Origin of the sequence: Planktothrix agardhii, assembly GCF_904830935.1 — a bacterium.
GTDB lineage: Bacteria > Cyanobacteriota > Cyanobacteriia > Cyanobacteriales > Microcoleaceae > Planktothrix > Planktothrix agardhii.
On record NZ_LR882952.1, the window covers coordinates 4,705,686 to 4,748,184 of the forward strand.

At 39.2% G+C, this 42,499-nt stretch carries 35 protein-coding genes and 1 CRISPR repeat array; of the genes, 12 read left to right on the plus strand and 23 right to left on the minus strand.

Going from position 1 to position 42,499, the window contains the following annotated elements; translation table 11 throughout:
* Positions 1 to 43: 43 nt before the first annotated feature.
* Entirely contained in the window at positions 44 to 358 is a 315-nt protein-coding gene (locus tag NMG88_RS21510; RefSeq protein ID WP_227364708.1) for a HigA family addiction module antitoxin, read from the minus strand.
* Positions 359 to 609: 251 nt separating this feature from the next.
* Complete coding sequence (locus NMG88_RS21515; protein WP_227364707.1) at positions 610 to 1,521, minus strand: acetate and sugar kinases/Hsc70/actin family protein; 912 nt, start codon at positions 1,519 to 1,521, stop codon at positions 610 to 612.
* A gap of 471 nt (positions 1,522 to 1,992) precedes the next feature.
* Here NMG88_RS21515 and NMG88_RS21520 point away from each other — a divergent pair, with 471 nt between their 5' ends.
* On the plus strand, positions 1,993 to 3,693 hold the full coding sequence (locus NMG88_RS21520) for a DUF262 domain-containing protein (RefSeq protein WP_227364706.1): 1,701 nt from the start codon (positions 1,993 to 1,995) through the stop codon (positions 3,691 to 3,693).
* Between the two features lie 148 nt (positions 3,694 to 3,841).
* Here NMG88_RS21520 and NMG88_RS21525 read toward each other — a convergent pair whose 3' ends face one another.
* The 5 genes from NMG88_RS21525 to NMG88_RS21545 all read right to left on the minus strand — a co-directional run bounded on the left by NMG88_RS21525 (position 3,842) and on the right by NMG88_RS21545 (position 7,848).
* Positions 3,842 to 4,183, minus strand: coding sequence for a type II toxin-antitoxin system RelE family toxin (locus NMG88_RS21525; protein ID WP_254035789.1), 342 nt, complete (start codon positions 4,181 to 4,183; stop codon positions 3,842 to 3,844).
* On the minus strand, positions 4,183 to 4,500 hold the full coding sequence (locus NMG88_RS21530) for a type II toxin-antitoxin system Phd/YefM family antitoxin (RefSeq protein WP_227381102.1): 318 nt from the start codon (positions 4,498 to 4,500) through the stop codon (positions 4,183 to 4,185). Before NMG88_RS21530 ends, NMG88_RS21525 begins: the two co-directional genes overlap by 1 nt.
* 133 nt (positions 4,501 to 4,633) lie before the next feature.
* The gene (locus NMG88_RS21535; RefSeq protein ID WP_042156661.1) at positions 4,634 to 4,846 is read right to left on the minus strand and encodes a hypothetical protein; all 213 of its coding nucleotides are present in this window, start codon (positions 4,844 to 4,846) and stop codon (positions 4,634 to 4,636) included.
* Between the two features lie 21 nt (positions 4,847 to 4,867).
* Complete coding sequence (locus NMG88_RS21540; RefSeq protein WP_227381101.1) at positions 4,868 to 5,089, minus strand: hypothetical protein; 222 nt, start codon at positions 5,087 to 5,089, stop codon at positions 4,868 to 4,870.
* Positions 5,090 to 5,097: 8 nt separating this feature from the next.
* The gene (locus tag NMG88_RS21545) at positions 5,098 to 7,848 is read right to left on the minus strand and encodes a class I SAM-dependent DNA methyltransferase (protein ID WP_254035790.1); all 2,751 of its coding nucleotides are present in this window, start codon (positions 7,846 to 7,848) and stop codon (positions 5,098 to 5,100) included.
* A 516-nt stretch (positions 7,849 to 8,364) separates the two neighbouring features.
* Here NMG88_RS21545 and NMG88_RS21550 point away from each other — a divergent pair.
* Complete coding sequence (locus tag NMG88_RS21550) at positions 8,365 to 11,460, plus strand: adenylate/guanylate cyclase domain-containing protein (protein WP_376786485.1); 3,096 nt, start codon at positions 8,365 to 8,367, stop codon at positions 11,458 to 11,460.
* 67 nt (positions 11,461 to 11,527) lie between these two features.
* On the opposite strand, the gene NMG88_RS21555 is transcribed toward NMG88_RS21550, so the two are convergent.
* Positions 11,528 to 12,325 carry a DUF3153 domain-containing protein gene (locus NMG88_RS21555; RefSeq protein WP_042156667.1) on the minus strand — a complete coding sequence of 266 codons (798 nt, stop codon included), beginning with the start codon at positions 12,323 to 12,325 and terminating at the stop codon, positions 11,528 to 11,530.
* Between the two features lie 289 nt (positions 12,326 to 12,614).
* Here NMG88_RS21555 and NMG88_RS21560 point away from each other — a divergent pair, with 289 nt between their 5' ends.
* From NMG88_RS21560 to NMG88_RS21580, 5 genes are all read left to right on the plus strand, one after another.
* Positions 12,615 to 12,938, plus strand: coding sequence for a DUF1825 family protein (locus tag NMG88_RS21560; RefSeq protein WP_026787331.1), 324 nt, complete (start codon positions 12,615 to 12,617; stop codon positions 12,936 to 12,938).
* 117 nt (positions 12,939 to 13,055) lie between these two features.
* The gene (gene lepA / locus NMG88_RS21565) at positions 13,056 to 14,870 is read left to right on the plus strand and encodes a translation elongation factor 4 (RefSeq protein ID WP_027249498.1); all 1,815 of its coding nucleotides are present in this window, start codon (positions 13,056 to 13,058) and stop codon (positions 14,868 to 14,870) included.
* A gap of 170 nt (positions 14,871 to 15,040) precedes the next feature.
* Complete coding sequence (locus NMG88_RS21570; RefSeq protein WP_320056768.1) at positions 15,041 to 15,307, plus strand: hypothetical protein; 267 nt, start codon at positions 15,041 to 15,043, stop codon at positions 15,305 to 15,307.
* 61 nt (positions 15,308 to 15,368) lie between these two features.
* On the plus strand, positions 15,369 to 16,301 hold the full coding sequence (locus tag NMG88_RS21575; protein WP_027249499.1) for a UDP-glucuronic acid decarboxylase family protein: 933 nt from the start codon (positions 15,369 to 15,371) through the stop codon (positions 16,299 to 16,301).
* 84 nt (positions 16,302 to 16,385) lie between these two features.
* Positions 16,386 to 17,753: a UDP-glucose dehydrogenase family protein gene (locus NMG88_RS21580; protein WP_235752064.1), complete on the plus strand. Its 1,368-nt coding sequence runs from the start codon at positions 16,386 to 16,388 to the stop codon at positions 17,751 to 17,753.
* A gap of 40 nt (positions 17,754 to 17,793) precedes the next feature.
* Here NMG88_RS21580 and NMG88_RS21585 read toward each other — a convergent pair whose 3' ends face one another.
* Positions 17,794 to 18,804, minus strand: a complete 1,011-nt coding sequence (locus NMG88_RS21585) for a hypothetical protein (RefSeq protein WP_254035791.1) — start codon at positions 18,802 to 18,804, stop codon at positions 17,794 to 17,796.
* Positions 18,805 to 19,060: 256 nt separating this feature from the next.
* Between NMG88_RS21585 and NMG88_RS21590 the strand changes: the two genes are divergently transcribed.
* Positions 19,061 to 20,359: a hypothetical protein gene (locus NMG88_RS21590; protein WP_254035792.1), complete on the plus strand. Its 1,299-nt coding sequence runs from the start codon at positions 19,061 to 19,063 to the stop codon at positions 20,357 to 20,359.
* Between the two features lie 685 nt (positions 20,360 to 21,044).
* On the opposite strand, the gene NMG88_RS21595 is transcribed toward NMG88_RS21590, so the two are convergent.
* From NMG88_RS21595 to cas3, 9 genes are all read right to left on the minus strand, one after another.
* On the minus strand, positions 21,045 to 21,335 hold the full coding sequence (locus NMG88_RS21595) for a hypothetical protein (protein WP_026787340.1): 291 nt from the start codon (positions 21,333 to 21,335) through the stop codon (positions 21,045 to 21,047).
* A 47-nt stretch (positions 21,336 to 21,382) separates the two neighbouring features.
* Positions 21,383 to 24,319: a CRISPR direct-repeat array (repeat unit 37 nt; unit sequence GTTTCAGTCCCGCAAGCAGGATTATTTTAATTGAAAG).
* Positions 24,320 to 24,655: 336 nt separating this feature from the next.
* Positions 24,656 to 24,952, minus strand: coding sequence for a CRISPR-associated endonuclease Cas2 (gene cas2 / locus NMG88_RS21600; protein WP_026787341.1), 297 nt, complete (start codon positions 24,950 to 24,952; stop codon positions 24,656 to 24,658).
* A complete protein-coding gene (gene cas1d, locus NMG88_RS21605; RefSeq protein ID WP_042156676.1) occupies positions 24,949 to 25,926 on the minus strand; it encodes a type I-D CRISPR-associated endonuclease Cas1d in 978 nt (325 codons plus the stop codon). Before cas1d ends, cas2 begins: the two co-directional genes overlap by 4 nt.
* Before the next feature lie 6 nt (positions 25,927 to 25,932).
* Positions 25,933 to 26,511: a CRISPR-associated protein Cas4 gene (gene cas4, locus NMG88_RS21610; protein ID WP_235757535.1), complete on the minus strand. Its 579-nt coding sequence runs from the start codon at positions 26,509 to 26,511 to the stop codon at positions 25,933 to 25,935.
* 359 nt (positions 26,512 to 26,870) lie between these two features.
* On the minus strand, positions 26,871 to 27,692 hold the full coding sequence (gene cas6 / locus NMG88_RS21615; protein WP_042156680.1) for a CRISPR-associated endoribonuclease Cas6: 822 nt from the start codon (positions 27,690 to 27,692) through the stop codon (positions 26,871 to 26,873).
* Positions 27,667 to 28,446: a type I-D CRISPR-associated protein Cas5/Csc1 gene (cas5d, locus tag NMG88_RS21620; protein WP_235752068.1), complete on the minus strand. Its 780-nt coding sequence runs from the start codon at positions 28,444 to 28,446 to the stop codon at positions 27,667 to 27,669. The genes cas6 and cas5d overlap by 26 nt, the downstream gene beginning before the upstream one ends.
* Positions 28,447 to 28,624: 178 nt before the next feature.
* The gene (gene cas7d / locus NMG88_RS21625; protein ID WP_235757534.1) at positions 28,625 to 29,632 is read right to left on the minus strand and encodes a type I-D CRISPR-associated protein Cas7/Csc2; all 1,008 of its coding nucleotides are present in this window, start codon (positions 29,630 to 29,632) and stop codon (positions 28,625 to 28,627) included.
* Between the two features lie 34 nt (positions 29,633 to 29,666).
* A complete protein-coding gene (gene cas10d, locus NMG88_RS21630; RefSeq protein ID WP_254035793.1) occupies positions 29,667 to 32,627 on the minus strand; it encodes a type I-D CRISPR-associated protein Cas10d/Csc3 in 2,961 nt (986 codons plus the stop codon).
* A gap of 4 nt (positions 32,628 to 32,631) precedes the next feature.
* Positions 32,632 to 34,758: a type I-D CRISPR-associated helicase Cas3' gene (cas3, locus tag NMG88_RS21635; protein WP_254035794.1), complete on the minus strand. Its 2,127-nt coding sequence runs from the start codon at positions 34,756 to 34,758 to the stop codon at positions 32,632 to 32,634.
* A gap of 90 nt (positions 34,759 to 34,848) precedes the next feature.
* Here cas3 and NMG88_RS21640 point away from each other — a divergent pair, with 90 nt between their 5' ends.
* Positions 34,849 to 35,691, plus strand: coding sequence for a helix-turn-helix transcriptional regulator (locus tag NMG88_RS21640; protein ID WP_235752071.1), 843 nt, complete (start codon positions 34,849 to 34,851; stop codon positions 35,689 to 35,691).
* Between the two features lie 49 nt (positions 35,692 to 35,740).
* Here the strand turns inward: NMG88_RS21640 and NMG88_RS21645 are convergent, their stop codons facing one another.
* The gene (locus NMG88_RS21645) at positions 35,741 to 36,037 is read right to left on the minus strand and encodes a hypothetical protein (protein WP_235752072.1); all 297 of its coding nucleotides are present in this window, start codon (positions 36,035 to 36,037) and stop codon (positions 35,741 to 35,743) included.
* A gap of 520 nt (positions 36,038 to 36,557) precedes the next feature.
* Here NMG88_RS21645 and NMG88_RS21650 point away from each other — a divergent pair.
* A complete protein-coding gene (locus NMG88_RS21650; RefSeq protein ID WP_254035795.1) occupies positions 36,558 to 37,178 on the plus strand; it encodes a Uma2 family endonuclease in 621 nt (206 codons plus the stop codon).
* A gap of 13 nt (positions 37,179 to 37,191) precedes the next feature.
* Here the strand turns inward: NMG88_RS21650 and NMG88_RS21655 are convergent, their stop codons facing one another.
* On the minus strand, positions 37,192 to 37,749 hold the full coding sequence (locus NMG88_RS21655; RefSeq protein WP_214559003.1) for a Uma2 family endonuclease: 558 nt from the start codon (positions 37,747 to 37,749) through the stop codon (positions 37,192 to 37,194).
* 141 nt (positions 37,750 to 37,890) lie between these two features.
* Here NMG88_RS21655 and hisA point away from each other — a divergent pair, with 141 nt between their 5' ends.
* Positions 37,891 to 38,664: a 1-(5-phosphoribosyl)-5-[(5-phosphoribosylamino)methylideneamino]imidazole-4-carboxamide isomerase gene (gene hisA, locus NMG88_RS21660; RefSeq protein ID WP_235766124.1), complete on the plus strand. Its 774-nt coding sequence runs from the start codon at positions 37,891 to 37,893 to the stop codon at positions 38,662 to 38,664.
* 449 nt (positions 38,665 to 39,113) lie between these two features.
* On the opposite strand, the gene NMG88_RS21665 is transcribed toward hisA, so the two are convergent.
* Positions 39,114 to 40,298 (minus strand): NAD(P)/FAD-dependent oxidoreductase, encoded by a 1,185-nt coding sequence (locus NMG88_RS21665; protein ID WP_042156697.1) that lies wholly within the window; start codon positions 40,296 to 40,298, stop codon positions 39,114 to 39,116.
* A 238-nt stretch (positions 40,299 to 40,536) separates the two neighbouring features.
* On the opposite strand from NMG88_RS21665, the gene NMG88_RS21670 reads away from it, so the two are divergent.
* Positions 40,537 to 41,145, plus strand: a complete 609-nt coding sequence (locus NMG88_RS21670; RefSeq protein WP_214559005.1) for a cytochrome b/b6 domain-containing protein — start codon at positions 40,537 to 40,539, stop codon at positions 41,143 to 41,145.
* Between the two features lie 150 nt (positions 41,146 to 41,295).
* Here the strand turns inward: NMG88_RS21670 and NMG88_RS21675 are convergent, their stop codons facing one another.
* A complete protein-coding gene (locus tag NMG88_RS21675) occupies positions 41,296 to 41,991 on the minus strand; it encodes a Mo-dependent nitrogenase C-terminal domain-containing protein (protein WP_026797434.1) in 696 nt (231 codons plus the stop codon).
* Positions 41,992 to 42,161: 170 nt separating this feature from the next.
* Positions 42,162 to 42,461 (minus strand): 30S ribosomal protein PSRP-3, encoded by a 300-nt coding sequence (locus tag NMG88_RS21680; protein ID WP_026787359.1) that lies wholly within the window; start codon positions 42,459 to 42,461, stop codon positions 42,162 to 42,164.
* Between the last annotated feature and the right edge of the window lie 38 nt (positions 42,462 to 42,499).

The following is a 42,499-nucleotide window of genomic DNA, read 5'->3' on the forward strand; positions in this document are numbered from 1 at the left end:
AATCAACCAGCGATCGCATTCCCCATACCCAAAATTTATCTATCTAAACTTGAACTAACGGCTGATTGTTGATAGATGAACGAGGTTGAATTGTCTTTTTAATTTCTTCTCCCGCTAACTCTTGGGCTAGGCGTAACTCATAAGTTTTTTGCAAATTAAGCCATAGTTCTGCACCAGTGCCAAACCATCGTCCTAGACGTAATGCCGTGTCAGCAGTAATACCTCTTTGCCCTTTGAGAATTTGCGTAATCCGATTTGTGGGTATATGGAGCGATCGCGCTAATTCTGATGCACTAATTCCCAGTTCTTTTAATTCATCAGATAAGATTTCGCCAGGGTGAATTGCGGGTCTTGGCATAGCTTTTTTCTCATGAAGTGATAATCGACAATTTCGATATTAAATGGGCGATCTCCACTTTCCCCTTCACCTCCCAAAAACGATCGCCTAAAAATCACAACTCACAGGAATGGCGATCGCCTTTAGCAAGCCCATAGAAAGTACATGATTAATGCGATCGCCTCTGTTTTTGTGAAAAATGCTGTAACGAGAATTAGGTAACTTCAATTGTATTTCACTGATAGTCGATGCTAATTCAGGTCTAGAAGCTTCTAGAAGCACTTCCGATGGACGATTGAAGACCCAGCTTCGTAATATTCCTCCCTCGTGATCCACCTATCTGAAAAACCACTGATAGAAGAAAGAATTGATCCCCCGATCCAAGTGGAATATTTTCCCTCTGGGACAGCAATAACTTTGACTTTAGAACTGATAGACTGAGGAGCGAGTTTTTGCACCTCTTTTGTCAGACGTTCTGCTAACCCAGGAAAAAGAGTAGTGCCACCGGATAGCACAATATTCTGATATAGATCACTTCTTATATCAGCATCGCTCTTTTCGATTGCCTGATATACCTGCTCATGAATTCCCCCAAACTCCTTGCCTGTCAGAGATGGATAGTCTGTGATCTTGCGATCAGCAAGATTGATTCTTAGGATGCTATGGGGCAGAGCATAGCCATCGCGAACGGGAACAATATGCGTCACTCCATCACCGATTTCCACCACTACTCCCGTAGGCTTACCAGCAGATTGGAGTGAAAGGACTGCCGTGTTAGCAACATAGAGTCCCGGCACACCAAAGGTGTCGAACAAGATCTCAGTTAGTTTCTCTCGATTGCGATTTGGATTTAGTGACGTTTCTGTGATCAATACATTGTGTTCTTCAGGGTTTACTCGCAGCTCTTTCTTAAACGTGTGATCGAGAACTTTTTCAAAGTCGTCCCAGTCTTCAACGATGCCATGCTCAATGGGGCGTTTCAGGATCAATACCCCGCGCTTTTCCTCAGCCTGTGTACCTACATAATAGTCCTTCTGGTCAGAGCCGACCATAATGCCTGGAACTTTTGGTCTGCCAACGACAGTGGGAAATACAGCCCTTGGTGCGTCTTCACCTGCAAAGCCAGCCTTCACATAGTCTGAGCCAATGTCAATAATCACGTGCGGTTTTTCTCGATCGTACATAGTCTTTCTGTTTGTTGTTGCTAGTAATGGTTAAATTGTTAGACACTCAGGCAAATTTGAATCGGCGGATTATCCATCCGAGAGTGCTGCAAACCTTGTAGGGCATACGGCAATGTATGTAAATAATTCTAGCTGAGTTTAGTTAGTCAAAAATGTCTACAGGTACAGATCATCTGACCGTTTTAAAGGTCACTACTAAAATGAGAAACGCTTGTCTTTCAAATGCCTGAAATTCTTTGACACGATCGCCAGCAGCAAATTTGGCTGTGCGTTTGTCTTTATATTTTTGAGGCATAGGCAAGTGTTATGCGTTACGTCAAGTATAACACTTATGTCGCAATTTCGCAAAAAATCAACCAGCGATCGCTTTGAGGAGAGCTATATTTGATGTTTATAGTCTAAATATCGAGACTCAAAGTAGGGTAATATCTTATCGGGGTTTAGAAGAAATAATTTTCTAAGGGGTAAAATATGGCAGAACTTAATGTCACGAAAAAAAGTATAAGTAGTTTATTTTCTGAAATGCAGGGAACTAAATTCATAATCCCTGATTATCAACGACCATATAAATGGGATTTAGAAAAATGCGAAATTCTATGGCAGGATCTTACAAGTTTCTTTGAAGAAAGAACGGTAAGTGAGGAGTATTACTTAGGCACAGTTGTTACTTGTAAAAACGATGAATCTGGAAAGATTGAAATTGAAGTTATCGATGGGCAACAGCGTATCACCTCACTCTTGCTTCTTCTAAGAGCATTCTATTCAAAATTGGAAAACAGTGCAATTGAAGACGACAATATTGCTGGTCTCAAGAATCAAATTGCACCATGTATTTGGGACGTTAACCCTATTTCGGGAAGAGTTTCTGACACAAGTTTAATCCATATAGAATCACGAGTTGCAACTGAATCTGACAATGAAGTATTTCATGCGATTCTTCGGACAGGAAAATCAAAACCAAATGCTACCGACCTTTATTCAAAAAATTATGACTATTTCTTTTCAAAGTGTGAAGAATATGCAATGAATAATCCAATTCATTGGCAGGAATTCTGTGTTTCTATTTTAAAAAACTGCATTATACTTCCAATTGATTGCGAAAAACTAGACACAGCGTTGACCATATTTTCAACTCTGAACGACCGAGGAATGCCACTGTCGGATTCCGACATTTTTAAAGCCCAAATTTATCGTACTAAGAATACCGAGGAAGAAAAATCAGAATTCACTAATTCATGGAGAGAGCTTACTGAAACAGTTGATGACGCAGGAATGACTCTGGATGCTCTTTTCCGAAATTATTCGCACGTTATTCGTGGCAGAAGTCGTGATAAAACAAAAGAAATCGCTCTAAGAAAATTTTATGCTGGCGAAAAATTTGAAAAATTAAAGCAACCTAACTTGATGAAAGAATTGCAAGAGCTTGCAGAATTTTGGCTAACTGTGAAACAAGGTAAATCTACATTTCAGGGACGAGAGTTTATTTCTCAGCAGTCGTTTAAATATCTTCATTGCCTTAACCATTACCCAAATGAATACTGGAAATATGTTACAAGTGCATATTTTTTCAAAAATAAAGATTTGGATTCGTTTTATACAAGTTTTTCTGAATATCTCGCAACTTTAATTTCATTTTTGTTTGCTGAGTTTGTTCAGAAACCAACCGTAAATAAAATAAAGGACTCATGTTACCAATTTTGCATTGATATTTTTGAAGGAAAACCACTAACAATAATCACTTCAATTCCTCCAGAATTTTCAACTACTTTGGCCCAAACCGTTAATTATAAAATTGCTCGCGCCATGATTTTGCTTCATGCTTATCTAAATCCCAATCAAATTGACATGATTGAGTCCAATTTTGAGATTGAACATATTTTCCCTCGTGTTTGGCAAGCAGCTAACTACAATGGCTGGAATCACGAAGATGCAAAAGTCTATTTGGAGCGATATGGAAACAAAGTGGCTATAGGAAAAAAACTAAACATCCAAGCTGGTAATGGTTATTTTGGACAGAAGAAAAATAAATATAAAGACTCACCCATTGCTAATGTTAATGACCTTTCAAAATACCCAAGTGATGATTGGGTAAAGACCGACATTGAAGCAAGAGAAAAACTGTTTTTAGAATCAATTGTGAGTTTCTTTCATTCCAATTTGCATAAAAAATAAGTTCAAGATACCGATTATACTTTTAGAATAGATATTTAAAGACAAATAATTTTTAAGCGATCGCCTAAAAATCACGACTCACACCGAATAGCGATCGCTTTTTCTATCACTTCCCAATACCCAAAATTCTATTCTATAATTCTGAATTTTAATCATCATCTTGATCCTCGTCTGACTCGTCTAATAGCCCTAATCTCAATAGCTTTTTAGCAAGAGCATATACGTCTTGTTTACTACCATCCTTCCGAATTCCCAAAGCCACAATCATGACAGTGACTTGAGCTTGCTCGATCGCGTAAATGATCCGATATCTTTGTCCAACTGCACGCACACTGTAATAACCCTCTAGTTCACCGAGTAATGGTTTTCCCTGCATTTCGGGGGATTCTTTGAGCTTGTCAATGCGATCGCTAATTTTTTTACGGATACGACGATCGCTGATTTCTTTTAATAGTTTGAAAGCCGTGGGCTGAATAACGACGCGATACATTACAGGTCTAATTCTCGTTTAGCTGATTCCCAATCTATTCCTTGTGCTGATTTCGCCTCGGTAATACCTTGATGCAAGTTAGCCATAAGCTTCGCATCCCCAAGTATTTCTAGGGTTTCGAGTATTGCTTCGTAATGTTCCCATGTCATCACGGCTAGGACGGGCTTGCCTCTACGGGTAATTGCCAGTGTACCGCCTTGCTGGGCAAGCTTTTCAGGTAATGAGGTTAACTCGTTTCTTGCTTCTGTAATCGGAATATTGGATAGCATTATTTTTGAATCTATCTGTACATCTAAGTGTACATCTAAATACAGCAAAAGCGATCGCCTAATAATCACGACTCACAGGAATATAATATATAATAGGATATGAGATAGTTAAAATTTCTCCCCGAACATTCAATGAGGATAGGACTATGAAGGAATTGATGCAACCCAGATTTCTCCTGCCTTAATAGTCGTCATATAATCCTTCATCTTCTGACGAATAACTTTTTAAAAAGGCATCATGGGCGCGATCGCCTGTTTCTGTTTCTGATTTTGGCTGAATAGTAATAAGCCATTTACCTTTGCCGATTCCTTCTATTATGGAGCTAGGTATTGTAAATTTTTCTCCGTCTTGAAGCTCTATTTCAAAAGCTAATTTTAATAACTGGCTTTTCATATTGTGTAGATACTAAAATATTTAAAATTCTAACATAGAGTTCGGTTTGGGTTTTAGAGCGATCGCATCTTCAACAGCCAAAACATCACGATCGCCTAAAAATGCTGATTTCGCCTCGGTAATACCTTGACGCAAGTTAGCCATAAGGTTCGCACTATCTGTACATCTAATTTTACATCTAAATACAGCAAAAGCGATCGCCCAAAAATCACGACTCACACCGAATAGCGATCGCCAGATCATCTAATTTATTAACTATCTTTTTTCTTAACTCGCTTTTTCTTCTCGACTTTCAGCAATGGCGCACTTAGGGCTTCATAGAGATTAAATAAATACTCAATGCGATTTAATTCGCTAACAAAAGGTTGGGGACGATAGCAAAGATCAACGGCTTTATCTAGGGCTTGATGGGCTTTTACCAAATCGGGCGGCATGGTGAGAGGATCGTAAAGATCGGCGAGGCTACTATCAGGATATTTTGCCCTTGTGTCTAATACTTTTTGTGCGGCGGTTTCGACTTTTTGCTTTTGTTTGTCGCTGACATTTTCAGGGAATGGATAGTTGTTGTAAACAATGTCTTTGGAATAACGATAATCGCTTTTTAATCTTCCACAAACATACTTCATCCATGTCATGTGAATTGCAGAAGTGAGAACACCAAAAATATAGAGATTAGCATTAGGTATCAATAAAACTTGATCATTTCCAATCACATCTCTAGACATAAATCCAATGGGAATATATATTCTTTTCTCTGAAGATACACGAGGCACAAGTAAATAATCTGTTTCTGGTTGTGCTATCTGACAAAATAGAGTAGGTGTAGCTGCAAACTTACGAGTAGATGCTGCTTTACTTTCCAACCTAAAATTTTTAACTTTATCAACTTTTTTTAATACCTCTGGCAAAGCTTTGAGTTCATTTGGAGAAATATCAACGAGCCATAAACAATAACGGCTATAGCCATTAATAAATTCTTGCGCTCCTGTATAGGGTCTTATCCATTTTTTAGCTTGAGGCTCAATTTTAATAAATTCTTCTTTTTCTGCTTCACTAAAAATGAAGTTTCCACCATCTCTTGGCATACTTCCGAAACGCATTAAGGGAACATCAGAAACAGGAACACTTCGATTATTAATAATGATATCATTTCCATCTACTAGATAAGGGTTGATATTCTTCGCTTTTATTACAAGCGGTTCGCCATTAATATCTTGATAGTCAAAAATATACTTTTCTATAGCATCAAAGTAAGAAAATCCAATAATAACGCAATGTACAGCAGCATTGCCTTTTGCTTCATTAGTCCATTTAAAAGTACGATGTGCAAAGTTGATTTTAACTTTGTATTTGCCAAAAAGAATATTCCAAAGTATAGCGACTTGTTCACCTTGAGATATTGAGTTAGTAGAAACAAAACCTACATTTATCTTATTATTTTGTATAACTTGTGCAGCTTTCAGATACCAAGCACAGACGTAATCTAATACACCCGTTCCTTTTTCTCCATCAAAAACATAAGCAATATCGTTTCTTTGTTCATCATTCATGATCATTGCGCCAACAAAAGGAGGATTCCCTAAAATAAAATTCAACTTCTCTTTTGCAACAACAGACTCCCAATCAATTTTTAACGAATTACCATGTACAATCTTCGCGGATTTCTTCAAAGGCAACCGCACAAAATACTGCCCAAACTCATTACTCACCTTCACATTCATCTGATGATCAATTAACCACATCGCCACCTCAGCAACTCGCACGGCAAATTCATCATATTCAATCCCCGCAAACTGATCCACATCCACTTGAATAATTGAGCTAATATCCGTCACTAACTGCCCAGTCTTATTCAATTCCAACAAAATCAAAATCTCTAAATCTCGCAATTCCCGATAGGTAATAATCAAGAAATTACCACAACCACAAGCAGGATCAAGGAAATATAAATTTGCAATCTTTTTATGTAATGTTTCTAGTTTGCCCTTACTACCCTTAGCCTTCTCACATTCAATATAAAGATCATCCAAAAAAAGCGGCTTAATCAACTTTTGAATATTCTTTTCAGAAGTGTAATGCGCCCCTAAATTGCGCCGTTCCGTCTGATTCATTACTGCCTGAAACATCGACCCAAAAATTGCAGGGGAAATTTTACCCCAATCAAACGCACAAGCCTTTAACAATATTTCACGCATCTGTTTATCAAACGCCGCAGGTTGCAAAGGTTCCTCAAATAACTTCCCATTTACATAGGGAAACTGCGCTAAATTTTCATCTAAATTTTTTAACCGCTTCTCCTTAGATGTATTCAAAATCTGAAAAATCGAGGCAATGTGCATCGCCAAATCACTGCCATCTTCCTTAGTATGGAGATCGATATATTCCCAAAAAATTCCCTTATTAAAAATCCCCGTATCATCGGCAAACATACAGAATAATAGCCGCACCAGATACACTTCTAAATCATGCCCTGTATAACCAATCTCTTTGAGGCGATCGTGCAGTTCTCCCATCAATTCCGCCGCCGCAATATTGACCGGATCTTCATCCTTATAAACCCGTTTTTCATATCCAGCTATAAAGCCGAATAGATGGACGTGATTTACAAAATCCTTTAGCTCAAACTCTTTGGTTTCGTTCGTATCTAAATCATAAAGCCGGAATTTTTGGAAATCCGAAACTAAAATATATTTTGGTAATTCATGCTCTTTTAAATTGGGAAAATAATCTTTTGCCTGTTGTGTAGCCTTATCTAAGTCCTTGCCCCTAGACTTATGCTCCACCAAAATCATCCCTTTCCACAAAAGATCGATAAAGCCTTGTTTATTATCCGCCTTTTTAATCGGTAGCTCAAAACTTCCTACCCGCCGCCGTGAAATGCCAAACACATTAAAAAAATCATTCCAGAATGATTGTGACTCTGATTTTTCTGAAGTTTCAGTTTCCCATTCTTTAGAAAAGGCGATCGCCCTTTGCTTAATTTCATTCCAACTTAGAGGCATATCGGCAAATCTTAAGACATAATTTTAGTTAATATTTATACTATAGCAACCGCCAAGGCAGTTAGGATAGAGACGGATCTTGGAACCCAGACGGTGAAGTGTTTTCCCCCTGTTCCCTCCCCCCTAGCCCCCGGGGGCTGTTCCCTACTATATCATTCAGAACGGACGGGGATTCCATCTATCGGGACTTACGCCAGTACACCATATATAGCGTGCTTGCCCAAGTCCTGATAGATTAAAATCCGTGAAATCCGCTTAAATCTGTGATCCATCTTGCTCTATTTTGTCCAAATTGGTAGAACAAAACACAGACGAGAATCTATACTAAGTGGAATAATAGTTCACAAACCGGGATTGCCCTAAATCAGATACAATTTAGCCACTTGTCAATATCCAACGTAAACTGATAAACAGTAATTGTCTACGGGCTATTTTCTTTTGATAGTTCAAAACTTAAAAAAATATTAATTTTCCCTTAAAAGACTGTTTCAACCCCAATCTATGTATTAAAACCCTATGAAATCTGCATCCCCGACCAATTCTATATCAGGAGAATCAACGGTTGTTTCAGCACAAGTAATTGATGTAACACCCGTTCAGGAGTCTACAGTTAATCGAAAGGGTATGAGCAAAGTGGGGGGTGAGACCCCTCTTGAAGAATCATCTTCTTCAACGAATGGGGGTTTAGTTCTCACAGGTGCAGGAGGCAGCAGTTTCTCCTCTATTCTGGCTCCTTTAACCAAAGACAATTTCGTTATTGTGGTTAAAGAAGTTGAGGATAAACTAAAAACCGTTAATCAAACCCTATCGATGCTGAATAATCTGCTCGATGCTCAGGGGTTTGAGGAGATTCTCAATGAAATGTTGCGGTCGATTACTATTAAGATAGGAGAACTTTTAAATGCCGATCGGACAACGATCTGGCTGGTAGATGAAGAAAAACACGAACTCTGGTCAATTGTAGCTGGAGGACAGGATGGTAAACCCTTAGAATTGAGAATCCCATCCACCGCCGGAATTGCTGGGGAAGTGGCGACCACTCGCAATGTGGTTAATATTCCCTACGATTTTTATAATGATCCGCGTTCGGCCGCCGCCAAGAAAATGGATCAGAAAAATGGCTATCGGACATATACGATGGTCGTTATGCCTCTTTTAAATGATGAAAATGGCTTGGTGGCGGTGGTACAATTACTAAATAAATTAAAACTGAATTCAAGCCACCTAGATCCCTTAGATGAAAAAATAGACTTAGAGGGATTTACGGTAGACGATGAAAAACTATTTGAAGAATTTGTCCCCTCGATTCGCCTAATTTTAGAGTCTTCTCGTTCCTTCTATGCGGCCACGGTCAGACAGCGAGCAGCTGCGGCTTTAATGAATGCAGTTAATGCCCTCAGTAAGAGTAGTTTGGACTTAGAAGAAACCCTAAAAAATGTTATGGATCAGGCAAAAGAATTAATGAATGCCGATCGTAGCACCCTGTGGTTATTAGATGAAGAAAAAAGCGAACTTTGGACAAAAATTCCGATTAATGAAAAACTGATAGAAATTCGGATTCCTCGAAGCGCCGGATTTGCTGGAGTTGTTGCCCAAAGTGGTGAACCTTTATTAATTCCCTTTGATCTGTATAACGATCCCCGTTCCGAAACCTCTAAACAAACTGACCAAAAAACTAAATATCGGACTTGCAGTATGTTATGCACACCCGTTTATAATGCTGACAATCAACTGATTGGTGTGACTCAATTAATTAATAAAAAAAAACAAGGAGAACACCCGCCTTATAATCCAGAAAATTGGCCAGAAGCTCCGGAACAATGGAAAGCCAGCTTTAATACTAATGATTTAGAATTCATGCAGGCATTCAATATTCAAGCGGGGGTTGCCTTACAAAATGCCAAATTGTTCCAAAAAGTCAAAGAACAGGAACAACGGCAAAAAGATATTCTGCGATCGCTCAGTAATGGAGTCATTTCTACCGACAAAGAAGGTCGAATGATTGCCACGAATGATTGTGCCATGGAACTCCTAGGAATTCGGGAGGAAGATGTTGTTAAGGGGCGCTCTGTCCGAGATTTAATTCAGGTTAAAAACCGAGACTTTAGCAAATGGTTTGATCTAGCTTTAGCCCCGAAAGATATTAAAGACAGACAACAATATTACCCGGATCAAACTTTATTCTCCGAAACAAATGAATCCTCTCGGAGTGTGAATTTATCAATTAATTCCATGTCTGATATCAATAACCCAGAAAAAGTTAGTGGGGCTTTAGTGGTGATGGAAGATATCAGTGGCGAGAAAGAAATCAAGAACTTAATGTATCGCTACATGACCCCAGAAGTCGCTGAACAACTGTTAGCTAGTGGGGATACCGGATTAGGTGGAAAACGAAAAGACGTTACCGTTTTATTTAGTGATATTCGCGGCTACACCACCCTCACCGAAAAACTGCAAGCCGAAGAAGTAGTCACCATGCTCAACTCCTATTTTGAGGAAATGGTAGACACCGTGTTGGGCTATAAAGGAACCCTGGACAAATATATCGGAGATGCGTTAATGGCCGTATTTGGTTCTCCGGCCCCCCTGGCGGATCATCCCTGGATGGCGATGCAAGCGGCCGTGGAAATGCGCTACCGTCTAGCCGAATACAATGAAGGTCGGGTCGCCCAGGGGTTAATGCCTATTGGTATTGGTATGGGTCTCCATTCCGATGAAGTGGTATCGGGAAATATTGGGTCGAGTAAACGGATGGAATTAACCTCTATTGGGGATGGAGTTAACCTCGCCTCCCGTTTAGAAGGAACCAGTAAACAATATGGCACGGATATCGTAATTAGTGAGAATACCTATATCCATTATGCTGATCGGGTAATTGTGCGAGAACTCGATTTCATCACCGTCAAAGGCAAAAGCCAACCGGTGAGAATTTATGAACTCGTTGGCATTCGGGAAGGGAAATTAGTACGACCAATTTCTGAAAAACAACAGGGAATCATCGACCACTATCATCTAGGACGGGAATATTACCTCAAACCCGCCACGGACAAATTAACCGCAGAGGAAATAGTGCCGTTATTAGAAGAACTCGAAGAAGTCTCCGAAGTTCAAATGAAAAAACTATCTTATGATGATAAGGATTTATTGGGACAAATGTTATTAAAAAATTCTCTGGAGAAACTAACCGAAATGTTAGATGAAAATATCATCAAGCGGTTAGCCATAGAAGACTTTAAACGGATGCCGATGGAGGAAGCCTTAGCCATTTTACCGGAAAAAGTCAAAGGATTTACTCCCCGGGAAAATAAAAAATTACTCATCGTTAAACTAAAACAGTTTACAACCGATGAGAATACCCGAAAAATGTTGGAAGACGAAGCCGCAGAAATGCCCCTACCGAAACTTCGGAAAATGGTTGATTTAGCCAAACGCAAATTTGCAGCAAAAGCCAAAGAATCTTTGCGGACTGCTAAACGGGAATTTCTGGCGGTTTTGGATCTTGATCCGAAAAATAAGGCCGCTAAACTGCACGTTGATCGCTGTATTCTGTATGAAACCACCCAACCCCCTGATGAAACTTGGGATGGAGTGTGGAACCTGACTGAGAAGTAATTAAAGATATTGAATTGAGAGACACGCTGTGGCACGTCTCTTTTAATTTTATAGCAGGGAACAGGGGTTAAATACGAGTGGGAATTGGGGACTGTCCGGCTTTGAATTTGGGGATAAAAGTATATTTGAGATAAATTCCTAAAGCCGTGATCAGGATAATTATAACTGTCCCTATTCCAATCGGACTGGGAACCCAGAAAATCGCTTCTAATTGATTAATTTCTCCGGGTTTAAGTGTCCAAATAACCTGTTTTCCATTCAGATCAACATTTAATAATAGAGGTGCTTCCGAGCCTTCAGGAATACCGATGGGATTAATCACAGTCGCACCCCAGGGAGTGTTTAAGACAAATTCTAGTTCTAATAAGTTCCCCGAACTAATTAGTACATTCTCCGAGGTAGAGAGTAGGGAAAGCGATCGCAAATCTAATTCTAAGTTGAGATAATTGCGTAAAGCAAAAAACCAATTATTTTGTTTAAGGTTTAAATTTGCAGAAAATTGAGGAATTTCGATATCGGGTTTTTTCTGGGATTTTTTATTGTTAAATTCAGCAGGATTAAAAAATTGATTAAATTTTGTCTCTAAATCCTGACCATTATTAAAAGGAATAGTAACTAATATTTCCTGTTTAGACAGTAGTTTGGTTTTTCCTTTTAACTGTTTAACCCGTTTTTCTAAACTAGATATCCATTCATCTACTACATCATGACTAAATTTAGTTAATTGTTCTCCTAATTGAATCTTTTGAACAATTTGACCATGGGTTTGATCCTGAAATGCCACTCCCACATCATACCTAACACAGCCACTCAACAGAAAAATGGCACAAAAAACAATACTGAGTTGTTTGATAATTTTGATCATGATTTTGTTCCTAGCCGTTAAAATTCAATTTAGTCCATTCTCCCGGTGTAGAAGAATTATTAAAGTCTATAATCACATTCTACTCTTGACATTAATACCAATTACCTTTCTTGACTCACTCCATCAAAAAGCGAACTAAACAGGGTTATTATCCTCTACTCTGGCCATCGGTACGGAAATTGCCACCTGTGGGAGTGTGAGTAACCCGCTCTCAAAAGGTTAAGATAGGGGAGAATCTTTCCAAGTCTATAAAACTCAAACCCCTACTAGCAAAAAAAATCGAGAAACTATGGGATTCTTTGATTCAGACATCGTACAACAAGAAGCTAAACAGCTATTTGAAGATTATCAATCTATGGTCAAACTGGGCAGTGATTATGGCAAGTTTGATCGGGCTGGGAAAAAACTCTATATTGAGCAAATGGAAGCGGTTATGGATCGTTACCGGATTTTCATGAAGCGGTTTGAACTTTCCGAGGATTTCATGGCCCAGATGACCGTTGAACAGTTACGCACCCAACTCGGTCAATTTGGGATTACCCCCGACCAAATGTTTGAACAGATGCACCGTACCCTAGAACGGATGAAGTCGGAATTAGAAAAACAGCCCTAATCCCCTCTATTTCCCTGAAAAAATCGGTGTCCTTGGGTTTATTTTGTTAAAATACATTAACTAGACCCTCGTTAGTTTAACGGGAGTCTCCCCTATTATGCCTGTGAATATCATTTTATGACTAACGTTCCTGTTTCTCGAATTCGTAATTTTTCTATTATTGCTCATATTGATCATGGGAAATCTACCCTGGCGGATCGACTTTTGGAGGCGACGGGTGCGGTTCAAAAACGGGAAATGAAGGAACAATTTCTTGACTCCATGGACTTAGAGCGAGAACGGGGAATTACGATTAAATTGCAAGCCGCCCGGATGAATTACAAAGCCGATGACGGTGAGGAATATGTATTAAATTTAATCGACACTCCGGGTCACGTCGACTTTTCTTATGAGGTGTCTAGGTCTTTAGCGGCTTGTGAAGGGGCGTTATTAGTTGTGGATGCGTCTCAAGGGGTAGAAGCTCAAACTTTAGCAAATGTTTATCTCGCCTTAGAAAATAACTTAGAAATTATTCCGGTTTTAAATAAGATTGATTTACCCGGAGCGGAGCCAGATCGGATTAAAAGTGAGATTGAAGAAATTATTGGGTTAGACTGTTCCGGGGCGGTGTTAGCTTCGGCGAAAGAAGGGGTGGGAATTCATGAAATTTTAGAGTCTATTGTCCGTTTAGTTCCACCTCCCCAGGATACGGTTGATCAGAAATTACGGGCATTAATTTTTGATAGTTATTATGACAGTTATCGCGGGGTAGTTGTTTATTTTCGGGTGATGGATGGTAGGCTAAAAAAAGGCGATCGCGTCCACTTAATGGCTTCGGGAAAAGAATATGAAGTTGATGAAATTGGCGTATTATCTCCGACTCAAATCCCCGTTGATGAACTCCACGCGGGGGAAGTAGGATATTTTTCTGCTGCGATTAAAGCCGTTGAAGATGCCCGGGTTGGGGATACTATTACTTTAGCCAATCGTCAAGCCGAACAAGCTTTGCCCGGTTATACCGAAGCAAAACCGATGGTGTTTTGTGGGTTATTTCCCACGGATTCTGATGAATATCCTAATCTAAAAGAAGCCTTAGAAAAACTCAAATTAAACGACGCGGCGTTATCTTATGAACCGGAAACTTCTAGTGCGATGGGGTTCGGTTTCCGATGTGGATTTTTAGGGTTACTGCACATGGAAATTGTGCAAGAACGTTTGGAAAGGGAATATGATTTAGACTTAATTGTGACTTCTCCTTCGGTGGTTTATCAAGTTACAACTCAAAAGGGAGAAGTGATGATGATCGATAACCCCAGTCGTTTACCTGAACCTAACCATCGGGAAAAAATAGAAGAACCATATGTGCGGGTAGAAATGATTACTCCTGAAGCTTATGTGGGCAGTTTAATGGAGTTAGCCCAGGGTCGTCGGGGTGAATTTAAGGATATGCGATATTTAGCTCAGGGACGGACAACCTTAGTTTATGAAGTGCCTTTAGCGGAAGTAGTGACGGACTTTTTTGATCAGATGAAATCCCGTTCTCGTGGTTATGCCAGTATGGAATATCATATTATTGGATATCGAGAAAATGCCTTAGTTAAACTCGATATTATGATTAATAAAGATCCGATCGATTCTTTGGCAATGATTGTTCACCGAGATAAAGCTTATCATGTTGGACGGGCAATGGTGGAAAAACTCAAAGAATTGATTCCCCGTCATCAATTTAAAGTTCCCATTCAAGCCACAATTGGATCTAAAGTTATTGCTAGTGAAAGTATTCCGGCATTAAGAAAAGATGTGTTAGCTAAATGTTATGGGGGGGATATTAGTCGGAAGAAAAAACTCTTACAGAAGCAAGCCAAAGGTAAAAAACGGATGAAATCCTTGGGTTCTGTGGATGTTCCTCAAGAGGCATTTATGGCGGTATTACGGTTAAATCAAGAATCCTAAATTGTTGTAGAGACGTTAAATTTAACGTCTCTACAACAAAGATCAATGTTGTTGGGTATAGCTGGGGTGTATTCAAAGCCAAGTCTTAACTTTAAAACGTTTTAGTAATCGTCGCCACTGATGGTGCTAATTGGTTTGGTAATGTTGTCATTACCACTGCTCAATTCCGAGTGATTCGCAGACCCCCTTTTTCTCGTCGTCAACTTCACTTAATGCTCCCAGCAAAAGGTGGAATGCGTCGTAAGTATGGGGGTTCTACGACTCGTCATGGATTCCGTAAGGGGGACTTGGTTAAATCTGCCAAGGGTGTTGGTTATGTGTCAGCAGACACCGAAAGACAAGTATCTGTCAGCGATGCTAATTGGAAACGGTTAGGGCAGATTACTTCTAGTAAAGTACAGTTAATTCGCCGTTCCAACGGGTTGATTGTTACTTAGAAGATTGTGTAAAGCCGTCCTTCGCTTCGCTAAAGGACGGGGTTTCAAACCCAATTTTTAGATGAGAATTTTAGTTACAGGTGGCGCGGGTTTTCTGGGTTCACACCTAATTGATCGCTTAATGGAACAGAGCCATGAAGTGATTTGTTTAGATAACTTTTTCACAGGGAGAAAACGAAATATCCTGAAATGGATCGGTAATCCCTATTTTGAACTGATCCGCCATGATATTACCGAACCAATTCGGTTAGAAGCCGATCAAATCTACCATTTAGCCTGTCCCGCCTCTCCAGTTCACTACCAATACAACCCGGTTAAAACCATCAAAACCAATGTATTAGGAACTATGAATATGTTGGGGTTAGCCAAACGGATCAAAGCCCGGTTTTTCCTAGCCTCCACTTCTGAAGTCTACGGAGATCCCGATGTTCACCCCCAAACGGAGGACTATCGAGGCAATGTCAACTGTATTGGGATTCGATCCTGTTACGACGAGGGAAAGCGGGTTGCAGAAACCTTAGCCTTTGACTATCACCGTCAAAACGGGGTAGATATTCGGGTGGTACGGATTTTTAATACCTATGGCCCCCGAATGTTAGAAAATGATGGCCGTGTGGTCAGTAACTTTATTGTCCAAGCCCTGCGAGGGATTCCCTTAACAGTTTATGGGGATGGTTCCCAAACCCGGAGTTTCTGTTATGTGTCAGACTTGGTAGAGGGATTCATCCGCTTGATGAATAGCGATCAGATTGGCCCTATTAATATCGGGAATCCAGGGGAATATACCATTTTGGAATTAGCTGAAAAAATTCAGAATCTCGTTAACCCAGATGTGGAAATTCAATTTAAACCGCTACCGGAGGATGATCCTAAACAGCGACAACCCGATATTACTCGTGCTAAAACCTACCTGAATTGGGAACCGACAATCCCACTGGATCAAGGATTAGAGTTGACGGTGAAAGATTTTCGGGAACGCATCTACAACAGTTGAAAAGAGTAAAATCCTTGTTAACGATCAATCATTGAGCGTTAACAAGATTGTTAGTTTTTCGGTCAAAAAATTGAGGATAGATTTATGCGTGTTTGTGTAATTGGGACGGGATATGTGGGTTTAGTAACCGGAGTGTGTCTGGCACAGATCGGACATGATGTTATTTGTATTGATAATAATGAGGAAAAGGTCAAATTAATGAAGTCGGGACAGTCCCCGATTTATGAACCCGGACTACCGGAATTAATGAAATCCTGTATGGAGTCCGGGCGGCTGGATTTTTCTTCGGATTTAGCTGCGGGTGTGGAACATGGTGAGGTGTTATTTATCGCCGTAGGAACTCCTCCTTTACCTAGCGGAGAAAGTGATACTCGTTATGTCGAGGCGGTGGCGCGGGGGATTGGAGCTAACCTGACCACAGGTTATAAAGTGATTGTGAATAAATCCACTGTACCCATTGGTTCCGGAGACTGGGTGCGGATGATTGTTTTAGATGGTGTTTCCGAGCGGCAAAAAGAAAAAGGGTCAGCAGGAACACCGATTGAAGCTGAATTTGATGTTGTTAGTAACCCGGAATTTTTACGCGAAGGTTCGGCGGTTTATGACACCTTTAATCCCGATCGAATTGTGTTAGGAAGTAATAGCAAAAAAGCCTTGGAGGTGATGCAGGAATTGTATGCACCTTTAGTATCGAGAAAACATTCTGATCATCCATCTTTACCCCCAGTTCCAATTGTGTTAACTGATCTAAGTTCGGCAGAAATGATTAAATATGCTGCTAACTCGTTCTTAGCAACTAAAATTAGCTTTATTAACGAAATTGCTAATATTTGCGATCGCGTCGGTGCGGATGTGACACAAGTAGCTCAAGGAATTGGCTTAGATTCTCGAATTGGGAATAAGTTTTTACAAGCTGGAATTGGTTGGGGGGGTTCCTGTTTCCCGAAAGATGTTTCGGCTTTAATTCATACCGCCGATGACTATAATTATGACGCCCAATTGTTAAAAGCGGCGGTGGAAGTTAATAACCGTCAACGCACGATTGCCATTGATAAATTACAGCAAGTGCTGAAAATTCTCAAAGGTAAAACCGTGGGATTATTGGGATTAACTTTTAAAGCCGATACGGACGATTTACGCGATGCTCCGGCTTTAGATATTATCCAAGAATTGAACCGTTTAGGGGCAAAAGTTAAAGCTTATGATCCGATTATTTCCCAAAGTGGGATGCGTCATGGGTTAACGGGTGTCATCGTTGAAACCGATCCTGAATTGTTAGCTGATGGCTGTGATGCGTTAATTTTAATTACCGACTGGGCGCAATTCCAAAACCTTGATTATGGGAAAATGGCGAAAAAAATGCACTCGGCATTTATGATTGACGGTCGGAATTTCTTAGACCGAAAACAATTAGAAGCCGCTGGTTTCCAATATGTCGGGATTGGACATTAATCCCTAGGTTAATGTAGGATTAGGGTGGGCATTGCTCACCCTAACCGACACTCAAAATCACATCAATTTGTTTCTGAACTTGATCTAATTTTCGACGTTGTTGCTCAATCCAATCTTTTTCCGCTTCCCGTTGTTCGCTGGTTTCTTGTTCATATCGGTTTTGTTTCTCTAAAAAATCATTGTAAAAATTAATAATTTCTGTTGTAGTTGATAATGCAAAATCAAAGCATTCAGTAAATCTTGAAGCCATATTTTCTTCTATAATTTCTTTGACCTTATTAACAAAAATGTCAAATCTTTCTCTATTAATCACCATAAATCCTTCATTTAAAAATACACCAAGAGTTGGTTTTACCCACCAATCTGATAAAATATTGCTAGAATTTCCTTTTGTATTAATTAAGTAATTTTTTTGGTAAGAGTATGAAGTTGGTTTAACTGAAATATTAACTCGCTCTTGGAAATTTAGTAAATTAATTGTTAATTGAAGATAATTCATATCCAAACTTGATAAATTATCATTTAAAAACAATAAATTTTTATTGATGGTGATCATTATCTCATTATTAATAACTTTTATTGCCTTATCTAGTCCTTGAATCAAACCATCTTTGTCCGAAAAACCCACTTCTTTTTTTAATGTTCCATTTTTAATATCTTTAAACCACCTTTCTTTAAGCTGTTCACATTGATTTAACCATGAATTTTTAATTTCTTGAATCACTTCTGTTTGACATTTTTTCTGTAACTCCCGAATTCTAAAATCAATCGCTGCTAGTTTTCCTATTTCTTCCCAAAGTTCAGACTTGGGGACAGTCATAATTCTAGCTTTACTATTCCAGACATCTTCAGCATGATCTAAATCTTTATAACTAATTTCCATTAACTCTTTTAATCTGGCTGCGGACTGTCTTAACTCTTGATTACAGGATTGAATCGACTGATTTAACTCCGTAGCGGATTGTTTCAACTCGCAAGATTCACTTTGATTGTTCAGTACAGAAACCGTTGAATAAGTAATAGACTGGAAGATATTTAAAAATTCATTCATTGCAGCAAGCCTCAATTAAGCATACAGTTCTACTTTACAACATTAGAGGAACAATAAATAAGTCAGTAACAATTTATAAATTATTTATCCGTGTTTATACGGTTTAATAAAATCAATTAAAATCAAAATAAATTTATTTTCCGTAAAAATACTTAAATCAGTAAAACAAAAAATTAATTGATCAAAATTTTAGCAATATCTGTTTGTTTTTAGAGGATTTTGAGTTTACAATAATTAAAGAGTTAGGTTAAAAATTATGTCTGTTTTCGCTCCTAGTATGCAATTTGTATTTTCCCCCGCAATTCAAGAAGGTTTAGCCAAGGGTGTCTATGAGTTAGTTTCTTCCAAATCAGGAGTACCTTTAAGCATGGTCAGATGGGCGAAAGGAACAGCAAATGCGGGCCAGTTTGCAGGTCACGCTATGGGTACAATAATGCACAATAGTCCCCTTGCGCCGATTACCGCACCCGTGGAAGTGGGTATGGGTTTAGTTCAAATGTATCAGGTTCATCGAGGATTTCAAAAAACCTATCAAGAAATTAACCAATTACAAGCAAGTCTGGGAGTTCTACAATCAACGACTGCGGTTATTGGTGTCGGTGTAGCGGTAACAGGTGTTCTTGCGGCTGTAAATTTATATCAGACTTTAAAGTTAAGAGAAGATATCAAACAACTTAAATTAACGGTAACGGGAGGATTTATTGATCTAAAATCTGCCTTAAAAAATCAAGGTGATAGTATTATTAGACGGATTGATGAAGTTGCAGAAGATATTAAATATAATCAACATCGGTTAATTTTAATTACAGCTTATGGCAAATTTACAGAAGCCTTAAAGTGGTTTAAAGTGGCAATGACTATTGAAGAACCAAATGCCAGAAACGATCAAATTAACGGGGTGTTAAGTATGCTATACCATGCTTTAGCTGATTACTCTAATCCCCAGCTATTAAACAATGTTTGTGCTGCGGGTCAACTTCGCAGACTCGAATGCACTTGGGCGATTGAACAAGCCATTATTACTGCTTATCAAGCCCAAAATCAATTAACAGCATCGAATGAACACCTAGAACAACTTCAAAATAAAATTTATCAAGGATTACTGAATATTATTGATCAATGTAGTTCTCAAGAAGAATTAGATTTTCTATTTCCTGAAATAGCCAGAATTAAAATACATGATTGTACAGCATTAAAATCTTGGCAAGATCATACTAATTGGTTTAAAACCTTATCTAATGATGAACGGGAACAGTTAGCAATGTTAGAACCGGAAACCTCAGAATCAGTTAATTTTGAATTATCAAAAAACGACATAACTATTAAACCTTTAGAAATGCAAATCTATGAGGAATTAAAACAAAAATCCCACTATTCAGCTTTACGAGATCAATTAAAATTTATCGTTAAACCTGAATTACGCCGGGAGCATGAATCTTATATTTTTAATAAAGCGATCGCCACAGGTTTAAATGGATTAGCCCCTAAAAATTGGGAAGAAGTACCCGATTTAACCGTTGCTAATCTTTATCATTATTTTCAAGTTCAATCTTAAAATGCGTAGGAAGATTGAAAAAAACTAGAAAAAACGACTTAAAGTTCCTCAAATTGTAAGTTAGATCAAAATTAGATGAAATTTAACAAAACGTAGGTATTTATTTATAGTTACCTACGTTTTGTTGAAAAAACAGCTAAATTGCCAAGCACTTTTTTCAGATATTTAATTAATCTTGACCAACTCGCATAATAATCGACTTCAATCCATTCATAATATCCTCAAGAGATTCAATAATTTTTAAGGTTTCTTTTTGTTCAGTTTCATCATCTAATTTAGACAAAAATTGAAATAATTGGTTAATTCTTTCTTCTTTTCTTTTTCTTTTTTTAATTATTAACTAATAGTTTGAGCTAACTCCAGTGGGAACGCCAGGGCTGTTTCATTAGCCAAAAGTTATGTACAAACAAGCTAAAGATCGTTGATATTTTCGGCTATCATTCTTTGATTTATTGTCGGGGAATGATAGCCATTGATTATGAGAAGATTAAGAATTATAGCAATCCTATTTGAGTTGTGTAAAAGGGAACATGGGTAATATTTCTGACTGTTTCATGTCAGTATTAAAATGTTACAACCTATTATAGTTTCAGTCCCGCAAGCAGGATTATTTTAATTGAAAGAAAAGACTAAATAAAACCCCGACTAGATTATGTTTAGTCGGGGTTTTATGATTTAGGGATTGTCAATCAAAAGCCCCCGATTCCCAATAATCCTTAGCCGCTTCCCACTGTTCAGACGTAGCCGCGCAGTGGACTTGATGCCCTGCGTCTGACAACTTTCCTTTGTGATGTTTGGCGATCGCACCCTCCAAAGATACACAGCTTAATCGGTACAGAGGGATTGGGGATTGGTTTATTAGGATATCCAGGGATTGAATAACACCCAGACCAAAGCCCTGCGGATCATAAGTCACATGATTCTGTCTAGTTCCATCGGATTTGAAGTAACGGGCGTGAAGTAGTTGCTTTTCCATAATTTAATCAATGACTACAACTTGTGTTCGCCAGGCTTTTTAGTAATGTTTCAGTCCCGCAAGCAGGATTATTTTAATTGAAAGCATAACTATTAACTATAGCAGTTTTTTCCTGTTCTTGTTTCAGTCCCGCAAGCAGGATTATTTTAATTGAAAGTTGAGATGGACACTACAAGGTAAGACTTATCAAATGTTTCAGTCCCGCAAGCAGGATTATTTTAATTGAAAGAGGGGGAAACGATACAAAACCCGACTCACTAGACACTTGTTTCAGTCCCGCAAGCAGGATTATTTTAATTGAAAGGATAAAGATACTAAGTGAAACAAACTAGAAGCTATAAGTTTCAGTCCCGCAAGCAGGATTATTTTAATTGAAAGTTCTGATCGGTTATCCTTAACTCTTGTTTTAAGTTGTTTCAAGTTTCAGTCCCGCAAGCAGGATTATTTTAATTGAAAGCTGAAACAGTGACTTGCATAATGTCAGGTGTAAGCCCGTGTAGGTTTCAGTCCCGCAAGCAGGATTATTTTAATTGAAAGTCCCTTGTGCATGGCTCGGATACATTGATTGTCAGTGCGTGTTTCAGTCCCGCAAGCAGGATTATTTTAATTGAAAGAAAACTTGTCTTCCTCAATTAATCCATTCTCAGTAAAGTTTCAGTCCCGCAAGCAGGATTATTTTAATTGAAAGTTATGGACAATTAAACTCGATAAACGACGATTCAGGTTTCAGTCCCGCAAGCAGGATTATTTTAATTGAAAGCCGCATCGGAAATATTTGGCGGTTAAAGGACTGGTTTCAGTCCCGCAAGCAGGATTATTTTAATTGAAAGCTCTCAGTGTTGCATTGGTAGAAGCAACAAACTGAAACGTGTTTCAGTCCCGCAAGCAGGATTATTTTAATTGAAAGCAACATCGAGAGCATAACCCTGAACGCAAGAAAAGAAAGTTTCAGTCCCGCAAGCAGGATTATTTTAATTGAAAGCGGAAGTTTTGGCGACCCTTGTTCAAATGCGGAAGCTATGGGTTTCAGTCCCGCAAGCAGGATTATTTTAATTGAAAGCTCCATTCCCATCCTGGGGCGTAGGTATCAAGGATGTGTTTCAGTCCCGCAAGCAGGATTATTTTAATTGAAAGCTTTAAGGACGTGCGAGAAGGTGATCAGCAAGCTAAGTTTCAGTCCCGCAAGCAGGATTATTTTAATTGAAAGTTTTAGGGAATTATTTTAGGACTAGGATAATGGCTTATGTTTCAGTCCCGCAAGCAGGATTATTTTAATTGAAAGCATATTTCCAAACCATATCAATATTAAATCCTCGTTGTTTCAGTCCCGCAAGCAGGATTATTTTAATTGAAAGTTATAAAAAGTTAAGCATTGACAAAGTTAGCGCTAAGTTTCAGTCCCGCAAGCAGGATTATTTTAATTGAAAGTCCGTTTTGTATGCTTTCGAGCAAGATCATATGTTTCAGTCCCGCAAGCAGGATTATTTTAATTGAAAGTTTCATCCTTAGAGAAGTGCTTACGAATAGCCTGATAGTTTCAGTCCCGCAAGCAGGATTATTTTAATTGAAAGAATTAGGTATCTATCTATCATGACTGCAAATTCTTGTTTCAGTCCCGCAAGCAGGATTATTTTAATTGAAAGTTTCAAATCCGAAGTTTAAATCTTTAATTGAGGTTGAGTTTCAGTCCCGCAAGCAGGATTATTTTAATTGAAAGAATGGCCGGCTTTAGGCTATGTTAAATCTGTTGAAGTGTTTCAGTCCCGCAAGCAGGATTATTTTAATTGAAAGTCAAATCCTCCAACATATCAAGGGTTGGTGATTCTAGTTTCAGTCCCGCAAGCAGGATTATTTTAATTGAAAGTATTGATAAACCTGCTATGTCTGCGGATTGCGTACCGTATGGTTTCAGTCCCGCAAGCAGGATTATTTTAATTGAAAGAAAAAAGGATTATCCGAACTGTAGATTCCTGTTCTTGTTTCAGTCCCGCAAGCAGGATTATTTTAATTGAAAGATCGGTGTTTTTAGCTTGTTTGCTTCCGATGTACGTTTCAGTCCCGCAAGCAGGATTATTTTAATTGAAAGTTGTTACAACCTATTGAACTATTCTTAGGGATCGTCGTTTCAGTCCCGCAAGCAGGATTATTTTAATTGAAAGAATATTTAATTCTTCGTCATATCTGAATTGTAAAGTTTCAGTCCCGCAAGCAGGATTATTTTAATTGAAAGTAAACGACATAAAAAAACAACAGTGGACAAAAGATATAGAATGTTTCAGTCCCGCAAGCAGGATTATTTTAATTGAAAGTTCAAGTCCAAAGCGTTCAATATGGCGAGATTGAGGGTTTCAGTCCCGCAAGCAGGATTATTTTAATTGAAAGTTGAGGTTGTCAAAATCGGCAGTAGAAGGGTTAAAGTTTCAGTCCCGCAAGCAGGATTATTTTAATTGAAAGTTCTATAGCAATCAATTTCCGATGTCCTCCCGAAATCGTTTCAGTCCCGCAAGCAGGATTATTTTAATTGAAAGCTATGAGACAGGCTATGGAGAAGTCACAGAGTATTTCGTGTTTCAGTCCCGCAAGCAGGATTATTTTAATTGAAAGCACCGACTGTGACTACCATTATGACAACGGCTACAGGAACAATGTTTCAGTCCCGCAAGCAGGATTATTTTAATTGAAAGGCATTATGCGTCATCTGCGTCCGTTATTCTAGGCTTGTTTCAGTCCCGCAAGCAGGATTATTTTAATTGAAAGCTGGTGTGGAGCCTTCGGGCTTCTACCAGACTCCGGTTTCAGTCCCGCAAGCAGGATTATTTTAATTGAAAGCTCTTAGATCCTTTTGAATAGACGGGCTTATCTTCTAAGTATTGTTTCAGTCCCGCAAGCAGGATTATTTTAATTGAAAGAACCGCGAACGCTAACGACGCCCAGGAACCGCTACCGCGTTTCAGTCCCGCAAGCAGGATTATTTTAATTGAAAGTCTGCCGTCTGAAACCCTGATGGGGCGGTGATTCTGGAGCCCATTTTCGTGAACCTCAAAAATTGCCTCATTTCAGGCTTCGTTATTGCAACAGATTATCAATAACTAACCGGACTCAAAAGTATAAACTATTGATTTGTCAAGGTTCTAGCGTTTTTCGTGAACCCCCCCAGGTTTTCGCCCCCGCTTAGGTTCACGAAAATAATCATAAACCAAAACAATTTTCTTGTCAAGGGGAATCTTATATGATATTGCGATCGCCCCCAGACCTCTGAACTCAAATAAAAAACCCCGCATCCAACGGAAACAGGGTCAACGGTATCCTATTCAATTCAACTAGATGACAATAGCCTGATCTTGACGGGGGTGTTCAGACCCATAGGTAATTGTGCGTTTCAGAGATCCCGCATCCAAAACATAAATCCGTACCGAATCTTCAGCAGGTTTAACTAACTTTTCAATTTGGTGTTGTAAGTTCACAAACTGAACACTTGTTAAAAAGCATTCAAACACACTATACTGACACCATTTGCCATAACCCGACAACAATTTATGTAACCTTGTGCGCCGTTTATTAGCCGCTTTGCTATCGGGTAAATCGTAAATCACCAAATAAAATAACGTATTTTTCATCGTAATACCAAAGGTTTATAAACCAAGTCTTCCTGTAAATAGCGTCCTAATAATCGAGCTTGTAATTCAATCGCCCGTCGATAGGTGCACCGATACTCAAAAACTGGATGTTTAAACTCATCATTCATTTTCCGTTCAAATGCTTGTAAAAACCGCTTACGTCCCTCATCTTTGAGTCGATAAGCACCCAAACTTTCGGTAAAATCATCCGGCTGAATTTCCCGTTTATTTAATACCGAAAATACCAAACTATCCGCCACCAAAGGACGAAATTCCTCCATTAAATCCAGCACCATTGCGGGTTGACCCCGACTGACTTCATGCAAATATCCAATATAAGGATCAAGTCCCACTAAATGCACCGATGCTGTTACCTGTACCCGCAATAAACCATAGGCAAAACTCAATAAAGCATTCACTGGATCGGTCGGTGGACGACGGTTGCGACCTGGAAAAGACCAAGGTTCATTTAAGATCGCTGACCATTCTCGAAAATAATCTTTTGCCGCAATTCCTTCCACTCCTCGAACTTCATCCAAAGTAGCTTTTTTAAACAGTAATTTTCTATGATTTTTCAAAGGAGTATCAGCAATTTTCTGACGATATAAAACCGTAGCTTGATTTTGAATTTTAGCCGATACAATGGTTTTAACTAATTCCAAGCGACGTTCCGTATCCTGATATAATTCAAACTGGGCTAACCGTAGGGCTCCATTCCGAGAATATCCGGGTAAAGCACTGCCTAAATATTTGCCAAAACTGGTTAAATAGTGAACAGGCATTCCCAGTTCTAAAGCATAGGTGAGGGCATCTCCCGTGACTTGAGGATTGCCCATTAATACCACTTGTTCGACGGTTTGGGCGGGAACCGATTGTTTATTCCATTTGCCACTTTCTTCTTGAGTTGCAACGGTAAAGGCTTCATATTTTTTACCTAAAATTGCTTGAGGTTGGGTAATATAAAGAATAGACATTTTAAGTTAAACTCCTTGACGAATCAGTTCTTTTACTTCAAAAGGTAGACAAATTCCTGTTAAACTACAGGCTTGACATTTTTTAGAATTGTTAATCGGTAAAGGGATTTTGCCCATGGCGGTTTTGTGAGCTAAGGCGATCGCTTCTTGGGTCATTTGTCGTAATTTTGGGGTAAATTCAACCCGTTGACGACGGCGATTTCCATGATAAAAAATTTCACCATAGGGAATTACTTTACCCGTGCGTTCTTCTAAACATAACGCCGCCGCACAAAGTTGAAAATGATCATTGAGATGTTGCGCCATTTTTCCCTTTTTATATTCTAAAGGAATCAGTTGACCCTCCCGTTCTTCGACAGCATCAATAATTCCACTTACTTTCAACTGTTCACTCCAGACCCACTGCTGACGGTGAATAATAGTATCACCTTCAAAAGTAGTTCCTTCTTCATTAATATTTTCATGGAGATAACGCCCCATAATAATATGTTCGTTATCCTTTGTTTCCCCCAATTGATATTCTAAATAAAATCGACGGGGGCAATATTCCCAAGCGTTGAGATAAGCTAAAGTTAAATCAGTCATCAGTTATCAGTTATCAGTTTTAGAGTTATCAGTTTTAGAGTTAACAGTTTTAGAGTTAACATTTAACGGTTATTGGTTTTCTAGGATGATTTTGCTTGATTCATTATTGCCAATTCTGGTTTTTTTAGAATAGCAAAAAGAATTTTTCCGACTTCATCAGCATCTTGATATAGCAATCCTATTTGAGTTGTGTTTAAAATCCCTGATCAAAAGGGAATAGAGAACAGCCCCCCCAAACCCCCCGTGCACGGGGGGCTAGGAGGGGAGGGATCTGGGGTAATACTTCTGGCCGTTTCATATCAGTATTGAAATGTTACAACCTATTTAGGATTGCTATATCAACTATTAACTAACAACTATTAACTAACAACTGATAACTGATGACTGATTCTCGTTTGTCCCATTCCCAGGGCGGTTTTACGACCGATGGCGGAGAAAAAGGCAAAATGGGCTAGAATGTTGGCAATTTTCGCTTCTTGAGGGTCAGGAAATCGATATTTAATCCATCCTTTTGCCCCAATTTCTACGTTATTTTCCATCTTTAAAGCATGGGTTTCTAAACTATAGGCAGAAACAAAACCTTGCCAAGCGATCGCCTCAAATTTTTGGGTTTCCGGTGCAAAGGCATTCCATCGTTTCATCAAACTAGAAAACACTAATTCTGGTGAGGGAAAAAGTTGCACATATTTTTGTTGCTTAAAACTGGTGGGGGAAAGAAACTCTAAGGTAATATCATCGGAATTTTTTGGCAGTTTTGCTAACATTTGATAATCCCCCGAACCCACCCAAGGATGAGTACCAGGTAAGGAATGAATGCCTTTAATAATAAAAGGAAATTTACCTAAAGTTAGGGGTTTACTTCCCCATTGTTCAATACCGTTTAATAGGGGTTCCAGCAGACTCCCATTTAACAAACCAATCCGAAAATAAAACTCATCTCCTGAGCGAATTCTATCGCCACGACGATGACCAATTAAACCAGATAAACTGATGGGAGAATCCTGACTATTATGGACATATTCAGAAGCATTTGGATCGCCCATTTGTAACCAGTACAAAACCTGAGCATGGATCGCCCGTCCTAAAGTGGGAGGTAAATAATCCCGATTAATAGCGGCTATTTGGACAATGATCGCATATAAATTAAAAGATTTATCAGACTGCAATGGTATTAGCTCCATAAGCCACTCCTAAAGGTAAATTGATCGGAAAAGATAACTCGGTTAATTGTGACCATTCTGGCATTTCTTGCCCTTGATTCGGTTTTAAAATTTCTAAATATTCGCCTATTAATTGTGCCTGACTCAATAAACTAACCGGAGGCATAACAATCCGATTATATAAAAGTAAGCGACAAGATTGTGGTAAATCTACGGGATTTAAGGGATGTTGACAGACATATTCTCCCGATTTTTTTTTAATCCCAGAATCAGGAATTGGTGTCACATCTACTTTAATTTTTGCCGCCCATTTTCCTAACCGTATCCAAGCCGGAAATTTCACCTCTGGCGGTGCAATAATATAAGTCTGATATCGGCTACCTACGGCTAATTCTTTAGCTCGACCATAGTTAATGGGATAGTTACGATTTGCTCCTGTAGCCCCAAATTGTTTGGAAATTCCATAGTAATTTACTTGAGCCGCTTTAAAGGTATTAATTTGATAGGAACAGCGCAAAGGTTGGGCGGGAAAAACATAAATTTGGGCTCGATTGAGATGGAGTAAATTTTGTTCGCGATCGCCATCTAAATAAGCGGGCTTTTGAGCATTTTTCCCCTGTAGTCGATAGGGTTTAGGAATATAAACCGCTTCAAATAACGCATAACTTAATGCCCAATTGTGCAAATATTTTTCCGTTTCATAAAGAATACCCATTTCCCGACTAGCAAAAAAAACATTATCATGCAAAGTCAAATGACAATGATAAAGAACCATTCAATTTTCCTCAAAAATTAAAGTTGTTGTAAAGTTGTTGCGCTTCAGCGCACTCATAAAAGTTGTTGCGCTTCAGCGCACCCAAAGGTTTAAAAGAAAACAGGAAATTTCCAACTTAATTTAATACCAAGATTGAGTGCTAAAGCACAACAACTGAGTGCTAAAGCACAACAACTAATTAAGAACTAGATTTTCCTTTCCCTTTGCCTTTTTCCTTAGTAGTTAAAGCACCATAGGTTTCGGCATAACTTTTCGTCTGTTGATACAGAGTAGTTAAAGTTTCCCGTAAGCGCGTTTCATCCTGATAAATTCCACTCACTTCCGTTAATAATTCATCCAATTGAGGACGTAAAATTACCTGACTTTTCCGCACGGGTTCCTTTTTAATTAAATTATCAGCCACTTCCGTTGCCTTCGTCAAAATATCACTAATCGGAGCATTAATATCTGGCTTTAATTGATCATAAATTGCCTGGGTAAAATGCAGATTACTGAAAATTTCACCATCACAAAAAGCAATTCCAAGAATATGATTAGTCATCGTACCTGTGCGCGATTCCTGTGCGCCATAGCGCCGAGTTCGTAATAAATTACCTAACACATAAATAAACCCTTCAAAGGTTGAATCGCGCAGGGTTTCTACCGTCGGAAATGCCACCTCTGGCAGAACATGATCTAATTCATTAATTGCACTTCGCATTACCCCTTTTTCGCTCATTGTTCCTCCTTCAAAGGGAGCATTAAAGGTAAAACTGCGGTGAGAATTTTCGTAAGGGGTCAGAGAAAAAGCCGAATCAGAATATACTTTAGAACGTTCCGATCCGCTATCACCAATAGCAAACCCATAAAGAATACAATCAGGGCATTTTTTACAGGATTTTTCACCATTATATTCACAACCATTTTCTGCACCTTCGGTGGCACTGGTTAAGGTTAAAGACCGCAATAATTCCCGTCCTGCTAATCGTTCTGGGGTAATTTGTTTGCGTTTAAACATCACTAAACGACTGAGAAAATCAACTGTAGTTAATCCCGCTTGAGTGCGTGCGGTATTTAGCACACCATCGGTCTGAAAAACGGGGAAAGATTGACTATGACGCACCATTAAAAAATGGATATATTTACCCGAAGCTAAACGGGGAAAAGCGGCTTGAAATTCTGGTTTAAGTGTTTCGAGAATTGCCATTGTGATTATCTCCTTTAAAGTGTTAGTTTTAGGTTTAAGACTGTTGTTGTTTGTCTTGTAATGCCAACCAACGGTAGGCAAATTCCGCCCCCGCTTTGATGCGGTTACGGTTTTCTTGAAGCAGGGCGCGATCGCCTTTATATTGCTTCAAAAAAACCTCCTCAACAAAGGTTTTCATAAACCCATAAATGGCTTCAAGTTCCTGTTGTTGACGCTGGGCATAATCCACAGATTTATCTTTAATCAAGGGACGTTTATAGACTTCTTGACGATCCAAAGCATCGCGCAAGTGTCCAGCCCCTTGAAAGATTAAATCTTGAGGATCAAGATCATTAGGACTTGATAAAATCACCTCCAAGGCTTTCGTCATGGGTAACAAAATTGAATGACTGGACTCTTTGATATCGACTTGATAGAACTTGCGATATTTTTCGACTAAATCTTGTGTAAACTGCATGGTTTTCTCCATAACATCATCTCCTTTTGACCAAATTTGAGCAAACTGCCAATAGCGATCAATTTCATTGCTATAGGGTTCTCGTTTATCACGCCGAAATCCCTCATTAGCGATCGCAAAAATATTCAAAACATTCGTCGCTAAATCCCTCACCGTGCCATTAAACGCTTGCCAACGGGCATCGGGTTTAGCACTCCGATTATCTAAGTGAATGCTATAGGCAATTAACAAGCGTTCTAAAGCCGTTTCTAAGCCATCTAAACGAATAGATGAATCCAAACTGAGTAGATTCCAAAACCCAGCAATGCCGTCTAATTTCACTGTTTCCAGAAACTCTTGATCACTGGTATAAAGCGGATCGGGACTGGTGGTAGCTACGACTTTTACTCCTAAAAGCCGGGGCAAAGCTAGGGCTAAAAACGCCGGTTCTACCCAAGCATCCGTCAGGGTTTTTCCCATGGTTGTTGTGTAATTAATTGCCATAAACGGCAAGTCTCGCACCGAATAGCGAACACCTAATTTTGGATATCTTCCTGCTTCGGGTTCATCTTGGTCTTGCCAAGCTAAGGTTTGTAAACCGTCAATTTGCAAATTAGCATCAATCCAATGTTTACGAACATCCCAAAGATTCATTCTTTTTAAAGTATTAGTTAATACTTTCACCGCTAAAGCGGTTTGGGGTGAGTAAACGTAGGCGGGAAAAATATACAGAAAAACCGGTTGTTTGTCTTCTAGTTTTCCCGCCGGGGCAGACCAATAAGCCTGCCGTAATAACATTTCCAGAGCCCATATTTTTGAGATTCCTCGTTTAATTCTACCTCCTCCTAACGCATTTTTATTACTATATTGTTGGGGTTTAAATAACACCACGGAATCCAGTTGATCCTCTGCGGAAAATTCCCCAGAACTTAATGAACAAATCGGTTGATTTGTAACTTTTGCCTCGGTATAAGCCGTTAGTTCATTAGGGAATTTATGAGGAAATGCTGTTAACCCCCAAACCTCTAAATACTGTTCTAAATAATCGCTAAAGGCTTCACGAGTTGGGCTACTATTTTGTTTGAGTAACCCTTTTTCTTCTGCCCAAGTTGCCAGGAGATCGGCAAAAACAGTTAAAAATTCGGTTACTTGTTCTAAATCTAGGGTTAAATGATCAGCCATATAGTTAGCAGCAACTCGATACCAACCATAATTAACCCCCCCAGATTGAATTGCTGTTTCTTCTGGGGAAATTTGAGTTTCTAAATTCAGCAGGGTCAGAACTTGGGGGGCGTATTCCTGACAGGTTGGAAAAAATTGATTTTGAGTTAAAATCACAAATTCCGCAATTCGATCCGCCCGCAAATCCGCCGCTTTTAATAGTCTTTCTTTTTCAACTTGGGGAATGTCTAACTTTTCAATTCGCTTAGGAGTTGCGGGACTTTTATCATTAGCAACTTTAACTTCTACAACATGGGGAAGTTGTCGAATTAGGTCTGCGGGACTGAATAATTCCAGAGTTTGGGGGGCAACTTTTAAGCCTTTCCCATCTCTTACAAAGCCAATTTCACCCTTACTAAAATATCCAGCTAAACCTCGAATATTTTTATCTGTGTCCCCTTGGATAATATTCTGCCAAATAGCCGTTTCAATGGCTATAAAATCGGGAATTTTGGGTATTTTAGGGGCTAAATAAACTGTACCATGGGCAAAATATAATAGGGGTTCCCAGCCGATTTTTTCTACAAAACTAACCACGGCATTATGAATACGATTAGTTAGCAAACCCCGACAGTCCCGCAGGCGATGGTAGACTAATTTTTTCTCGATTTCTAACCAGTCTAAATGATCTTGTAGGCGATCGCCTCCCGTTTGGATTGCCACATCCGTTGGATCATTAAAATGCACTGCAATATCACCAAAAGCTAACAAGTGACGCAGGGGTAAATCTAAGCGCCGATCATCCTCAATTTGTACCTGAAAATCATCAATTTCCCAATTAGAAATGAACGTATTACTTCCCACTTTAAATTGGGTATTTTGAGCTAAATAGGCAATATCCACTAAATACTCACGCCAGGGATGCCAAAACCCATCAAAATTAAGTTTTTCTCCCCAGGTTTCACAGACTTGCAAAATTTGCCGAATTTCATGGGCTTTTGGAGATGTAGATGCTTCAGTTTGACCTTGAATAATTTTATTATAATCATGCAAGGTTATTCCTAAACACAATAGCCGTTTTTCTTCCTCGGAAAGTTGTAAATCATCGGGTAAATATTGACTCAAATTCCAAGCAGTTAATAGGGCATTCAGAACATGAACCTGTAAACCTTGATCGGCTCTATTTGACCACCGTTGAGCTTTTTCTTCCGCATGGTGATCGCCTTGTTTTTCTAATTTGTTTAAATGACTTTTATAGGAACCCCCTAAAGCCGTAATTACTGAGAATTGTCGTTCCATTGCTGGGAGAATAGTCTCAATATAGGAACGCAAAATCGGATCAGTATCTTCGGGTAAGGTTTCAATTAGTAAGGTTTGCAGAAGGGTGAGTTTTTCCATGATTTTAAAAAATATAAGGTTGGGCGGTTTCGCAAGGTTTAAGTCGCCATTTCATCGCTTCTAAAAGCAGGGCATCTTGATTAAAAGCACAGGCGTAGGCAACACCATCGACATCGGTTAAACGATATAATCCAAAGGTGGGATTAAGATGCAATTTGCGACTTACTTCCCAATGACTATAGGCTTGATTCCGGTTTACCGAAACAATAAATGCTAGTAATTTGCGTTTACGAAGACATTTTTCAACTTCGGCTTGGGGGTGTCCAACAATTGTAAGTTTATCTAATAGAATTAAAGTACATTGTCTGAGTTCTTCGGTGGTGCGATCGCATTCTAACTGCACCTCAAATCGTTGATCTGTCCAATGTTTTATTTTTAAGTAAACTTGGATATATTTATCGGGAAATTCCGTGGCTGGATGGTTAAATTTTTGAGCAGCTTCTATAAAAGTCTGAGCATCAATAATTTCTACTTCTGCATAGGGTAAAAGCCGCAATAAATCATAGGTATAAAACCGAGAACCCTCCCAAACCGCAGCTTGTAGATCTGACCCGCCTCGAAACCTTAATAATTCTTCCTGTACCGCCTTACCCGTTGAATCTTTACTTAAGGCAAACCAATGACCCCGTTTTTTATCTAATTTTTCCCCATAAACCTGTCTTAAATCCTGACTCATATTCTGATGAATTTGCTCCATCACCGCCGTATTTTCTCCGGTCATTTTTAACAACATTCCTTGAGCTTGTAGGGCCCCCCAATACCTCCGATATTCCTCAAATTCCGTCGGGGGATTAAAAGCATCTTCAAGAATTTCTCTAAAATTTGTGCGATCAATTTCTTGTCCTTCTGTTAATTTTTCAGCTAATCTAGCTTCAATCCAAGGAGCGCGACCGGGAAGTAATATATAAGCATTGTAACTGGAAAAATTAGGATGACGACCTAACCTACCTAACCGTTGAATACAAGTTGCAGAATCACTGGCTTCAAAAATTAGCAAATGAATTTTAAAATCCACCCCCACATCTACCGCCGATGTTCCTACTACTAAAACCGATTGTTCAGCATTTTTTAACTCGGTCTGGGTGATCGTTCTTTCCTGTCGATCAATTCGGCCACTAATCTCTCGAACTTTGATTTGATCTTCGGGAAAAATGGCTTGTAATTCTCGAACTGTGCGACTAACTTGGGCGACGGAATTGAGAATAATTAATCCTCGTCCTTGACCTTCTACTGTGAGGAGTTTTCGGATCAGTTCCGCTTGTTCTTTCAACCAGGTTAAGCTATCTGAATCTCGATCTAACTGCACAAATTCCAGTTCGACTGACTGCAAAATTTGCCGATATCCGGGTGTGGGTTCTGAAACATAATTTCCTGCTATTTTAGTCACTTGAAATCCCACTTTTTCTAGGGTGTTAATAAAACTGGGTTTCGGGGTTGCGGAAGTGAATAAAAACTTCATCGGACGCTTACGCGGTCGGCTATAACGAATTAATAGCAAACTATTAAGAATGGCGGCTTCTTGATGCACTCCAAAAATATGAAATTCATCGGCAACATAGAGATCAGGATTTATCACTAAAGAGGGCAACCAGGTGTGATTAAAGCCTGGATTATAATAACGAAAGTGGGTAATGAGGTGGAAAATATCGGGATTTGTCAGAATAACGGGTTTGCGTTGAATGACTTTTGATAATTCCTTAAATTTGTTACTTTTTTCGGCAATTTCTACCCGTCGGGCTAATTCCACGCCATACAAACTATCGACGCGCCGACTCCCATCTAAATTAAAATCTTGGCAATAATTTCTAACTTGTTTTTCCTGATCTGTGACTAATTCAATGGTTGGATATAGGGCAATTGTCCGAAATTTGGGATTAAGTAATCCCCCTAAGTAAGCCGCCAGGGATTTACCATCTCCGGTGGCTGAGGTGTTAAAAATAATCTCAGCCGGGCCATGCAGCACTTCGGCACAGGTTTCCACCTGGTGTACGGACAAAGGGCAAGAAACCTCTGGATTTTCACCAAAGTTCGGAGCCTGCTGTTTGACTTTGCACTCACCCCGACATCCCAATGGGCAGCCCTGGACATCGGTGTTTTGCTGGGAATATAAAGGAAGTAGCCTAATTTTCACGATTTCCCCTAGAACAGTAACGGGTGGTTTATAGTTGTTAATAGACCGATTATGGCACAGCTTTATTAAATATGCAAGTATAAAATTAAAATGGCTCGAAAAAAAGAAACTATTACACTGTCTATTCCCCCCGGAACGAAGGAGCAATTAGAAGCGATCGCAGCTAAATTTCAGATTCTATGGGGCGATCGCCCTAGTATATCGGGCTTGTTAGTGGCGATCGCCCGTTCAGAATTGGAAGTCGGCGATCGCTTTACCCTAAGTTCAGTGCAAGTACAGTCTTTGGAGCAAGGGACGAAAGCCCTGATTGATTCCGGTTATATTAGTGAAGCCCAAGCATTAATGGCCCTGCTCCTGGAACGGGGAAATCTGGCCTCCCCCCTGCGTCAGTCCTTTCTCCAACAGATCAGTCACTCCCTCCCGGCTTGGCGGGTGTTACTCGATCAGCAAATTGCCCGTCGTCAACCCTTTCGCCTCCTCTACCGAGATGCCCAAGGGCGAGATTGGATGTTTACCGTCCGTTATGCCGAAATTGTATTTCGGGAAAAACGGCTATATTTGGAGATCTGGAGCGAGGAAACCGAGGGCAACCGGGATTTACCCGAACTGGCCCATAACCGTTCCCTGCGTCTGGATCGGATTACGGATCTGAATATCCTGCCCGGGGAGGGGACATGGCGAGACGATTTAGATTTTGTGAAAGTGTACTTACACTTTAAGGGGGAACTGGCGAATAGCTACGAATCAAAACAGGACGACCTCAGCAAGCAACGAGAGGGTAATATCCTGATAGTGGTGCGTCAGGTATCGAACACTTTTTGGCTGATCCGTGAGATTTTGGTCTATCGCTCCCTCTGTGAAATTGTTGCACCGGATAGTGTGCGCGATCGCATGAGGCAAGAAGCGCAGGCTATCTGTCAACACTATGATTAGCAATTAGACGGGTAGAAGCGAGATTCCTTTCACCCGTCGTACTTTTATATTAGTTGGGATGTGGAAATGGGGTCTTCCATTGATAGGGGGAGAGAACAATATCCCATTTCCAGAATTTTCCAGATTTTGTTTGCTCAGAAGGAACAATCTGCAAAGTTCCATAGGGATAACCAACCTCTAACTTCCCATTTTTGGCACGAGTGCGGATTTCCTGAGCAGATAATTTTTCCTGCGCGACTATCTCCAGAAACTCTCGTACTTTCTCAGTTGTTAACCGATTAGCAACTAGAAAATCACAATTATTGAGGTTTAGCTCCAATTGACAGCTTTTTGGGTTATAATTCATAAAGGTAGAAAATGTTTACTCGAAGGGAACGACCTGACATCCAAGATCAGCCGTTTCCAAAGTGGAATATATAAGCAGGTGTCTCTGAAGTGCAAGTTCAGGGACATTTTCGCTATATGGATACCATAGCACAAACAATGGATTTTAAGCAACTATGGAATTTAAGCCGTATGAATATACCTTCAAATTTAATCCGTATGAATATACCTTTTTTTAGATGTTCTGCTATACTGTTCCTCGTGGGGTAGCAGACAGGCTGCTTAAGGTTGACATGGATAAAATTAAATCCCTATAAGGGACTGAAACTATTCGTATGGGTTAAACTCCTCTATGTCATTTAACCTGCTGTTACCCTCACCTTCTGAAAATCACTCAAAATCCCTCAATTAACAAAAACCTATTTAGTTTCCAATACCTATTCTACTATTAACAATAATTCTGGGAATGGAAGAAAGCCCTGAAGGGCTTACTACGGGATTATACTAGAATTATAGCTTTCATAATTTGCTAAGAAAACCCTATGCAACTTACTGAACATCGTGCTGATCGCGTTGTTTTATACAATATTAGTTGGCAGCAATTTGAAAATCTCCTGATTAACTTAGGACAAACTCGCGCCGCTAGAATTGCCTATGATAACGGAACTTTTGAAATTATGACCCCCTTACCCAAACACGAATATTATAAGGAAGCAATCGGAATTTCTATTCAAGATATTGCTGAAGAACTAGACATCAATTATGAAAGTTATGGTTCAACAACTTGGAAACGGGAAGCGCGTTTAGCAGGAATAGAACCTGACAACTGCTTTTATTTTCAGAATGAGGCTAAAATTCGAGGCAGATTAGAGTTTAATTTGAATCAAGATCCCCCTCCAGACTTAGCCTTAGAAATTGATATGACCCATAAATCTTTAAATCGCTTTCCGATTTATGCTCGCTTGGGAATACCCGAAATTTGGTGTTATGATTCCGGCGAATTAAAAATTTACCAACTCCAGCAGGAAACCTATAGAGAAGTAGAAACAAGTTCGGTATTTCCGATGCTGCGGGTGCAAGAAATTCCAACTATAATTGAGCAATATCGTCTTGATGGTAAGCTGGCAGTACGTCGGGCGATCAGGAATTGGGCAAGACAATGAAAATAAAAACTAATCAAGCTTCCAATACCTGTTCCACCGTTAACACTAATTCTGGGAATATATGAGAAACAATTCTTTCATTTCCTCTAAATTCTATCTGTTCATAGAATCCCTCCACTAAGGTTAAAATAGTTATTTTTTGCTCGGTGGGATCAACAATCCAATATTCAGAAATACCGACCACACCATACTCCGAACGCTTAAACCGATAATCTCGGGTTCGAGATTCAGGACTGACAATTTCTACGGCTATGATGGCGGATTCGATCACCGCAGATTGATCAAGATTGGAGATTTTCTCTCGGTCAATCACACAAAGATCAGGAATTCTGGAACGATTAACAGAAGTTCTAACTCCAATCCCTGATAATATTTTCCAAGGTAAACTAAGCTGTTTAATTTGTGTCGTCAACACATCAGTTAAAAAACTAACGATAAACGCATGACGAAATGTGGGTGGATTCATCGGAATTAATTCTCCATCTTCCAATTCATAGCGGTTATCTGTGGCGTCATCATAGGTTAAATATTCCTCAAAAGTTAGTTGATTTTTAATAGTTGTTTGAATCATGGTTTTCCTTGCGGGTGAGTAGTTCTCTCCAAGTGGCGATCGCTTCAATTAACTGATTATTTTACTTCAAATGGTTTTTTTTGTGTAGCCTTATGTTTGAACCTGTGGGAAACTTAATAATGTCAATTATTAAGCTATCCGATGAATATTATTCCAGCCATTGATTTATTAGACGGACGCTGTGTACGTTTATATCAAGGAGATTATAACCAAGCTCAAACTTTTAATGAAGATCCGATTGCGGTTGCTCAAGACTGGGTAGAACAAGGAGCAACCCGTCTACATTTAGTGGATTTAGATGGGGCAAAAACTGGACAACCAATTAATTATCACGTCATTGAAGCGATCGCTAATACGATTAATATTCCAGTGCAAGTCGGGGGAGGATTACGCAATCGAGAAAAAGTCGCTACCCTCTTAAATTTAGGCGTAGAACGGGCAATTTTGGGAACCGTTGCGGTTGAAAATCCGAAATTAATTGCGGAGTTATGTGCAGAATTTCCCGGTCATATTGCGGTGGGAATTGATGCGAGAAATGGCAAAGTTGCGACAAAAGGATGGTTAGAAACCTCGGAAGTTTTAGCGACGGATTTAGCCGAACAAATGGCACAATTAGGGGTGGCTGCTATTATTTATACCGATATTCACCGGGACGGAACCCTAACGGGGCCGAATCTGGAGGCGTTACGAGAAATTGCCAATATTGTTGCAATTCCGGTGATTGCTTCTGGGGGAGTTAGTTCAATTACGGATTTATTAAGTTTATTATCCCTGGAACCATTAGGGGTCACGGATGTAATTGTCGGACGGGCTATCTATACCGGGGATATTAATTTAAAGGAAGCAATTCAATCTGTTGGTCAAGGACGATGGCAAGATGTTCCACCTGATTTTGGTAACTCGACTTTTGCTTAAGATTTAGGGTTGAAATATTTCTACAGAACGGGTTTAGATCGGCGAGGCTTTAACCCGTTCTTGTTGCCATTTAAACGGAAAAAAATCGGCAATATGCGGTGCGTTCTTCTACTCGTTGTTCTAGTTCCAAATTTAGTTGACATAAAGCTTGTTCTACTTGCTTTTTTTGATGAATTTCATGCTTTAATTGGGTATTTAAGGTATGAAGTTTTAGATCCTCAAAAGTTTCTAAGCTTTTTGTTGCGATGTCACTTGTGAGACTTCAGGGAGGATGGCTATAGAAAACCGTCAGATAGATGCACAGGATCAATATCAAAGGCAATTACGAGTTTTTTAATGATCCGATAGTTGACTTATGTTTACAGATCTTAATTGATTAGTTAACACACCCGGAGAATAAAAGCAAGAATTCTCAAAAATCATCCACCATTGAATCAAACTTTCAACCGTTAGCGGGTGTTTGAGATCAAACGCCTGGGGGACAATTGTGTGATGATGGAATCGGGTTGTCCTGTGATCAAGTTGGCGAATCGTTTAGCTAACGGGGGAATAAACACTAAAGGATTACTAAACCCCGAAAACAAAAAGATTCGATCAAAATCTGCCACTGTACCAATTAAGGGTAGACTATCGGAACTAAAGGCTACTAAACAATCATAGCAAATTGCGGGTAAATTAGCTAATGCGGGTAAAATTTTAGCGATTTCTTGACGAATTAAATCTTCACTTTCTCTGAGGTTTACAGTCGCATTAACATCACTTAAAGCCCGAGAAGGTTGACCGATTCTGATCCGACCATCGAGTAACTGGGCGGCACTTTTATCGATCATAAATGGGGTTAATTCATGACCGGGTTGTTCCCATAAAGGTTCTAATTCGGGTTGGGTGGCTTTGGCTTCGAGTTGGAAACGTTCCATCATCGCAGACATAACAATGGTTTGTAATTTTAAATCCACGGGTGGGGTTTCCAGAATTTCGGTATGAGTGAAATAAATCGGAACGGAAATCCCGGCATTTTTTAATAGCTGACGAGTGAATCCCCCCGCACAAATTGCCACATTTTCAGCTAGATATTGTCCTAAACGGGTTTTAATACTAACGGCTTGATTTTGCCGGGGATTAATCTGTAAAACTTGATCGATAATTTGGGTTCCCCCTAAATTTTTAAAGCTTTGAAGATATCCAGTATTCAGATGTTCTGGGGAAATTTGACCATGACGAACGGTAAAGGCTCCACCGATACCATTAGGATTTAATAGGGGTTCTAATTCACAGGCTTCTTGAGTGGTAATTAACTCAGGGGGTGTGGCAAAATTGCGATATTTTTCAGCTATAATTTCTGGATCAATATCGAAATTAAAGGGTAAAATTAAATCTAATTCTCTTAACTCCGTATTTATCCCTAATTCTTGGGATAAAGTCTGGTGATATGTTTTTCCTTCTTCGCATAACGTTCGGGTGAGTTCCGTTGTCCCCGACCAATAAGCTAAACCGCCGTAGCTATAGCGAGTTGCATTGTTTAAAAGAGGATTTGGATCTAACAAAAGTACCTTAAATCCTTTTTTAGCTAATTCATAACTAAGTGCAGAACCTGTAACTCCAGCCCCAACTACAATCCAATCATAAGAATTCATGGAATTTTTGCGATCGCGGTAAAATTTTTAGTATACTTACGGTCTACTATACAATAAATTCTCTATCTATACAATCTATTTAGTGCTTGCTATGTTGAATCAGATTAATTATTTTGTCTGGGAAATTCAAAAGTAAAATTGTTTATAATAAAATCAGTTTTTGCACTCAAACGGCAAGAATTATGATTCATAATTGATTCATAATTTCTTAACAATAAACCCAAATAAGGATCTTACTATGTCTAAGTCACAGCCCTATCAACCTTTATTTTTGAGAGTTTCCCACGCTTTAAATGCTTTTTTGGTTCTGGGTGCTTTCATTACTGGATTTTTAGTTTATGATAGTTATGATCGGCGTTTTGGTGGCTTAGGATTAACGGAAGAAAAACGCAGTTTAATTAATATTCATGGAACCTTTGGATTTTTCTTGTTATTTGTTTATCTTGTTTTTCTCGTTTATAGTTTAATAGCCCAAAGAAAAAAGTTAATTCAAGGAAATACCCTGCAAACATTAACTCAAACTAATAAACCCGCCTGGTGGTATACCCTACTGAGAATCAGTAATACTTTAGCTTTGATTGCAGTGTCATTGGCGGTAATTTCAGGAAAGTTTCAACTAGAAGATTGGCTTCCGAATGGAGAACTTAATCACCTCTGGTATTTTGCACATTTAATCGCTTGGGTGATAATTTTATTTTCGATTATGATTCATGTTTTAATGGCGATTAAAGTCGGAGGTATACCCTTAATTATTTCTATGTATAATACTCATTACAGACCCCAGGATCATCCTAAATTATGGTTGGGAAATGTTAGAAACTGGTTTTATCGGGTTTTAAATAAATAGGATCACAGATTTAAGAGGATTTCACGGATTTCACGGATTTTAATCTGTGTTAATCTGCGTAATCCGTTTAATCCGTGTTCAGATTTCACGGATTTTAATCTGTGTTAATCTGCGTAATCCTTTTAAATCAGTGATCCCCGTACTTATTACCTAACAATATTTAGAGATATCTTCATGACATTCATCTGCTAAATAACACAACGCCCGGAAGCGTAGTCCGGTGAATTGTTCATATAAAGGATTCAATTTGCACATCGGAGGAATATGAACAATTTTGCGTCCAAATATGATCAAATCTCGTTCAAAAGGACACTGAGGCGGAATCAATTTACAGACAGCATGAGCGACTTTAGAATCATGAATCTCTAAATCATCTAACCAATGTTTAACCGGGAAAAGAACATCAATATGATGATGGTCATGGGGGTTATGATCAATACAGATTTGGGGTAACTCCCCCGATTGAATTTGAGACAAATCTTGTAAGGTTTTTCGCAATGTATCTACGGCCTCAATTTTGAGGTTTAATGCTTGACAAAATTGATGTAATAAATCATCCTCACAAATAGAGTAAATTCCATCGGCTAAAGCCACCATTACAGCCGTTCTCAGGAAGTTTTCTGCTAGTTTAGGATTAGTTCCTAAAATAGCGCCTAATTCCTGGGGTGAAATGGGTTCTAAACTATCAACATCAGTCACAGCAACTAATTCATCATGGATTAACGCATCAATTAACTGATGTTCTTCCTCATCAAAATTTCCATCCGCCCAAGCCATGGTTAAAAGTCCACGCATCCACGCCAGACTTTGTTCCCTGGTGTATGAAATTTGGGATGTGCTAGTCATCGGTTTTCCCCCTTCCTGGAAAAATCTCCTATCCAATTATTTCCATGCTAACCGCAACTAGAATTTCTCTCACAAATTTTGCCCATACGCAAGACCAACGCCGTTGCATTTGCTATGGCGTTGGAAATTTCACACAATCAAATAATTTCTCAAGCTCAAGGTAAAGGAGATCAACTGCTCCCCGTAAAGATAACTTCAGGAAATTTGGATTGAGCTTCGCTTATCGGGCGATTTCTGCCTTCTTCTTGCCAGTAATTGATCACTTCGGTTGCTTTATTCAGCAGTTCAACTTGATCGGGTTCAGAAATCCAATGTTTGGATTCCATTTCCGTTTTCAGTTCTTCCCAAGCATCGTTGCGGGGCCAGAAAAAGTAGGAGGTTAAAGGACTTGTTCCCTTACCTACCACTTGATCCACCGCCAGGGCCACATTCTCATCTAGCCAGAGAACTTTTAATACAAACCTTGACAATTACACCTCCCTTGTCTATCCTAAGCCCACAAAAAATA

What these genes read in the sequence shown, in the direction of transcription:
- NMG88_RS21645 (WP_235752072.1), bottom strand. Translation starts at nt 36,037, where the DNA reads ATGAATTATAACCCAAAAAGCTGTCAATTGGAGCTAAACCTCAATAAT.
- hisA (WP_235766124.1), top strand. Translation starts at nt 37,891, where the DNA reads ATGAATATTATTCCAGCCATTGATTTATTAGACGGACGCTGTGTACGT.
- NMG88_RS21545 (WP_254035790.1), bottom strand. Translation starts at nt 7,848, where the DNA reads ATGCCTCTAAGTTGGAATGAAATTAAGCAAAGGGCGATCGCCTTTTCT.
- NMG88_RS21510 (WP_227364708.1), bottom strand. Translation starts at nt 358, where the DNA reads ATGCCAAGACCCGCAATTCACCCTGGCGAAATCTTATCTGATGAATTA.
- cas5d (WP_235752068.1), bottom strand. Translation starts at nt 28,446, where the DNA reads ATGGTTCTTTATCATTGTCATTTGACTTTGCATGATAATGTTTTTTTT.
- NMG88_RS21580 (WP_235752064.1), top strand. Translation starts at nt 16,386, where the DNA reads ATGCGTGTTTGTGTAATTGGGACGGGATATGTGGGTTTAGTAACCGGA.
- NMG88_RS21550 (WP_376786485.1), top strand. Translation starts at nt 8,365, where the DNA reads ATGAAATCTGCATCCCCGACCAATTCTATATCAGGAGAATCAACGGTT.
- NMG88_RS21590 (WP_254035792.1), top strand. Translation starts at nt 19,061, where the DNA reads ATGTCTGTTTTCGCTCCTAGTATGCAATTTGTATTTTCCCCCGCAATT.
- NMG88_RS21555 (WP_042156667.1), bottom strand. Translation starts at nt 12,325, where the DNA reads ATGATCAAAATTATCAAACAACTCAGTATTGTTTTTTGTGCCATTTTT.
- NMG88_RS21640 (WP_235752071.1), top strand. Translation starts at nt 34,849, where the DNA reads ATGGCTCGAAAAAAAGAAACTATTACACTGTCTATTCCCCCCGGAACG.
- NMG88_RS21675 (WP_026797434.1), bottom strand. Translation starts at nt 41,991, where the DNA reads ATGACTAGCACATCCCAAATTTCATACACCAGGGAACAAAGTCTGGCG.
- NMG88_RS21515 (WP_227364707.1), bottom strand. Translation starts at nt 1,521, where the DNA reads ATGTACGATCGAGAAAAACCGCACGTGATTATTGACATTGGCTCAGAC.
- NMG88_RS21595 (WP_026787340.1), bottom strand. Translation starts at nt 21,335, where the DNA reads ATGGAAAAGCAACTACTTCACGCCCGTTACTTCAAATCCGATGGAACT.
- NMG88_RS21655 (WP_214559003.1), bottom strand. Translation starts at nt 37,749, where the DNA reads ATGATTCAAACAACTATTAAAAATCAACTAACTTTTGAGGAATATTTA.
- NMG88_RS21540 (WP_227381101.1), bottom strand. Translation starts at nt 5,089, where the DNA reads ATGATCTGGCGATCGCTATTCGGTGTGAGTCGTGATTTTTGGGCGATC.
- NMG88_RS21535 (WP_042156661.1), bottom strand. Translation starts at nt 4,846, where the DNA reads ATGAAAAGCCAGTTATTAAAATTAGCTTTTGAAATAGAGCTTCAAGAC.
- cas4 (WP_235757535.1), bottom strand. Translation starts at nt 26,511, where the DNA reads ATGACTGATTTAACTTTAGCTTATCTCAACGCTTGGGAATATTGCCCC.
- cas6 (WP_042156680.1), bottom strand. Translation starts at nt 27,692, where the DNA reads ATGGAGCTAATACCATTGCAGTCTGATAAATCTTTTAATTTATATGCG.
- cas2 (WP_026787341.1), bottom strand. Translation starts at nt 24,952, where the DNA reads ATGAAAAATACGTTATTTTATTTGGTGATTTACGATTTACCCGATAGC.
- cas10d (WP_254035793.1), bottom strand. Translation starts at nt 32,627, where the DNA reads ATGGAAAAACTCACCCTTCTGCAAACCTTACTAATTGAAACCTTACCC.
- NMG88_RS21575 (WP_027249499.1), top strand. Translation starts at nt 15,369, where the DNA reads ATGAGAATTTTAGTTACAGGTGGCGCGGGTTTTCTGGGTTCACACCTA.
- cas7d (WP_235757534.1), bottom strand. Translation starts at nt 29,632, where the DNA reads ATGGCAATTCTCGAAACACTTAAACCAGAATTTCAAGCCGCTTTTCCC.
- NMG88_RS21520 (WP_227364706.1), top strand. Translation starts at nt 1,993, where the DNA reads ATGGCAGAACTTAATGTCACGAAAAAAAGTATAAGTAGTTTATTTTCT.
- NMG88_RS21560 (WP_026787331.1), top strand. Translation starts at nt 12,615, where the DNA reads ATGGGATTCTTTGATTCAGACATCGTACAACAAGAAGCTAAACAGCTA.
- NMG88_RS21525 (WP_254035789.1), bottom strand. Translation starts at nt 4,183, where the DNA reads ATGTATCGCGTCGTTATTCAGCCCACGGCTTTCAAACTATTAAAAGAA.
- NMG88_RS21665 (WP_042156697.1), bottom strand. Translation starts at nt 40,298, where the DNA reads ATGAATTCTTATGATTGGATTGTAGTTGGGGCTGGAGTTACAGGTTCT.
- NMG88_RS21585 (WP_254035791.1), bottom strand. Translation starts at nt 18,804, where the DNA reads ATGAATGAATTTTTAAATATCTTCCAGTCTATTACTTATTCAACGGTT.
- lepA (WP_027249498.1), top strand. Translation starts at nt 13,056, where the DNA reads ATGACTAACGTTCCTGTTTCTCGAATTCGTAATTTTTCTATTATTGCT.
- cas1d (WP_042156676.1), bottom strand. Translation starts at nt 25,926, where the DNA reads ATGTCTATTCTTTATATTACCCAACCTCAAGCAATTTTAGGTAAAAAA.
- NMG88_RS21670 (WP_214559005.1), top strand. Translation starts at nt 40,537, where the DNA reads ATGTCTAAGTCACAGCCCTATCAACCTTTATTTTTGAGAGTTTCCCAC.
- NMG88_RS21650 (WP_254035795.1), top strand. Translation starts at nt 36,558, where the DNA reads ATGCAACTTACTGAACATCGTGCTGATCGCGTTGTTTTATACAATATT.